Raw genomic sequence first — 53,363 nt, forward strand, 5'->3', positions numbered from 1 at the left:
CAGTTGGTAGAGCATCTCCCTTTTAAGGAGAGGGTCCTGGGTTCGAGCCCCAGCCAGATCACTATTCTTTGTGTCAACCCAGATACAATTTTAGCGATCTTTTGACTAAAGCTTTTAGCTTTTGCTCGATAAAAGATAAAATGTATTCGCCCGGGTGCTGGAACTGGTAGACAGGCATGGTTGAGGGCCATGTGTCCATTAGGGCGTGCGGGTTCGACTCCCGCCTCGGGCACTTACTTCCCTTTAAAATCAACACTTTACAACTTTTTTGTGTAAACATTTGTGTAAACATTGCTTTTTATTTCTTATCTTTGGGTATATAGGAAAAGCTTCTCATTGAAATAATGCAGGAAGATGAAAAAGATGGATTGTATGAAGATTAATTTGCAATTCGCGAATCACGAATTAATAATAAATAACTATGGAGTTAACAAAAGAAGATTTACGTTTCGGTAATTATATCAGGTTCGTTAGCACTCAGCTAAATAAGAATTCAGATGTGAAATATACTAAGTACGACTTAATGCAATGGGATATTGCTAATAAAGTTATCGGAACTAAATTTGAAGCGATACCTTTAAGTCATGAATGGGTTGATAGATTAGGATTTGATATGTTTAATGAAGATGAAGGGAAGCTTAATTTTAATGGTTTTGAGTTGTATTGGGATGGTGAAGGTGTTTTTTTGGAAAGCGTTGGAACTGAAATATATTATGTACATCAGTTGCAGAATTTATATCACTCATTAACTGGTAAAGAGTTAATTCTAATTTGATAAATCTTATGGAGCTAAAAGGACGTTGCAGAGAAGATTTCAAACAATTTTTATTCAAAGAGCTTTGGGTGAAACAAGACTTTGATAAACACGAAGTAACATTTAAAGATATGCCTTTCTCAATGCAATGGGGCATTTATTTAGACTTCTTTGACAGCTTAGATAAAGACATGTATATAGCTTTATATCCAAATTATCATTGTAATAAAGGCTTAATAGGTTTCACATGGGGAATTTCTTGCGGATATTTTCCCGAGGAAGAAAACTATTTTGGAGAAGATGTTAGCAGAGAAGAAGCTCAAAAAGCTTGTTTAGAAAAAGCCAATGAAATCTACAACGAAAAACACTTCGTTTTCCCTCACGATTTAGATAAAATATAGAGTATGGATCAGTTCCCTTTTGAATTTAAAATGTTTGTTATAGGAATGGAGGTTGATGATTTTATTGAAGCTCTAAATAAGGCAGGATTTACACATCAAGCGGAGTTATGCGAGCATCAATTTAAAAAGCAAATGGAGGAACTATAAACTCCCTATCAAATACCCCGTAGCCACTAATCCTGCTCCTATCGCTATATAAGGCTATAATATTATAAATACTTAAAAGAAGCCTACAGCCTAATAGGAAGTAAAAACTTTTGATATACCCAAAGACCTGCAAAGAGAATACAACCGATAATCAAAGCGTATATCCACCAGGGGTACACATAAACCTTAGTTTCTGATACCTTAGAATACGTCTGCTCTAATTCCTTTCTAATCTCAATACTATCCTTAATGGTTTTAGATCGGTAATACTCCTGCCAAACGTTACTAATAGAATCTATGTTTGTTTTGATAAATACCCTTCCGTCTTTTATTCGGTATTCGGTAAAGTTGTTTCCTGATCCTACTTTTCCGGTCTGGTTGGAATCACAGGGGATTTCCGTTTCAAAATATACGGGCTTGGTTTTGGTAATGACCCTATCTTTAAAAATAGTATCGGTAATTTTCTGATATACTTTTACGGTATCTATACGGACGGTTTCCTGCTTTTCTGAAACGCTCTTTTTAGAACGGCAACCAACAAGCAGAACGCCTAAGATAATTCCAATAAGTATGTAATATATTTTTTTCATTGTATTTTATCCTTAAACGTTATATATTAGCCTTGTAGATACTAAATATAAGGCCACCTTAAAAGTCAGTAATTCGTCTTCTGGTGGTCTTTTTATTTCCTCCACCCCAACCCCTAAAAAGGGGGCTCATAATAAGTACGAACATCATAAAAGCCCCTATCGCTAAACAGGCAATGACTATAAATAATATCCAATACCAAGCCATATCTAAACTGTTTTATAGAGTTTAAATGCAATAAAGGCAAATACTCCAAATCCTAATAATGCAGCCAGGTAGTTCCAGAAATTGTACCCTTCAGAAAATACCATGATCCAAAATCCGGTAAAACCTATTAAACTTGCTGCGGCACTTAGTAAAGGCCAAATGTGTTTTTTATTCATCATTGATTGTTTTGAATTGCTATTGCATAATATTCTTCTATTCTCTTATGAAGTTTCGACCATTTAGGCACAACTCCAAACCCTTCAATATGATATTTTGAAAACAAAGAATTATGAGTTGAGATATAAGGTGATCCCGAAAGTATAGAAGGATTAAAAGGATTTAATCTTAATTTACTTTCGTTAAGGTTCATTAAAGCTTCCTCGGTAGATTTATTAATAAAACCCCCATAAGTCATAAAGTTTGCAAATTCCAAGCATAGCCATAAAACTGCAACGGTTACTAAAAAAATGTTTAAAAATATCATATTGACCTGTTTTGGTTACTCATCTTCTTTTTGTTTAGTTCTAAATTCTTTAAACTCTTGACTGTATTCCCCTCCATCATAGAGCATACATAAAGCACATTGGGTCTTGCATTTATCTACGCATAAATCCTCGGCTAGTACGCAATGATGTTTAGGCTTTGCCATCTTTTACAATTATATATTCTACCTCTAAATCGTGTACGTTTGATTGGGTGAAATATTCCATTATAGAGCTAGGTTATTTATATCTGGTATTCCTTTACCGTTATCTTCAACTGAAACAATAGCCTTTCTAGTTGTGAATCCTAAATATTCTGAGAATTGATTCCCGGTGAATATTGAAGGACAATGCATTTTTATATGATCTACTGATTCTTCTTCTACCTCTTTAAAAGAATCCCTTTGCTTTATTGTTAGGCTTTGAATAGTAGCGTGTAAATGCCCTAAACAAATCAGGTTAAACATTCCCTGTTCTCCATAATCCCAACATATTTTTTCTGCAGACTTTTTAGAAATTGCTTTATCTCCATGCATTAATATGTGACAAATACCATCTACAATATGTTTAATTACTAAAGGGTGAAATTCTACATTATAGCCCATTAGCCTTAATCCCCATGCAATTAGTTCTGCAGCCTCCCCATTAGTATCTTCATCTTTACTCGAAGTTACCCTATCATGGTTTCCGGCAACTATCTTAATACAATCCAGGTTATTAATCTGTGAAAGAAAATCTTCATGTAAAACCTGTGAACACATCATTACAGCCTTACTACCTATTGTGAACTTATCTATTCCTTTCCAGCTATTTTTATGATTAAGACCTGTAAAGCTTTCTATAAGATCCCCTAAAAGATGTATATGAACTTTTTTATGATTCTTAGCGTTTATTCTTGCTGCAGCAAACCTTAAATCTTCCCTTAAAATGTCAATAGAAAAATTCTGAGTTCTGAGTAAGTTTTCTACATATGCCCCAAAATGTAAATCAGAAATCTTTATAGTGGTTGTTCCTGTTCCTGCAGTAGTTTTCTTAGTGTACTTAAACTTTCTTAATCCCTTCTCAATAGCATCTTTAAATTCATCACTACTTAAATCTGTATCGAGAACAGTTTCGTAAAAAGCTATATTATAATAAGGTACTGCAGTATGAGTAACTAACTTATAGCTTCTGACTTTAGTAAAATCAAGATCGTAATAACTGCAATATTTTTTAATATCCATCATTTTACCATCTTCACCTACTGCAGTAAATCCTCCTTTTGGAGTGTAGTTGTTTGTATCAGTTAAAGTATTGTTTTCCTCTACTAGATTCTGATACTGCTCTAAAGTTTCACCTTTTAATCTATACCTGTTAGTGGCATTTTTGTCAAGGTTAAGCTTCTTTAGAATTGAAGGGTCATTTATGGTAACCCGTTTCGATTCATCCATAGTTACGGGGGCTTAACTAATTATTATAAAGATACGAATAATAATCTGATTGTCTAACGGTTACGTCTAAAAAAAACTACGAACCGCAGGTATTATCGTTAAAAAGAGGCCAATTAAGAAGGTTAATAAGGAAAAAAGGCTAATACCAATCAGGATCAACCAATGCTTACTGTGGTTTGTCGTTTTCATAAGTAGGTTTTTTATCTTCGGGGGGTGACAAAAATGCTACTATTAATCGCTTTATTTGGTAGGTGGTTAATTGCATTACCAACGGGCTTTAGTTCCTCGTATATCGTAATGCACGAAGTTTTGATACAATCCTAAACCGCCTTGCTTCATTTTACCCTCGCTTATCAGTTGTTCAATGGCTGCGTGAATCATTCTAGGGCTGTATTTAAGCGTTCTTATATCGGCTGCCTTACCTAAGAGATGTTGAGACTTTGGCGCACCGCCTATACGCTTATTATGATAAGGGCTTCGATAACCTGAATTAACCATAACGGGAACGTCTAAATGCGCTCTAAGCACTTCTAAATTCAAAGCCAGTTCTTTAAGATTTACCTTTACATCGCAAGGCGTTTCTGCTCCGTCATGGCTCTCAAATTCCGATAAGTTAAAATGTTCTGATAGTCTCATTTTCCTAAAAATTCTTTTAAATCTCCGTTCTCCTGGAAGTTGTATATCTTCCTCATAATCCATTCAGGGGGATATTCTCCATTACTTAAAACAAATACGTGCTTTAATATCTTAGCACCGGGATATAATAAGGTGGCAATCTGAAGGGCTGCCCTGAATCCTGTAACGATCATTCCCTCCCCTGCAAAGCTTATAATCACTTCCAGAACTATGTAAGTAACCCCTATCACAATTACCATAGTTATTGTCTTTACTAATAGTTTCTCCCATTTAAACTGACCTGTTTTAAAGTGCATCACCGCACCTAAGATCATATTGATAAAAACTATAACTACCATAGCGTAGGCAAATTCCTGATTGTCCATATACCAAGCATTTAAAGTTCCAAGTATAAAAGCAAGAGGGGTAAAGTATTTAAGGGATTGTAAAAAGCTTTCCGCACGGTCTATTGAATCCTGGGTGTGGTCAACTGATAAAATGGTATTGCAAAATAGTTTTACAAAAAAGGTTTTGAGTTTGATTAAAAAGGTATGCATTGGGGTCATTTTACACGCTTAAAGCGTTTGGGTTCATGTTAATTTCCTATGTCTTATTTTAAATAATGGCCTTTTATTGTTCCAACCGAACATCATAGACCGGATACGTTTTATTCCTAAATAGTTTACTTCTCGGCAAGAACTCCATCGGAAGTAATCACTACCTCCCTTACTGTATTCTGCCCATTGCTTACCGGGTTTTCCGAATGTTCTGAACTCCATACCTAGTTGTTCCATAGGTCTGTCTGTATCAAAGTCCACTGTATTTGCTTTGATCTTTACTTTTTCGGCTTCCCCTAACCTGGGTTTTAAGACATTCACCCTGAAATTCCAATGGGAGTTTCTAATGACATTCCATACATAGGCAACAAAAAAGTTCTTTTTGCCGTAGTGCTTCCATCTATCTTCATGGCTATACCCGTACATATTACCGCTATGGAGAAACCACCAAAAGAAACCGCTTTCCGGTTTTATCACATAGGCAATAGGAAATATGATAAATGCCAGGATATATAATATCAGGTCTAGTAAACAGATTCCTATATATTTTAAATATCTCATGTAAACAGGTTTTTAATCCAGTTCCAGATCCTTTTGAACAGGGAAGGTTTAACATCTACTGTAGGCAGCAAGTCGATAAGTCTCATAACAAAACTTCCGAATGCTCCCGAACCATGTGACCACCACTCATGTGTGATTTCATGTGCTATATATCCGGCAAGTTTTTCAATACTATATCTTTCCAAAGCCCATGCAGTAATTGTTACTGTTTTGGTTGCTTTAGTATATTTAGCCGGTAGTTCCCTTATCGCATCATCTATCACGATATTAACAGTAATTCCATTGATAAGATTCACAAACTCTTTATGATGCTCGAAACCTTCAAATACTTTGTAGTAATCACGAGACCCAATAGAATCACAGAGAAACTTTCGGCTTTTCTCTAGCTTTTTTATCTCCTCTTTAGGAACGTTTATGTAGTTGAAATTAATCTGCATACAAGTAATTTATCCTGAGAATATCTATAATACTCAGTTCATTTCTAGGGGTTAATGGTACGCCATTCTGAAGGGTAACGGTATATTCTCCATTCTTAGAAAAGGCTTTAGGGTGTGATCGGGTAATACTGTAAAAATCAAACATACCTGAACTAATATACCCCTCTACGGGTTCAAATACCGGGAAAGCACTTTCATATATATTTTCCCAATGGATTGTGATATAATCATAGGCATCGGGACGTTGATCTTCATTCTCTAATCCTGCGAGTATTGCAGCCATACCTAGAATTACTTTTTTTTCTGCTTCTTTCGGCACTTTGAAATTCTGAATACCGCCTTTCATACCTCTATGAGTAGAGCCATACATGAAAGCAGGAAAGACAGAAACCCCCTGATAACTAAATTCCTGTAAGGCATCTTCATTAGGGTATTCCCGAAACTCTATATTTGTCTGTGCTGAGAATTCTGCAAAAGCTTCCCGGATAGATTCTTGCTGTTCAGCATCAAAATCATAGCTTTTCTCTGCTCTGAAGTAATAAGGGATAATCGTTTGGCCATTTTCTTTTTTATGCCATAATGCAGGCCACTCGGCAGCATCAATAGCATCCTTAATGCCTTGAACTTCTTCCTGTGTTAATCCCTCTACAAGTTCGTATTGTTCGGGTTCCTGCGTTTCCGGGGTTGCTTCCGGTGTTTCCTCAACCGTTTCTTCAGAAGTTGCTTCAGGTTCTGCTTCCGGTTCGGGTTTCACATCCTGTACAACCTGTGCTTCCTGAATTTCTTCTACAAAAGCAAGTTCATCTGTACTACATGAGAATAGTAGTATCGTAAATAATAGAATCAATCGTTTCATTTTATCCTTCTTTTAAAGTACCCTTTCGGGTCGATTATAAATAGTGTCACGCCTAAAATCACAAGTAAGATCAAGGCTTGAATCATGTCTGGGTGTTCTAGTAGTGTTTTCATATCTAAGCTGCTAAGGTTCTTGTATATCCTATTAAATAATCACTATCAGTATTAGCACCGTCCACGGATTTAACCCTGAAATAATATAGAGTGTCGGGATCTTTACCGGCTATGGTTATATTGCTGCCGTTAAAATTCTGGCTCGTTCCTACTATATTTGTGAAGTAGGGGTCTGTTGCTAAGTCAAAATCTACATTCACCCCAGTAGGTCGCTCCCAATAAGGTCGAACACTTGTGGTAGTAACATCAAATCTTAAATTAACAGGAGTTACTAAAGAACTTCCCGGAGTTCTAACAAATAACACATCACTTTTATGCTCATTCCCATTAGCGTAAACCGCACCCACGGTAAGCACATACGGCTGCCCTTCCACTAAATTAGTTATGTTCTTGCTTGTCGTATTAGAAGTGGCTATTAAATTAGCGTTTTTATATATTCTATATTCTGAAACCGGATAAGCAGGGGCAGTCCAGCTTAAATCTAAACTATTTGCAAGTACATTGGAAGTCGCTAAATTAGACGGTGCATATTGTGTAGGGGCTATATTTAAAAGTTCCTTAATCTTCCGAATAACTAAATGCTGCACAACGGTATATCCTGCATCCGTCTTGTGCGTGGAATCCACAAAATAATTATTATCTTTTACTTCATCCCTGCCACCTCCGATATGTGGGGCATCCATTAAATTAATATGAATATCCCAGGGCATTGTATTAATATCCGCTCCCTCAACCAAGTTCACAAAGTCCGTTAATCTATCGTGATACCCTCCGGGGTCATTCGGGGTAATTACTCCTGAAATTCCCCTAAATACCCCATCAGCATCTTTTTTAAGATATGGTGGAGTAATCAGAATAATCAAATCATACCCTGCATCCCTTCTACCTTGTGCATAGTTTTGGGTTCTGGTAAAATGATCTGCCCCCGTACCGCTTGAATACATTTGGTTTACCGTTTCCCAGAATACTAGAATGTTCAACTTACTTACATCTACAAGCGGGTCAATTTGTGTAGCTGCATCGGCTATCATTTGGTCTAGGGTCTGACCGCCCACTCCAAAAGATGCAAATGATAAAGAATTAAAAGATTTAGCAAAATGATCTTTAACCTTTCGTGGATAGTATTGAACTATATTCGTTCCCGTTCCCTCGGTTAGACTGTTTCCGTCAATGGTCAATACCGCATCTCCCACTTGATTAGGTGCAGGAATAGGTTCAGAGTTATATGCAGAACTTGAAGCGGCTAATTTGGCGAAATAAAATAAACTCATTATATATTCCTGCTTAGGTTAGTTTCTAAAGTGTTGATTGCATTTACTAAGGTGGTCACTTCTGAATCTGAAAGATTCTTATGGTAAACAGTAGTTCCGATTGTACCGTTTAAGAAGTTAATTGTACTTGTTCCTAATCTATTTTGAGCACCTTCATAAGCATTATAATTCGGAAATGCTCCGGCTGCATCTAAACCTCCTGTTGTGTTTAGCGTTCCGTCTTTATAATATTTTGAAGTATCATTTATCCTCTGCATGGTATGAATACCCTTTGAGGTAATTGCACTATTACTAATAATTTCTTTTGTAAACCTAGCGGTCACTTTATCAATACTTCCGAACCACTTTACAAACAGTTGCACCATATAGTTTCCTGCATTGTTTTCATCCACACCTATAAGAGCCGAAAAATCTGTATCTGAGGTAGCTGAAACAGCATTAGCTACTGCTGTAACTCCTACATCGTTTTTTCCACTTACTGCATTAGCAAAAAAGTTAAATCCAGAATTAAAATAAGTATTTGTTCCATTTCCTACTGCCCCTTTATTATTATGTGTCCAAGTACCTCCAAAAATTCCTGAAGAAGCAGGGGTAATTAAATCAATAGCTTGTTGGGTAGCATTACTTCCTATTTTTAGATAAATTTTAAAGGATTTAGTTAACAGTCCTGCCGTTTTCAGGGTAGAAACAAAGGTGTCCACTTCCTGCCATACTTGAGTATTTGTCTTACTTGGATAAATAGAAGCGTTTGCATCATCTGGAATACCTACTGCGTTCATGAACGCTGTTGTCTTAGCTTCGTAAGCTGAAGCGGCAGTAGTTGTCACATCAACTTTAGTTGGGGAAGCCTGAAGGTTTGGCGTTCCCTCATCATCTTCTGCCACTATATATACATCATAAGGAGTAGAACCTGAAACCCCTGAGTTTACTGTAACTGTATAGGTCGTGCTTGCGGCTGCTACTGCTACATTTCCTGCAAATAATTGCCCTGTTCCTCCTGAGCCTGTTCCGGCTTTCACTTCAGCACTTGTTGGGGCTGCTGCTCCGTCTGCAACTACTACCACATAAGCTGTTCCTGGTTCGTCTAATTGTACCTGAACATCAAAAGAGGTTTCTGCTACATTAGCCGTTTGAGGATAAGTAGCGATAAAAGTTGGTGCTGTGGTGTCTGCGGCGGCTGCTTCATTTACGGTAATTGTAAATTGCTCATCAAACGTAAGTCCTCCACTATCAGTTGTTCTTATGGTAACAGTCAGTGTGGTATTATTAGCGTACACAATTTGGTTTGTGTCGGCTACTTGTAATTGATCTCCAACTACTTTAAATGCTCCTGCTACCTGTTGGGTAACTATTGAGTAAGTCATAGCCCCACCTTCTGTATCGGTAGTGGTGAATGTTCCTATTACCGTATCATTGGCCGCATCTTCATCTACTGAATTAGCGGATAAGGTTATATCTGTTGGGGCGGTGTTTCCGGCTGTAACTTCATTCACAGTAATACTAACTGTTACCGTGTTACCATCTACTGTACCGTCATTAGATTTATAAGTAAAGCTATCTGAACCGAAATAATCAGTATTAGGCGTGTAAGTAAATGAACCATCAGCATTTAAAGTTAATACTCCATTAGTTACATCACTCACTAAAATAGCGGTTAATGAATCGGCATCTGCATCGGTATCATTCGCTAATACTCCGGGGGCTGCAACATTTAAGACTTGGTTTTCATCTACTGAATAACTATCTGCACTTGTTACAGGGGCGGTATTACTTGGTGCTGGCTGATTAGCATATACAGGCTGAAAATTACTATCGAGTACCGTTAGAATAATTCGTATATGAGTATCACTTAAATATTGGTAGTCTATTTCATTCCATTGGTTTACATCGGTGCTAATAGTAGCTCCGGCAGGTAATACCGTTCCTAAATTAGTTAAGGCATTGGTAGCAATAGAACCGCCTTTAACTCTTACGTTTCCGGTAGCCCCTCTTTTTTTAGCCGTGCTTAATGTTAATGAAGTAATCTCTGCCCCTGTGTAATCATTATAGGGTTGAAAATCACCTGAAACGTCTAATTCTCCTGTGAAGTTGGCAAAATCAGCCACCTGGTAGTCCTGACCATCTGAACCGTAAATCTCCTTTACGACTACTTGTACGATTTCCCCGCTTTCGTTTACTATTACACTCATATTGATACAGATTCAGCTATTGTAAATTTTCCTTTTAGGTATTTCTTAGGCTCACCATTCAAACTCACGAACAAGTCATATACATATTGGTAAACCGGGTAATCAGCAACAAAACCCGGTATCGTAATCTCACCATTAACCCCGTCAGAAACAACGGGTGCAAAGTCTATCACTACACTACCATTAGCATCTTTCTTCCCGTGCATGGTAAGCGTTGCCCCAGTAATATCAATAGGGTTGCTTGCCCCGTCAAGTATTTGAAAGGTCATAGGCTTGAAATACGTACCCCGACCTATTGGGTTGAAATCATATATATCTACTTGTTCCATGTTCTTATATTTAGTAGTAGTGTTTTCATATCAAAAATTTGTTATCTGTCAATATATATGGGAATTTACCAGGCGAATCTGAACCCCCTATAATATATTCACCTGTTATGTCGTTCAAGTTCCAGGGCAATATTGCCCTATCTACCGCATCTGTTTCTCCTGTTTCATTTATTTGATAGAAAAACTTAACGTTCTCAAAATTCAGGTCACACGCATAAATAAGTCTGTTTCCTAATACTGTAATCTGTTCTTCGGGCTGCGCTAAAACCACAATATTACTCCCATTATAAAACAGTTGTAAATGGGTAATATTAGCTACTCTTGGGTTATTGCTCATTTCAAAACTTACAGGATATTCCGTTTGAATTCCCGAATCTATTTTTAGAAATTTCCAAACACTATTTGTTGCATCGAAATAACTGTTGTAGATTACATCATCTTTTACAAATCCATTAAAGAAACCTGCGTATTCCGTTGTATTTGAAATACTTCCTGCTATCATGCAATTCGCTTCCAGCTCCGCTTCAGTCAATACGCCATTAACATCTATATTTTTAGAAAAACTTTCTGAAAGATTATAAAAAGTTGTAAAGTCCTGAGTTTTGTAAACTGCCTGAGCAAAAAATGTTGTAGGGTTGCTGGAATCATACCGAAGATTAACGGCAAAATAAAACCATGAGTTAGTACCGTAGTAAAACGGTGTTGACGGATAATGCCTTGTCTGTGTTACTCCATAATCTGCATCGGTAGTTATTTTAGTAGTCCATGTAGTGAAATCATTAACATCACTATAAGTAATTACTTGTGACATATTCGTTGCGCCACTAAAGGTCTGCCTACTTGCAATAACTATTCTACTATTTATATATCTTGTGCTTACATATCCAAAAGACCCCCCTGTTATAGTATGAAATAAAGTAAACCCATCTTCTATACTTTCAGCTACATTGCTTTTCCAGATATTAATTGGAGCACCATGACCATTTACCTGGAATACATAAATAAAACCATCAATAACCAATACGGCAGGCCATTGGTGTTCTAATCCTGAAGGATCGGGAGCCGTGGTCGTTCCAACCTTTGCAAATTTTATAGCTCCGTTTTTATACTGTACAATTAGCGGACTGTTATTCGTTGAACTATCCTCATACCCTGTTACATAAGTAGCCCCGTTATACCATGCCGATGTTGGCGTACAAAGGGCATAATTACCAGATAAATACATATCTGTTGCATTTTCAAAAATCTGCTTCTCGAAAATATCACTGGTCAGGCTATGGAAATAATCTACTAGCATTATGGGTTAAGTGTTGAGTAATCGTAATCGGTTAAATGCAAATTATCAAGGTTTGCAACAGTTCCAGAAATAGTATCATTAGCCCTGAAAATATTGATATAATAGGTATTTGTATTGCAGGATTCAGTTGCTAATAAACTCCATGCTGAATTTTCCCATATATAAAGCTGTGCCGTTGTTCCGTTTACTACAATTTTAAAGCTGTTATTTATGGATTTTGTAAATGACACATTAGATGTCAAAGTTCCACTCTTTTTAATAGCGAACCTTACAAGGCTCGGATCTGGATCAGATTGCAGTCTAATTAAATCATTCGTATTTGCTATTTTAAATTGAATACCATAGAAAGTATCGTTTACAGGATTTTTAGAAACATCGAATTTCAATACTCTTAATCCTGATGCTGTATTAACTGTTAATACAGAATCAAGCCCGGCCTCCGTTACTCCTGTTGTTTTAGTATTTAAATCTGTGAATATTAATTCATCATTCTGTGTTACACTTATATCAGTACCACTTCCATAAACTGTCCATTTACCAGTATCAATAGTAGTTCCTGTGAACGTATCAGAAAGCAATGGAATACTGGTGGTGACGCTTGTTGTGGCTAAATCACTATCTGCATTTAATGAGCCTTGAGCAAGTAACCAATAATAATAAAGAGTATCAGCGGTTAATCCTGTATCAGAATAACTATTAGTACCTCCTGAGTAAATTTCTGAAGCCGTTGTAAAATCATTTGAAGTCGACCTGTAAAGAATATAATTATTAGCACCTGTAACGGCATCCCATGAAAGACTTACTTCGGTTTCAGAAACAACAGAACCTGTAAAATTCTCCGGGGTTGCAATTTGAGGTCTATTATCAACGGTTTTATTTAAACTGTAACCATCCCCTCGCCAGTAGAACCACCAAGCGCACAATTTAGCAGCCTGAAATCTCCCTGACTGAAATATATTATTTGCCCCTGAAATTGTTGGTTCTGCACTAGCGTTTACATACACTACAACCGTAGTTCCTAAAACCGCCCCTGTAGGGTCTATTGTAATATTTCCACTTATAGGGGCTGATTTATTATATATGTGATCTTGTGTGAAATTAATTGTAGTTCCGGTTTCTTCTGTGGTTGATGAACCGCCTGCTTCTGAAACCGTCAAATCTACATTCCCTGAAGGGTCAGGTGTTACAGGTGTGCCGCCGTTTACTGATACGCTTTTTACTACTTCTGAATCTAAGGTGTTAAATTCTGTTCGGGTCACATAATCCCCGGTGGGTGCGCTTGTTCCTTCCCCCCCCAAGAATCTGACTTTATCTAAATAAAATTTAAAACCAGCTACGTCATTCACAATCTGAACCGCATAAATACTTACTAACTGATTAGTAGATATGCTTTGTGTGATTGTCTGGTAACTTGTAATATTAGCAGGATCAAATCCTGTTGGGGTAGGCAGTATATAACTCTCTGTTCTCCCGTTAGATTTCTTTCCAAGTAATGTGACATGGAAATTACCCCCGGCAGTTATATTTTGTATATCTAACTGAATTTCTTTTGCATCGGCAATAGGTAAATCTGTTCCTAAACTAAGCACAATAGCTTGGCTTACTGAAAGCTCTCCTACTACTTTAATAGCTTTAGTTCCTGAAGATGGGTTTTCTGTATTATCAAAATCAAAATCTACACCTCCTGAAGTATCTGTTTCCCCTCCGGCTGTTCCTAAGTTTTCATCATAAAGGGTTTTGATATTGATATTTGCCGGGGTGGTTGCTCCGGCTGGTATGTCTACTGTCGCCCCTTTAAGGTAAATAGAGAAATCAACATCAGGTTCTGCCGGGTTGGGTGACGGTATACCTGTTAATACCTCTATTTGTTCCGTTTGTATATTAACTACAAAGGTGTCTTTTCTAGGATTTGTTGGGTCAGCAGCAGCTAACGTGATTTGTCTGGAATCACTATAAGAAACCCCGTCAACCGTAAAGTTAAACGTAGGATTAAAGGTTAATCCTGAATCATAACCTAATACCCAGGAATCAATACGAGTTGGGGAAGCCTGACCACCTAAAAGACTTTCAGCGTAGGCATTTGCTCCTTCAATGGCAGTGTTTAGTTCTGTTTGAGTAACTCCGGTTACATCTGCTAAAACCACAAACTCCCATCCTGATTCATCTTCTTTAATCTTGGCAATTTTCCCTTTTTGCCCTAACAGGGAATCTGGAAAATCCGTTAAATCAGTTGTTTTGCTTGGCGGCTCACCTGTGAAGGTAATAGCACTTTTAGAGATCAACTTAAACTTAGATACGTCCGGATCCCAGACTAAAAAAGACTTGTTACTTGCTAAGGTATTAAGAATAGGAAGCTCCCCCCCGTCTTTAGAGTTTTCGATGATCTGGAGCAGTAGTTCTAGTGCTTCGTTCATTTATATCAAATTTACTATTTTTATTTAGACTAAATTAAAATAAGGACAAAAAGTTTTACTTATTTAACATTTTCGTATATTTACTAAATGCTTTATACTCTAGGCTTTATAATGCTGACCTGGCTTTTTTATAAATATGTTTTCAATCGAAAACCTAAAGATTCTTTTGCACCTAACTCAAAGGAATTAATGAAAAAATATCCTTTTTTAACCGATGAAAACATTACTAACGGTTATACCTATAAAAAACCAAAACAAACCAATATTCAAATAAATATCACTCATAACCATTTACATATTCACCCTACAACTTCAGGAAGCCAACACCCCCCGAATCAACATTAACTTTCAAGAAAGAAACATTTATCTGAGTTAAGTCAACATCAATACTTTCTATATTCTGACCGATTAAGGCTAATTCCATTTTCGCATTATACCAATTCCCGAAATTCTCCGGTATTGATGGGTTATTGGTAATAAACACCGCCCCGTCTATTTCTATTTCGCTGGCGTGGTTCGTACCGTCTATTAAACCGTGGCACATTTCCATACTCATAAAACCTAAGTCTAATTCATAGACAGCCTTAGAAGTTGAACTAATAAGTTCTATGGTTTCATCACTCTGATGTCTCTCGCTCTCATTTTGCCCGATATAAGTAAAGGGTTTAACGTATTTCTGTCTCCTAAATGGTTTTATTCCGGTGCTATAGTTAATAGTATCATTTTGCCTAATATTACGCCATGATATTTTGTGATGTTTCGGCAGACTTGCGTTTACTCTCTGTAATTCACTTACAAAAGAATCATCCCCGTAATCAATTTCAACTACAAATGCTTCTCCTATCGTATCAATAGAACTCATGTTTACCTGAAACTCAAATATCTCAAAAGGATGTTCCACGTGCTTTGTCCAAATTGGCACTCCTGTAACTGTCCCCTGGGCATCTAATTGAGTAATTGCATAGGTGGCATCATCTTCAAACAGTAAACGTTCAATCTGAGTTACCCCTACCCCATCAATCTTAACAAAAACCCCTGCCTTGTACCATGATGGTAGTCTCCCGTTTAAAATATGTCCCTCAGGTTTAGGGGTTATGCCATCATCTTCATAAATATTTCCTGACGTAAAATAAATAGCTAAGCGACCTTCTTTTTCTGTGAAATTACCTTCGTAGATATTAAGTCGATTAATATTGTTTGACTTCTGAATAACAGAAACTTCTTTTTCGCTCCCGCATTCGTATATTTTAACCGTATGTACCGGGTAACTGGATCTAAATTGTATAGGAACAATATCGGTAGTTAACCAATCCTGAAATACTTTAGCAGGAGCATTAAAAGTGATCTCCTCAGAAATTTGTCCTAAGAAATTATCTTGACTTCTATCTACAAAATACATGGCATTATGAGCCGGGATTTCTATTTTCTTCGGTACGGTGTTTCCGTTTACTTCAGCTTCGGTAATGGTAAACGCCAGTGATTTTGTACATCCAAGATCGTCTTTGACATAAGCCGTATAACTTCCGGCTAATAATCCTCCTAACTGATTGCTTCCGCTGTAATTCGTGCCGTCAAACGAATAGGTTTTAGTGAGTCCGCTTGTACTCTTAATAGTCGCAACCGCTCCAAAAGGTGAACCCTGTTTATCGACTTTCGTAAGCGCCAGTACAGGTGGGGCGTTAAATAAGATGGTTTTTTCAGGCTCGCTATCCCCTGAAACCTTAAACAACTTAATAATCCCAGTGGTGGCATTGGCGGGTCTTGTGAGATCTACTGCATACGGGTTTCCGTCTGTAGGGTCTTGACTGGCTATTTGTGTGCCTATCGGACTTTCTACAACTATTTTCCCGCCTGAAACATTGGTAGTAACGGTTAATTTATAGTTTCCGCATGGATTAGAGCTAGCCTCTGAAGTGGCAGCGCTTAAGGTGCTTTCTGTTTCCTGAGTAGTCGTGGTAATTTCTGAAGATACAAATAACAGACTTTGATTATCGAAAGTATCAAAATGCGTATTATCAAAATGCTCTATGGTAACAATCCCGTGAAGCGTTCCTGAAGGCAGGTCATTCCCAGCGGCATCCTGAGACGTGGCGTAGTAATTAACTGTGTACTCACCGCTTAAATTATCGTCTTGCTCAAAGGCATTTTTAAAACTTCCTGCTAAAACTGTAGGACTGGAAGGGCTTTGAATTGTCCCAATAGATACCTGCCTTATTCCTAATCGCTGTTCTTTAAAAATATAGGTTTTGCCAGTCGCAATAGTAATCGTATTGTTGACTGATCCCGTATCAAAAAACCGTAATTCTAACTTAGATGCCATAGGCTTTCAATAATTTAAAGGTCATTTTATCTTTTGCTTTCACGGTGAATATGTATGCATACTCACTTCGGTTCTGTTCGTTGGTGAATTCCCAAAGGCCGTAATAATTGTTTACTCGTCTACCATTAATCAGGGTAGTATCGAGTAGCTTTTCTAATAGTTCCTGATCGAAATACTTTTCCGCATCAATCCATTCAGGTTCAAATAGTGGTTTATCTAAGTCGGCAATCGGTACATCTGCATTTTCTTTGAGGTAGTTTTCACCGACCTTCTTAGTCTTTAACTCGCTATTTCCATTCGCATTTAGGAATTGAATATTTTTATCCTGAAGTTTAACAATGCCGTTATTAAACCACCATGAATGTCTTTGCCTGTTTCGTGCCGGGGTCAGGTTATAATTAAATCCCGTTTCAGGGGCATATGTTCCAGTAGGGGCTTCCTCAAAATCATCCTGCCATGTTCTAACGGTGAATAATTTGTTTCTTCTTTGGCGTTGGGTGTCTTTAACATCTATTAGGAAATTATCCTTATCCTCATTCCTATCGGCATCTGGAAAATCGTCATACTGATACCTTCGTGTATATTCAACTCCATAAGGATCTGTTCTGCTCTCCCCTAATGCCTCATATTCATTGTCAACAATAGTTAAAGGTGTCCGGCTTGTCATCTGGGTGTTATACTCGTCCAGCCCTAAAGGTTCTTCATAATCACCTCCTTTTATGTAACCAAACTTTAGCGATTGATAACAATACTCTGAAGCAGTGGAACGCTCGATTATTTTTAATTTCCCTAAATGACCCACTACGGTTCGCTGAAAGAAAAATTTAAGATCTTCTAATATGATATTCTGCCTGTTTCCATGAATAGAAATACCATACCCCACCGGTAATACTGCGTGAATAGATTTATAGGCATTTTCAAAAGACAATTCCAACGGCCATTCCTTCAGGTTTCCTGCATCATCTTTTCTTTTAAGATTTCTCACCCATCCCCCAGGCAATAAGACCATGTTATGCGAACTATCAGTTAGAAGTGTAGAATCATTCCCGTCTAACAAATGACTCTCAAAACCATTCACCTTCCCGGTGTAAATTTCAGTAAGTCGGTTGAAACAATCCCATAATGTAAGACAAGGCGAAACAGTGGCCGGGTAAAAAGAATCTTCCTCACGGGTCATAGAAGCGGAGTAATCCCCTATTTGAATGATCGCGTCCCCTTTACTGATCCCATCCCCGTATTTACCCTGCATAAACAGACCAACAGAATAGCTTTCTCCTTCAGCCGGTACATGAGGGAAATCAAAGTTTACATTAAATACATCCGTTGGGCTGGTTGCTACCGGGTCTCCAATATCTAATAAAGTGTATTCCTGTAGTAAATCATATGAATCTCCATTACCATAAACCCGAAATACAACTTTCATTGACAAGTCAGAAGCACGGGTTAAAACCATGCTTGGAATAGTGAATGAAGCGGTTAATTTTAAGTCTGTTTGCCCCCTATCACGGTCTGCTATCAAATAAAACATCTGATCTGCTCCAGGAATGTCATTATCTGAGCCGGGACGTTCAAAACAACTACTTACATTTTCAGAATCTGCGTTTACAATGGCATCCATAGGGAAGCACTGAAAAGCTGTTCTGAAGTCATTTCCTGAGTTCCATAGCCCTGAATTAACCTCAAACTGTGTAGTATTTCCACTAGAATGTTCCGATCTTAGAAACACTTTTCGCCCGTTTAGTTGTATATCATCCCTTTTTAGTGGTGTGATAGTGTTTCCTTCAATATCAGTAGTTCTATTAAGCTCAAACTTCTCCCTTAATTGTGAGGTTAATATTTCTCTAAGCCCCCCTTCTACAAAATTAATCTGTAGTTTACCGTCTTTGATTTTACGGGAAGAAAAATCTAAGAAACCCTCTGAGTGCAAACGCCAGTCATCCGTTGTAGGGTGCATTTCTTTTCGTACCATGCGGCACTTGGCATGAACTCCGTGTAACTGCCAAAGGTTTTCTAAATACTGCTTAGCTTCCCCTATAAATTCAAGGTTATTTATTTGCTTAATAAAGATCCCAAAAGTCTTTTCACTACGGCCTATCTCGGTTTCGCTATTTTTATAGCCGGGAGGGTCTTTATGAAGTACTTTCGTACCTAAGACTGAATATAATGTTATTTCGACTCTATTACTAAACATCCCTTCTTCTTATAAAGTTCATTTCCTTAGCAAATTCACTTGCTAACCTTCCGTAATTTGGTGCGGGTGGTGGCGTTTGTTTCTTATTGTTCCCTTCCTGAATCGCTTTTAATATTTCCTTATTAAAGTTTTGTTCTGTCTGCCTGTTATTTAATGCTTTAGCCTGACTCTGTAGGCTTGTCATTATCGCAGCCTGATTTAGCTTATCTAGGGTTAAGCCCTCCAGGTATTCCGGTACACTTGATATTACATTATCGCCCTTATCCAGATAAGTATAAGTCGGCTTATTAGGAGTTATGTATTTAAACCTTCCCTGGCTATCGGTTACAACCTCAGATTTACCACCGTCCCCAACTTCTGCAAGCTCCGCTTCACCTCCTTTACGCCCGTGCTTATATTTAGGGATTGGCTTAGCTAGTACTGTTGCTAATTGAATCGCTCCTAACGCTCCTATGGCTATAGAAAGAGGTATATTAGGTAAAGCTTCCACTATGGCGGCAGCGGTGTTTATTGCAATAGAGAAAGCGGCAGTAGCCTTGTCTATTTTAGCCTGTTTCTCCTTTTCTTTCGCTATTTTCTTCTGTAGTGCTTTTTCCCTTTCAGCACGTTCCTTTTCTAGTTGTTTTCGCTCGGTATCGGTTAGATTTTCATTTTCTAACCAATTCTCATACATTTCATTGTTCTTCTGAATCTCATCCTCATACTTTTGGATCTTACGTTCAGAAAATGCCATTGCAAGGCTTCCAATTTCATAAACCACGTCACCGGCATACTGCATCCAGTCAGCAAGCTTTTCCTTTTTAAGCTTGTTTTCTTCATCAGCCTGTTCGATCTTCTTTTGAGACCATTTAACGAACTCATTATAATCCCATTCATAAGAACTTGCAAACTCATTCATTAGGGCTTGCATATCCTCTCCAATTAACCCGGAAAGGTTTTCCATGCCAGCAAAAATTGCATCAGAGTTTAAAGCTGAATCCCCTATTTCAATTTCAATACCATCGAATACATCGCCATTACCCTTTATATCTTCAATAGCTTTTTTAAACTCCTTTATCTGGTCTTGAAGTTTTTTCCATGCAACGGGATCTGAAATAGAATCAGCTGTTTTCTCTGCTACTTGAATTAAATCCTCAAAATATCCAATGCTCTTTTTTATTTCTAAATTCCCTTCACGGATTTCAGAAATGCTATCTATATCTTTTCGTTCTTTAAGTTTTTTGTTGGTTTTATCAATAGCATCGGCATTTTTATCTTCTTTTTCTTCGTAAGAGTTGGTAATGTCAAAGTATTTAAGTTTTTGCCCAGGTGCAAGCGGGGCTAATGAACCGTTATCCTTTACGAATTGGTCTATTTCTTCCTGAATCTTCTTTCTATTGATCTTTACATCAGAATAAGCAGAACTCCAAGCTCCGGCAAAGGCATCTTTCACTCGTGTATTCCATCCTTCTAATTCTTCAAAAGCTTTAAATATACCCCCGCTCTTAAAAGTATTATAGAAGTCTGAAACTTCATCTTTCAGTTGCCCTAGTGACTCTGTAAAGGATTTTATAGTAGTTGTTACCCCTCGCAATAATTCACCCCAAAACTCAAATATAGATATTGACAATAACCCTTTAATGATATATAATACATTGACGGTATTATTTAAAGCCCCGGTAAGTAAATCAGATTCCCTTACTAATTTTCGGATGCTTTCATACATCCCGGTAAAATAATTAGTTGAACTTGTTACCTCTACGCCAAAATCCTGTATATCTTCTGTGGTATCGGTTATTTTTTCGCCAAGTGAATCGAATGTTTTAATTAAAGTTTTGGAAATAAAGTTATTTCCTTCCTCCATTGACCGTATCGCTTGATTAAAGCTATTTGATAACCGTCCCTGTGCGGCTGCAAGAGTTTCAACTTTATCTATTTTATCTAAACTGAAGGTTTTTTCTAATTCATTCGCAAATCCCGGAAGTACCTCTTCTGAAATAACATTACCTAATTCCAATTGTTTACTAAGTTCCTGGGTAGTTAAACCCATAGACTTAGCGAGTATTTGAAATGCACCCGGTAAACGCTCCCCTAACTGTCCCCTGATTTCTTCAGCTTGCACCTTACCTTTAGACAATATCTGCTCTAATGCTCTGATCGCCCCATTCACCTCTTCTGTAGATAATCCAAGTACCGCACCAGCTTTAGCGGTTTGCCTAAAAATATCCTGGGTTTCAGCAAGCGTAAGGTTTGTTACTTTAGCTGAAGCATAGAATTTTGTATAGGCTTTTTGAAGTGTGTTTATCTGAACCCCTGTTTCTTCTGCCAGGTCTTTTATAAAACCCTGTGCTTGTGAAAAATTTTCAGAATTCTCCGTAACCTGAGCAAGAGCCTTATTAAGAGCATCAATTTCCTTTACTTGCTGGAATATTTGTCTACCTATATCAACAGCAGAAACAACCCCAAAAGCAGCCATAGCAGAAGAAATTAAACTCCCTGCTTTACTCCATGCTTTCCCGTAATTACCTACTGACCTTTGAAACTGTCCTACATTAGCATCTACCTTTTTTAGCCTGCCGTCAAGTTGCTGTATCTCCCTTTGAAGTTTTCGGGCTTCCTTAGAGTTTTCACCCTGTACTAACGCAACGTCCTTATACCTTCTCCTTAACTGATTTAATACAACTGATTGCTTCTGATATTCAGTGGCTAATTTGGATGATAAAACAGCCTGCTCTCTGTATTTTTTATTGAGCTGGTTTGTCTCAAATCTAGTTTTCTGAAGATCCTTGTTATGTGAACTCTGAGCGGAGTAGAATTTAGCCTGCGCACTCGCAAGGGCTTTTTCTAGTCGTGCCTGTTCTTTAAGTTGAATATTAACCTGTTTACGATAGGTAGCAGATTTCTGAAGTCTATCATTTAATTCTTTTGGCGTTCCTTTATCTAAAGGTGTACTGGCTAATGTTTTGGCACTTTTAGCAGCTTCAAGAATGGTTTTATCCACTTGAATCATTCCATTTTTTATCTGCTCTATGGTATTTAGAGCTTCTTTTAATGACTTATCAAAAGTGTTCTTTGCCATTATGCTGCTTGTTTCGAGTTTAAGGCTTCATTAATCCATCCTAGCCACTCGGTTACTGATATGTTTTTTAAGTCAAGCTGAATCTTACAAATACGCTGAATCTTTATTTTAAGATCAATCGTGCTTATCCCTTCTTTTGAAAAATTCTTTTCTTCAAAATCTTCAACAGCCTTGTTTTTCTGCTCTAGCTTCATCTTAACAACCTTCATTTGATTGTTAAGCCTTTTCAATTCATCTATAAAGGGCTTACCCTCGTTTAGTAAGAATTGATACCTCCTAAGCGTATCTATATATTCCTTTTTAATATCCTTATCCATTGAAAAAGACCTTCTCGATAACTGAGTCAACAGAATTGATCCATAATAAACCCGATCTTCTAACTCATTTCTATCATAAATCAACTCAAAGTAGAGTAAGGTTTTATTGTTCCCGGTCTTTTCTGAATATTCATTTAAAATATTATCCCATACCTCTTTAGCCTTTTCCTTTTCTCCCTTAGAAAATTTTAATTCCCCATATTCATAACCATATACTAAAAAGCGTAAATCCTGAGTCTTTTGAATCTGGTCAAAATTCCACTTTGATATTTCATCACAATTTTGGTAAAATCTCATATTTCTACGTTCTCCAGGATATGTTCTAGTAAATCGGGTAAAATGTGTTTATCGTTTATGGTTTTCTCGTCCTTTGGCGTATTACCAAAAATGTCTTTCCCGTATCTTTCAACTAATTTATCTCGCTTGGAATCTTCGCTTTCTACCTCCCATGTAGTTCCTTTAAACCCAACAAAAAAACCTTCATAAAAATCCCCTGTATCTCTTAAAGTAGTACGATTATAAGGCTGCCCTTTTTCTTTCTTAATCTCTACGGTAATAGGTTTGTATTTACCACCAATAGAGTCTAAGGACTGATCTAAAGCGTTTTTTCCTGAAAATAAATTAGCAGTGTTCAATGCTGTGATAATGCCCTCATTGTTTTTTACAGACTTTTGGGCTACTTCGGTCAATTCGTTAGTAACCTTATCTATTGATTTAAAAGCTGTATCTAAAAGTCCTGAAGTCATATCTTGTAAAAAAAAGCCCCACCCATTGCAGGTAGGGCAAACCAACCAACCTAAAAAAAAGAATTAAGAAACCACCTCGGTAACTTGCGCACCTCGGTAAACTGTAGTCCCATCTTTAATAATTGATACAGTGGAGGCAGTAGCATCCCATGTACTCAATTTGATCTCGTCACTAGATGCAAGTGCTGGGATTCCTGAAATTGTGTATTTCCCTGGAATACTAGAGTCTTCTGCAATAGTAACAGTTGTGCCGTCAATTGGTACGGCTGTGCCATTTACAATTAGCCTGAAGTCATCAGCTACCCCTCCGGAAAAAGCGGTTGAACCGTCTTTTAACATTGCGGTAAAAGTAATTTCAGTGGCAGCAGCAGCGAATGAAGTCAAATCTAAATCAACATCATTAATCCCCTCTACTTTCAATGGTCTGAAAGGGAGGTTGTCAGCAGCAAAGTAAGCGGCAAACTTATTATAATCCTGTGGGTTATTAAGTTCAACCATCATTCTCACTTTACCAGCTACTGAACCATCTGACTCGGTAAATGGATCTGTATCTAATAGACCAACTGAAGCCCCGGTAATTTTAGTACCGTTTTTAGTAAGCTTCATGTTTCCTTTAGCATCTAACATTACGAAGTCATAAACATCGTTAGAGTCATAAGAACTCATAACCTCCTGAAGTCTGTCATCTTTATCCCAAGAGAATCTATACTTGTAAATTCCCTTTCTGGAAAGTGAACTAAGGCCAAGCGGTGAAGTTTCAACTACGTTTTCTTCGGTTAGTCTCTCAAAAGAGAAACCAAGCGGCATAGGGATAATATTTCCCTTTTGGATCTCGGCTGCGATTCCTTCAGCTGTCAGGTCGGCTATAGTGTTATAGTCAAAACCTCTTTTTGACAACCAGAAAGAACGGGGCATACCTTCTTTAAAACTGCAATGCTTTAGACCTGTCCCCTTTTGGGCGGCAATAGCGCAGTTAACTAAATTTACGATATCTTGTGCTGTTATTGGCATCGTTTATTTTTTTACTTGTTTAACAATACCCTGGTCTGCATAAAATTCTCCGGCTTTGGGGTGCATTTCAACTGTCTTACCAGCCTGAACAACTCCTTTACCAAAATTCTTTGCATACAGGACTTCATATTTATCACGGCTTACTTTCTTTTCAACCGTTTTTTCTGTTTTCTTCTTATCTGCCATGTCTAGCATTTTTGAGTTAAATAGTACGATAGTTTAATCTTCAGTGCGAACAAATGCCAGGGCTGTAAATCGTCTTTTTGAATATCCTTTGTATTGAACCCTTTAAAGACAGTATCAATGCCTTTTTCAAGTCCTTCATAGGTAAATTCAAGCGGTACTTCTTTTAAGAACATAGCCGCTAAACGGTGTGCCTCTGCATCTGCTCTATGGGAATCATCCAACTTAGAAAGATCCATCCAAAACACAATTTTAACCGGTGCTGTATAAACAATACCATCTTCTGTGTCATGGTCATCCCCATCAATAAAAAAGAATGAACATCCTTTTGTATCGTCCAGGTAAACACTTTCATAATCCTTCACGTTAACATCATAACGCTTTGGTATAAAACTGTCATCCTGGGGGAATTTATAAACCCTTCCAAAACCTTCAATACTTGTAAAATGATCTGAAAGACCATCATACAAATCTGCCTGCATATCTTTAATTGCAACATCAATACCTGAAGGATTTGAAATTAAGTGGTTCATAAAAATTTTATTCTGTCATCATCCCAAAATGTGACTGTCCCTATCGTATTTACGTCTAAAGCGTTATCGGTATTAAAGATGTCCCGGAGTCTTTCTACTTCCTTTCGATAAGCACCCATGATACTTACTTTATCAGGAAAGTTAGGATCTCCGTTCACATCAAAAAACACCTGTTGGGCGTATTCCTTTGCAATAAGTTCCCTACGATTTGATCTTGCTGTAGTCCAGATAAGTTCCCCTAATTTGATAGCCATTCTTTTTGCATAAGCAGCATCAAACAGGTTTTCTTTCCCGGTAAGATCATTAAAATCGTAATCACTCATTACATCGTCAACCACACTTAAAGAAACCTGGTCTTTTAAATCACTCAAATAATCATTTAACTGTTGTTCCGTAGGGTTCGCAGTTTCCATTAAGGCTCTGATAGTTTCGATCTTTACAAAGGAATGTTCATCCTGAAAGTATCTCCCACCATCTGAGGTCTGATTATTTGCGTCAATGGTATAGTTAGGGTCGGCCTTCCAACCTACCCTAACCTTTACCAAGTCTCTAAGCTCTAAACGATTCATCTATTATAGTTGTCCTACTCCGAAAATGGTAGTTTCTCCGGCTGTTGAAATAGGTGCTTTTACAAGTGCTATCTCAGCAGAAACCTCCCACTGGATTACAAAATCTTGCTCATCACCTCCTACAGCAGAACGATCTGCTCTATCTACATAAGCAGAAAGCGCACAAGTGATACCATTCAAGTAAGGGTTTTCAATAGTTCTAAGTCCACCTACGTAAGAATTAATATCTCCGTAAGAAGATCTGTTTTTAACAGGAGTCCAGTCAACAGCTCCGATAGTTCCCTGTGGTACGAAATAACCCATTCCACCAGCATAAGCAGCATCAGAAAGACCTACAGCCTGTACGATGTTTGCGTTGTTCAACTGATAGCCGTAGTTAGTGGCGTTACCTACTCCCTGGTTCCCTTGGTAAACAGCCTGAGCATATTTAACAGGGTCAACAATAGCGTCAAACTCACCAGAGTAATAGTTCTGCATAAGCATAGACTCCGCATACTGATAATAGAAATCTTTATCAGCAGATGCAATTTCCCAGAAATTAGTAGGAGTTGCATCAGCGTTTAGAGATCCGTTAGCAGTAGCAGCATTCACAGCTGACTTATTGGTGTCAAGATACCCTATAGAATCTGCATGAACATCTTCAGCGATGTTTTTAAGCATATTCTCAAGTTCATTCGCTATAATCTCAGAATCACTGTAAATAGTGTTTTCTGCTAGTTTGATAGAAGTACTACCTTTATCTACATACTTCTTCCAGGTAAGCGTAACTACACCACCATCACCTTGAGAACCGGTGTGCCTTGCGGCTCTGGAAGTAGTTGTTGATCTTTTAGATCGGGTCAAGAAATTAACGTCTACTGGACGTTGATGAGATACACGAAGTTCGCTAATATTTGGAACTGTGATCTGCGTTTGCCTTGCAAAAGGAGAGAATGAGCCGTTAGCCTTAAGTCTTTTTTCAGGGGCTTGGAACTGGCTCAAAATTCTCGCTTGCGCTTTTGCAAGAGCAGCATCTGCATAATTTGCCATTTGCTTTAAATTTTAAAAGTTAATTTTTCGATTTAAAACAGACAGTATCTTGCTGTTTTTGAGCCAGTATCTCGGCCTATGTATTTAAGTAGATTTGAGGCTACTTAGCTGGCGTTTTGTTTTTCATATTCCATTAATGCCCTTACGCCTTCGGGTGAACTAATGGGTTTATTTTGTTGTTTCTCCCAATTGTCTATAAATTGGTCTTCATTACCTGGCTTCTGGTTACCGTTCTGGTTACCCTCCCCTCTGCCGGGAGTTTTAAGCTTGTAATTCTCTGAAAAATCTTCAAAAACATTCTTATAATCTAAATAAGATTGTGTTTTAGGGTCTTTTAATGGTTGTCCATTGGACTCTATAAAGGTTTGACCGTTCTCATTTTCCTTTACTTGGTGCTTACTTAGGAATAAGGTTAAAACATCTTCTTTCGGTATAGATGTTTCTGCCGGCATTATTCCTAAAAGGTCTGCTTTAATACCATTAATTTTATTTTGCTGTTTTAGACTTTGTAATTCAGACGTAAGATTAGTTACTGTTTCTTCATTCGCCTGGTTTACTTTGGCTAAATCTGCTTCCAATTCTTTCACCCGTTCTGAAGAATCTTTCTGATATTTATTTTTCAGTTTTTCTTCGTGGTGTTTGAAAAGGTTATCAAAGGTCTTTCCTTCAAAATCAAGTTCGAGCTTCTTTCTAAGCTCTTTTACCTTCATTTCCTCAAAAGCCTTTTTTGCTTCATCGTACTTGTTAGAATCTCTGTTATTTAATTCTTCTTCAGAATAAAATTCACCTTGCGGCTTTTCAATAGATTCTTCTTCTTCGCTGCTTATCTTGGCGGTAATATCTTCCACCTTTACACCTGATAGCTCAGCGATCCATTCAAGTGTATCTTTACTTAGTGCCATTCTTTATTTTTTAGAATCTGATTTTTTAGAAGCTTTCTTTTCTTCTACTTCCTCCCAGATAACAATATCTTTATTTGATTTCTTTTCTTTAGCCTCAGCCAATTCACGTTGCGCCTGAATTTTGTAATGCTGTGCTACACTATCCACTACCTGAACAACTACCTCTTTTGGTTCGTCCAGTCGGGAAACTTTTTCTTTAACGTCCTCAGTCTTTTTTACCTGACCGTCAATAACGATCTTACGTACCTTTTTAACTGTTTTCATTGATTTGATTTTGGTTAACATTTCCGGCTATCTCCGGCTTATTTTCAGAATAATATTTTTCAAAATCTGCTTTCAGCTTATCCGCTTCAAGGTCTAAGTCAATATCTGTATTGATCCATTGACTAAATACTAACTTTTTATTTTTTTGTTCTTCATTAACCATATCCATTAATTTATAATGCGGATAAGGTTCTATTGAGAATATTTTCTTTCGCTTCTCTAACATGGTTAAGTCGTTCTGAAACTCAGCCATTAGATATTGCTCATAATGGTAATCTAACGTGGTTACTGGAGCTTGCTTTTCTTTCGCTTCCATGTATTTCTTCCATAAAGCATCAGGAGTTTCTATTAGAAAACGTTTCCCCCATCTGGAATCAACCTTAGCTTCCTTCTTATACATGATCTGAGCCATGAAGGTAAGAAGCTGACTCTCTTTAGTTTCACCGCAACGGCTTACACTATGTAACTGCTCATTGATTGGCTGTACATTGATATGTGTTTCATACGCGGTCTTCTCTTTATCTTCCTGATCTACCAGATAAGCACCCCACAAAGTAAACTGCATATCCTTTTCACTATCCTGAAGATCCTCTTTCATTTGCTTCCAGGCATTGATAGGAGTGTCTATATAACCGGCTACATTATTTCCTAACATCGGCTGACCTTCTTTTGGGATAGGTAGACTTATACCATCGGAAACATCAGTTACCTTTTTAAGCCGTGAACCATGACAGGTAGGACAAGTAATATAAGGTTTAGTTGTTCTTTCGTCTACATTAGGATTTGCTATTTGCCCTTGACCTTCACAGGTTACACACTTCATAGCATGATACCACCACTTAGGGAATAAATGAAGGAACTTGTAAATAACAAATACAGAAGCACTTCTAAGATATTCCTTTAGTGCTTCATCAACTTTATGTAAAAATGGTTTCTTTCCTTTGGTGACCTTATCTACAATCCCACCTGGAACAATTGCAGGAACAAAGCCGTAATTATGCTGTAGTAAATGATCGTCTTTAAAACCGTCTACACCCTTTCTATTTCCGTAAGGCTTTAATTGGTCATTGTGGACGTAGTATAAAACATCCTTAACATCGTCAAAAATACGGTAAACCTTTTTCTTTTCTTTTTCCCCGTCTGTTTCTACCTCTATTTCTCCATGCTCTAAAACAAGATATTTAAAACTATCCCATTCTAATTCATAATCATGGATAACATTAATATTCTTATAGGTAGGATAAGCCTTTTTACCCTCTTTATCGGTTTCGACTAAAATAATTGAATTTGGGTCTACTACAAAAGCATCTTTCCAATAGCTTTCCATCCATTCCCTCATAGAGATACCTTCAGGAAGTTGGTCTATATGCGCTTCAAATTCCTCTTTAAACTTATCAGAAAGCCCTTCTATTTGAATAGAGCCACCGTTAGCATTAAATACCTTGTTGATAGGACTCAGCAAGTTATGTACTTTATCCTTTGTAGACCTGGCTACTTTTTCCCTTAGTTTTCTTTGAGCTTCGTTTTCGTAGTTTCGTATCTTCTCTAATTCAGAAGCAACATCCCCACCGTTCACATATATGTCCAAAACATTATGCTCATCTCGCCAGGGGGCAATAGATGAGTTACGGGGTTTTTTTAAAATCTCTAAGATCTGATCGTCGTTTAAGACCATAGATATATTTGGGTATGTAACAAAGATACACAAATTATTTAGAATGGTTCTAAATAAGCAAGTTTTTTTTGTTAAATTTTTAGGTTTAACCGTGAATATTGATTATAAGCACGTATTTTAGTGAGTCTAAACCAATTCAACAATGAAAAAAGTACTATTATTACTCGTTTTTATAGGTGTTTCCTGTAGCACAGATGATGACTGTAAATATGATCGCAGTGAGATTACTATGCAGTATGAAGCTATCTTAGAAAACGATATGACGCCCTCTCAACGTGCTCAGATAGAAAAAGAATATCAGGCTAAGTTAGATGAGTCCTGTTAGCCTAACGGTTAAGTTTAAAAAAATGCTATTTAAGTCTGTTTAGTAACCGGATTATATCTAATTGCACTTGTATAGTTATAACTAACACCTCACATTCATTTACAGAAAAGTTCCTCTTATAGGTTTCAAGGGTGTGACCTATTCTGCAAAGTTCTTTTTCGGTCTGGCAATTACTTATAATTAAAACCGATTCATCCAGGGTGTAAAATGCCATTAGTTCAAATGTTGCAGTTTCTTAAAAATATACCGGGCTAACATTCTTTTACTCATATTCGCTGGCCGGTTGAGTTCAATCTTTACCGTTGTTTCATTCTCAAATTCAATAGAGTTCAGAATATTACTCTTTGGTTGGTCGCTTGTCTGCATAATATTTGGTGTTTATTGGTTTCTGTCTTAATGCTTCTTTAAGCTTGGTTAAAAGTTTTATTTGTGCTATTTTAATATCAATCTTCGCCATTTTCTAGTAAAAAGTTAGCCATAATAAGAGGGATTTCCTTTTCTTCAAATTCCTTACATTGTTTTTCTACATTTTCCCAGAAACTCATAGCATCATCGTATAATATTTTTGCAAATTCGTCTCTTGTAAGTATTCCTTTCTTATCTCCCATAATTAGTAACTTATAAAATAATCGTCTGATTGGTTTAAATCAAAATAAGCTCTCATTAAAAGAGTATCCCTCCAGTCAGGAGACCTTCCAATATTTTCTTTTATATCTTTCTTAGGAAGTAAATATACTTTCCCATCCTGGTCTGCTTTATGGTTCTTTAACTGCCCTAATTCCTCTATAATTTCTTCTTTCTCGGCTTCACTATAATCGGCTGCTAAATACAATTGATGCTCGTTAACCATTTTAGCTAAGTAGAAACCGCATTGCGTCTGAAGGTTATTGTATTCCGGCTTCTTATAATCTTCACCGGCATCTTCCCGGAAAGGCTTAGCGTTATTCACAAAACCTATAATATCACAGTTATCGACTACACCACCCCCTACTCCGTCCTGATCTGCTATGCAATGATGTTTAGGGATTCCGTACATAACCCGGTATAAATTAATACAATCCTGTATCTCAGTTGTCTTTGAGATCTCATAAACTTTATAATCTATTACTTTCCATCCTTCCCATACCTTTACAATCGCTTTATCAGATCCTAGACGAGCAATATCTGCTGTAAGGTATCTTTGACCTTCTTTTACATGATCGTTCTTAAAAACGGCTATTATGTCATCGTATGAGCATAGTGCGTGTGGGTCGTCATCGTAATCAAAGTTACCATTAATCAAACGTTCAATAGTAATCTTATGCCCTTCTTTCTTAATATCCTCTATCCATTCTTTAACTGAAGGGTGAGGGTTATCGCTTGGAAGTGCCGGTATAAACTTAACGTGTTCTTTTTCTTTATCAGTTTTAAATGGCTTATAGTATCTACTGTAAACATGTCCTTTATCCGGGTTAAAGGTTTCAAGCATCTTCTTTTTAAGACCATACTTTAAGTTGTTCCTCCAACCGGTACGAGTAAACAATATCCTTATGGCTTCATACATAGATTCGTTTGACTCATCATGTGCGCACCTGGTTAACTCATAACCTCCAAATCTAAGGAATAAAGGGTCTGTAGGTTTGTAAGCGGAATCAATTAGAAATATCTCTGAACCATTTGAGAAAGTGATAATGTTTAGTTGCTGATTATATTTGTAATCTACATCTTTCTTAAGACCATAAAAGGCAAAGCTATTGAATAGGGTTTTTACTACTGTTCTCTTTAGGTTCACTAACTCTTTACGAGCCATGCCCCAAGCAACTTCAGGATAAGCTAAGCAATCAAAGATAGCGCAGAAACATTCTAATACTGTTTTCCCGGATCTCGCACTACCTCCATACCCAACAAACAGCGTAGTATCGTCATTAAGTAAGGTTATGGCTTGTTCTTGCTTAGGGGTCATATAGAACAATTCCCCGTCGGACAGTTCGCCTAGAGGAATAGAAGTGTATTGTTTTCGCTTATAAAGCTCAATATATATTTCAGTGCTATGATTCAAGCTTCTTAGTGGCTTTTGCTCTCTCTATCAATTCTTCATTAGTCATTGAAGAAGTATCTACTGGTGGATTCTTTTGCTTATTGTGATCCTCGTATAATGCCAGTAATTTGTTTTGCTCTTTTACAGCGTTTATAGCGTCGTTATACTTCTCAGCTATCTTAGCCATATCCTTTAACTCGTTAAGCTCTAAAATCTGGCTCTCTAGCGTTATCTGAAGCTTATTAGAAGTATCTTTTTGTTTCTCTTTCATGTAATCCGCCACGTTAGTAATTGTTAGTATTTTACTAAAGTTTACTTTCGCTGTTTCTTCTGAGCAATTAGGGTAAAACTTTTTATAAGCCTGTGTTCCGTTGAAACCATTAACTAGGTATTCATCGATCACAAGTTTATATTTTTCAAAAGTCTTATCGGTCATTCTTTGTAGGGTAAATGGTAGATTTGGGAATCTAACGGTTTTATGTGTTAAAATCTATATTGGTTAATGAAACGGTGGCTTTATTTATAGTCTCACCTTCATCATTTATATCATAAAATAATTTTAAGGTTGTAAAATCAACACTCCATTTCTTTCCGTAAAGCATTATACAGGCATCACTATTCATACCTTTATTTCCAAACTCAGCTAATAAATCTTCAGCGAGTTGCCCTTCGGCTTGTATTTCCTGTGTTGATTTTTTCATGCCGTTACTAATCTTTCGTTAATTATATCGTCTGTCTCGTTCCAGGATCTTAATACTTCTATTCTTGTTTCGGGTTCTGCTGTTTTAAAGAGACTCGGTTTCCATCCTTTAATCTTATAGGTTCTTCCAATGAGTATTCCTGAAGGATGGGGAGTGAAACGCATTTATTTTACTTATGCTGTGCCATTATAAGAAGCCCTTTATGAGATTCTTTTTCTGGTTTTATATTGTCTTCGCACCATTTTTCTAAAGCATAGGATTCAATACCGCTTTCTGATTCAATAGTTAAAAACCCTTCTTTATTTAAATGTGCCTTCATTGATGTTTCGCTTTAAAAACTCCCTAACGTTCTTTAAGCAGTCGGGGCTACTCGGTTCATGTATTGCCTTTGAATATTAAGGAGTTACGTAAAGATAATAAATTTAATTATAATATAACGGTTACGCATAAAAAATATTGGTGAAAAAATTAATTCAGGTATTGGATATAATAATTCCCGAATTGTTTTCCAGGTGCATATCCGTTTCTTTGGCTAAATAGAAGTTTATGTTTTCTTACGTCTTTAACGAAAAATCCCTTCCCGAATATTCTGATCCAGAAAAAGCCTTCTGATCTATGATAACATATTGCTTTCATCTTTCCTGTTTAGGGGTTAAAAATTAGCTTTGAAGGGATTGTTATTATATTTTTCCTCCAATGTTTCTTCTTCTTTATCTTCCTCCGGTGCGGTGAGGGAAAGTAACTTACTAAGATGTTTTATCACTTTTTTTGCTTGACCTTCATTAAGCCAATAATAATTTCTTTTACCTTCATTTACTATAGTAAATTCAATATCTCCATCTAAATCAATGTGATTACCTATATAAAATTCAGCATCTTGATTAACGTCTTGAAAACTTATCTCTTTTACTTCCATAGTTATAGTTTATTGAGTTATTGTTTTAATTTTTTACCAGAACCAGCACAGAATTTACAAGCAGTATTGAATTTATTATCTGTGAATGCTTCTGTACCTGTTCCATTACAATATTCGCATTTCTCTCTTGCATCCATAGTCTAGCGTTTGAGGGAGTTATTGGTTATCTGTTCTGCAAAATCTAATCCATCACATACACCTTGCTCATAAAGGCTTGCACCTCTTTGGTATTCATTCCATTTTTTTGTAATATTTGTTTCAATCTCACTTCTTTTTTCTTCCAGGCTGGCGTTTACGGCTTGTTTAGCGTATTCCTCCATTAATTCAGGTATCGAATAATAAGACTTATCATCATCGTTAAATAACTCTGGTAAATGAGCATCATCAAATCCAATACTCAATAAATATTTTTTTGCATCTTCTATACTTTTCATCTTACTTGGTTGGGAGGGGTTAAAATGTATCTTCAAAATAACTATCTATTAATTCAGAAGGTGATGCTGGTAAATAATCTACACTTTCCTCATACCATTCTAAAAAATCTTTTATTATTTGTCTTTCTTCCATATCTCTAGTCTTTAATAGTTTCGTGTAAATTCTTTGTATTCACTTTCAGTAGGTGCTAAACAAGATTCTTCACTTCCTCTTAATGATTTTTGAGTTAATAGTTGTCTTGATTTATGAAGCTTCCCATCTTTTCCGTAGTAAAAAACGGTTGGTTTATTGTAACCTTGCTCTTTTGCTTTTTTCGCTTCTTCAAAAGATATTATTTCTCTTTTCATCTGTTTTAGTTTCTTATAGGTGTTTAATCTTTTATTTTCTTATCCCAAATAAGGACTTTTTCTAATGTTCTTCTTCCGAATTTACCAGCCATTCTTTTTAATCCTAAGTCAGTAAACTCTTTCTTAAAATCAGAAACGGTTTGATTGTAATGCCTCCCCTTAAATAGCATAGAAAAAGTAATAATCTTTGGATCAGCGTAAATATGAACCTCTCCCTTTTCAAAAATATAATTTCCGATTCTATGCTCGTATTCTGTACCTTCATTAATAACTTGAATATTAGCACTTGGTTTTCCTACTGCGTAATCATAATTGTACTTTTCCATATCTATTTATTTTACAGGTTCAATAATTGATTTTGCAGTTCCTTCCAACGTTTATTCATTTGGGAAACTTTATACCGGTTATTCATAAACTTGCTATCTTCTAAGAATCCTATCTTATGAGCCAGGGATTCCATTTCTTCTCTTATTTCTTGTTTTCTTACTTCCATTATTTTAAGGCTTTCTCGATTGCTTTTTTAGCTTTTTTAACGTCTTCATCATGCCAGGTAAATGTTCTAACCGTATTGAAGTCTAATAATGTTTGTAAACTCTCCAAAAGCTCCTTATTAACTAAAAGAGCTTCATCAACAGCATCTACAATATCATCCCATAATGGCTCGTTGTTCTCAAATATTTCCTTAGCCTGTTTTTTGCCTAAGTGTTTATCTATAATCTCTGTTGCTTTAGTTTTTCTTTCCATAGTAGGGAGGGGTTAATAATTATTAATGATATGATTTGCACCATCTTTAAAAGCTTGGTTTCTTTCCTTTACCGCCCATTCAATGCATAGTAATTCAATCATATATTGGTAAGATTCAATTACGCCTTTATCTCTGTGAGAAACATTCTCTTCTATTCTTTTTTTAATCAATTCTTTTAGTTCCATACCTCTTAGCTGTTGGGTTATAATTCTGGTTTTATAATTAATTTATCTCCCTTATTGAATTTATTATCGCATTTATATTCTCCGTAATAACAAGTAATTTCCAGATTATAATGCCCACTAGGAGTAGTTGTAGAAATTCCTTCAATCTCAAACTCAATACCTTTTTCCTGTACCTTTTCTTTGATAAGACTTACAGCCTCGGTTTTGGTTATTTCGTGGCTGCAAAGTCTATCTATTATCTGCTCTAATTTCATTAGTTTAATTGTTTTTTAGCCCAGTTGATTGCTTTAGCTTCGTTAGAGAAAGACTTCATTTGTATTAGTTGCTCTCTCTGGTTAGCGCTGTCTATCTGAACGTGAGCAGCGGTGAAATGTTCCTGTACTGCATTGTATCTTACGTTTACTGCTTTTTTTCCTGAAGTTGAAGTAAAAGTTCTCATAATTTCTGTCTTTGTTTGTTATTGATATTCAAATATAACATAATTATGTAATGTACACAAATTATTTTGTAATTTATTTTTCGTATATTTGTATAAATAAAAATCTTATGAGTAATTTAGCCCCTATGTCAATAGGTTCGGAAATATCCAGAGTTAGAAAAGAACGTGGTTTTAGTCAGCTTCAGTTGGCTAATAAGGTTCAGATTACGCAACAGCAACTTTCAGAGTATGAAACAAACCGAAGAAGCCCCTCAAAAGGTAAACTTCAAAAGATTGCAGATGCTTTAGGTTGTGAATGGCGTTTACTTGATAAACCTGTTTAACCCTCCTTTAGCCTATAGGGTTAAGACTGATTATTTCCCAATGATAAATAGAGTTGTAAGTTTTAAAGGTGTTTTCGTCTATAATTTCTTGAACTCCACTTGTACTCCATGATAGAGAAATCCAAAACCTTTCACCTACTGTTGGGTATCTAAAATAATTATCTGGTATTTGCCCTATTTTCTCAAAACCTTCCTCAATGTTATTAGGGTGCAATGGGCTTTCTGCTTCTTTAAGTTTTTTGATTTTAATTGTTTTCATAATTCTAATTTTTAAGTTGATAGTTACGTTTTATAATAGTTCTAATTGCTTCACGTTTGATTTTCTTATGACATTCATAGCGCAGTCCAGGATTGTTTTACCGGCTTCATAATCCACCAGGTTACGGGCTATTTTATCTTTTCTTTGATCTCCCTTGTAGGTGCTTAAATCTATTTTATGAAACTTACATAATTCCTGGACCTCGTTTTTAGTCTGCGTAAGTTTAAATTCCCTATCTCCTAAATCATTCACTAAAGCAAAATTAGTCCAGTAAAGGTGTCGCCCTCTTTTCTTTGCCGGGATTAAAGGCTCATAATATCCTATCACATTTTCCACACAATACTTCCCTTCATACCAGTTTTCTAAAAAGATAATCTCCTGGTATAATTTCATGTCGGGATAACATTTTAATCTTCCTTCCTTTGATTTGGAAGCCCAGAAATTAGCCCTTGAATGTGTTGGGCAGGGCGGTGAACTCCAGATAAAATCAAATTCCTTATAGTGATCTAAAAGGTATTGGTGAGCATCGGTAATAATAACCTTGTCATTCGGGAAACGTTCCTGGTACAGTCTGGCTAATTCCGGGTCTAACTCCACGGCTGTAATTTCGTGATCGTCTCCCCATTTGTATCTGTTACCGCCTAAACAGGCATAAAGGTTTAATATTTTCATAATAATTTATAGTTACGTTTTGGAAACTCCTGCTCAAAGGATGCAATCGCTTCTTCTTTACTTGGGGCTTCGATCTTGATAATGCTTACCCCGCTTTTGAAGGTGTAGGTGTTCATGATTTTCTTTTAATTATTGTAGATCTTAAAGCGTCCATTTCTTCAACTTCTTTAGGGAAATTTTTCTTTTGCCATTTACGTCTTTCAGCCTCATATTCCTGATAACCTATAAGATCAAAATTTTTCCTATTCCATACATAATCTCCAGACTCTTCAAATACATTTTTAATATCATCTTTATGGAAAGAGAAATGATTATAATTAGGCCATCCCCCGTTTATTAGTTTATGTATTCCTATACCGAAATGATTTGCTATGTAGAATACACTTTCAGGGTGCTTAACTCTTAAAGCTGGAACTATTGCGTAATCCCCAGCAATATCTTGTTGTGTAGCTACTTCGTAATTATACCAGTACAAAGGGCTTTTCTTACTTTCTTTAACGTAGATATTTACGTGATCTATTTTTACAGGTACTCCCTGCCATTCATATTTTTTCATAATATCTTATTTACTATTCCCTAATTATTGTGTAGGCTTTGAGGTGCATAGCCGTTTCTTTTAAGTCCTTTGAACTTTCTATACCGGTAAATAGTAGATATTGAGGAATCTGTTTGGTAACTTAATAGGGTGTCAGAATAGTACTTGTAGTTTTCCTCGATGTACTCTTTATCTTCCTGGCTTAATCTTTTTCCGGGTTCTTTTATTCCGCTAATCATACTTATACTTTTCTTTGAATTCGGTTAACCTTTTTTCATCCTTAAGTAGCTTTCTGAAAAATTCACACAATACAAGTTCTTTGCACTTCAGTTTTACTTTTGTGTTTCCCTTCTTTTCTAGTGAGGAAATAATATTTTTAAACTCCTGTTTTTCTTCCTTTGAAGTAGCTTCCTTATCTGAGTATTCCATCTGTATGGAGACTTTAGCAGATTCATATATCTTATCCTTATACTCCTTTTCTTTGGGTAAATATTCCTCATACAGAACATCATAGATATAGATATATCCGTCTTCTATTGCTTTATTTTCTTTATACTGTTCCAAAGCACTTAGTACACCTCTATTGATCCAGTATTGCTTTTGGTTTTCAGTAATAGTTTTTTTCTTTTCTTCTTTCAAGGGGATATTATTATCCATTCGTATTTTTTGAAGCCATTTTATGAACCGGTCTAAAACCTTTCCTACATATTCTGAATTAAAAAGCTGGAAATGCTGTATCTGATCCCCGAAATAGCCGTAGCGTTCCATTTTAAAAGCGTAGTCTATCTGCTCTAAAGAAAGTGTCTTAAAACGCATTAAAATGAGTTCTTTAATGTCTGATTTATTTATATAGCTAATAGCTTCCTTTATACCTAATAAGTTGGGAATCCTGGTAAATAAGAATGCCAGCCCCTGCCCTACTTGAATTTTTCCTTCCTCAGTTTCCAGAAGATCCCGTATTTTATCTTGCTCGATACTTTTACGGGCAAAGGTTATTTCATTCAATTTCCCAGCCTGTTGAATTTTGTCTAATAGTGTCTGCTGATTGACGGTTAATTCTTGGCTCTGATTTTTTGTTTTGGTTAGCTCCATTTTCTAAGTTTTTTAGCCATGCGACTTTAAACCCCTTCCAGCTTTTTTCCGTGCATATTCTCACGGCATCTTCTACTGGAAAATTGTTATTTTCGCATTCATTTAAAAAAGTATTTAATGCGGTTTTTGTGTTAACAGCTTTTTTTGATTCACGGACTTTAAGCCAATCTTCCACTATTTCAGCTTTTGCTCCCTTGGAGATTAAGGCTTGCTTAAAATCTTTTTTAGTAAATTTTTTAGTACTCTTCTGTACTTTACTTTCCTCTTCTTTACTATGTGTACTTTCTCCAGGAGGTTTCTGGGTTTCCTCCGTAGTAAACTCGGTTTCCTCCGTAGTTAAATCATATTCTGGCTTAATTTCCCATCCAGTACGCTTGGCATCTTTACAAACTCTTGAATACCTACTCTGGATTTCTGAAGATGTTAATATCCCTTTTTCAAATAAATCAGGATCTAAAAAACCAATTTGTACAGCTTTTTTGATAACCTCTAATGCAGCCCCTTCACTTACGCCAACTGTATCAGCAATAAGGAAAGGTAGATCATCATCCCACTTGGTGTAATACCCTTTGTCTCCATAGATAGTACAAAGCAGATTGATTAGCACGGTTATGCCTTGCGCTCCACAAGCCATTTTTATCTTCCTAACTTTTTTGTTATTGAAGAAATTAACATCGAAACTGAAATAGTCTAATTCCTTTTTTTGAGGTCTAGCCATTCTAAAGCTCGTTTATAAATTCGGGGATTCTAGTTTTAAGCTCTGATACGTTCTTGCACTTATGAATTTTTAAGGAAAGATGCTCTTTAATTAGTATTAAAGATTTATCGTTTTCCTGGTATTCGGTTAAGTGATTGAATAGAGCAATTACATCTTTATTAATATCATTATCAATATGTTTTAGATCGTTTATTTTTCTTATCCCATGCATAACAGTTGCATGGTCTTTCTGTAAACTGTAATTACCTATGTATTGGTAAGACATTGTAGGATTGAATTTTTTGGCGAAGTAATAGAACATATATCTCCTTTCGACAATATCTCTCCTTCTGGTATTCTTAAATATTTCTCCTTTTTCAATGCCATAGTAGTGACAAATTTGTTCGTGTATTACTTCCAGGGGGATCATTCAGTATGTTTTTAGAATCCTGCTTTCGCGAGTTCAATTCCTATTAAAATTCCAGACAGTATTATTCCTATGATAATCTTGTTTAGATGCATTAGATCAAAAAGATTATCCCTATTGTTATTATTAGTATTATCCATGCGATTCGGTCTTTATTTGTAAGTTTATCTTTTAGCATTGTGATTGTTTTTAAAGAAAGCCCCTCCGGTTTTACGGTTTCCCTGCCTTTGGGGCTTACCTAACCAACTAAATAATTACACCTAACTATTTATCGTAATGGTAAATGGTCTTTACTGATATGAGACCCCATAATAGTTTAGTTATACTGAAGCTTAATCTTTCGGTATTGATTAGAATTTGGCTTTCTGAAGTAGATTTGTTTTCTTTTTTATTAGAGGTTTTTTTACTACTATACTTCTTATTTAAAGCGGCAATCTTTTGGTTAATCCTTTTAAGGGTCTCTTTTGCCATATCCCTTGAAGGTTCTACTTTACTTACCCACTTCCATTCAGATCCTACTCCCCTAATTCCGTTATGTTCAAGGATTCCACCTTCTTTAAGAACTGTTCCGAAATTATTATTTAAATCATTTTTATTTGCGTATTCTGTGAGGTTTACGTTTGGCGTATACTCTAGGATTTTCTTTAAATCCTTTAGTGCATTGTAGCAATTAAGAACATCGTCTTTTTTAACTTGGTACTGACTCATAATTTTAAGTTTTATTTGGTTTATTAATTAATTTTATAGACTGACACCGGCCTATTGCTTTCCGGGCATTTCTTTGTTCCTTCAATAGAAACAAAACCCTTGCGTTCTAATTCTGATAGCCTGCGCATAACTGCAACTTTATCAATTCCAATTACCCTGGCTATGTCTTTGTAACTACCCTTCCCGATCTTGTTTAAACCGGAAATTATTTTCTGGTAATGCTTGCTTCTGAAGTCATTTACTTTTTCTAAAGCGGTTAATGAGTTGGTTTTCATTTCTTTAAATCTTTAAGTTTTGTTCGGTAATAAGTCCGTAATTCTCTCAGCTTTTCCCGATCCCATTTAAAGACTTGTTTCTTATCGTTTCGGGCTTTTTGCTGTAACAGTTCAAATTTTTCTTTTCCAATTCGATAGGGTAGATTCATTTCGTACATATTCACGTTACCCTCTAGCATACGGTTACATCGTACGCATTGACCGTGAATATTGTTTTCATTAAACTTTAGGGAGGAAAATAGTTCTGCTTTGTAGTAATGCCCTGCATCAAAATCAGACTTCCAGGGAGTACCGCATGAAATACAGCATTTCCCCTCGTCTCTTTTTCTGATATATTCGTGGCAAACATCTTTTACAGCGTTTATTAGGGTTGTAATCTTATCCCGGTTCTTCTTTTCCTTAAAAGCTTTTTCTAAATCCCTTCGTGGCTTTGTAGCCTTTAAGGTTGCTTTCTCTAGTTTGATTTTTCCGTTTTCTGAGTTTAAAAGCCAATCGGGGTAACAGCCGCACATTTTACCTAGTCCATATTTTCGATATTTTGTAGGTTTTCCGCAGCCCCACCCCTTTGCAATTCCAGTTCCTTTACATGGTTTTTCTTTTGGCTCAATCACAGGTTAACGGTTTGGGGTATTAAATATTAATTAGGGCTAAAAGGTGTACTAAAAGGGCAGATCGTCTTCTTCCTCATTGTAAGGTTCGGCTTCATAACTTGGTTCAGAAGATTCGTTTTTCTCCCATACGGTTTTACCATTTCCGATATAGGTAGCTTTTTCTCCTGCTTCCCGTTCTTCTTTAGTCTGGCTAATTTTAATGGAAGTGTCCTGACCGTAATCATTTGTCTCGTCATTTACTATAATATCTACATTTAGATACTGAGCATTATTTTTAAAAGGCTTCCCTTCCTTATTGGTCTTAGCTATTTTGTTTTTATCGATTTTAGTTACATCGATTGAGGCACTGATAATTTTTGTCATTACTTTAATTTTTCGTTGTTTAATATTTCGGTTATTTTATCCTTAACCATATCCATTACCTCGGATATTCCGCTTATTATTTCTTCGTCACGGTTAACCCTTATAATGTTTATTTGGAGGCTATCTATAAGGTCAGGATCGTAAGTAATAAAATCACACCACTTCCTATCTGTTACCCATAAGTAGCCCTGAATTTGATATACATAGTCAGTATTATAGATTTCACCGGTAAGCATGGATTTTAAATGGTTTCCTCCGTTCCAGGGTGCTTTAACTTCTACAAGTCCATCCTCACCTACATATCCATCTGGTGTACCTCCTATGAAATCGTCTTTTTGAATAAACTGTTGAAAGTAATCTACCTTACGGCCTGTTACTTCCATGTACTTCATAATAGCTGCCCCTTCATAATCGTTACCATGTTCCATTTCACGGGAAGAAATATTTAACCTCCCTAAGCCATTAGAAATGTTACCTGATTTTAACAGGCGTTCCCATGCTATTTTATAGATCAGGTTTTCGGCTGTTTGACCTTTAGAAAGTGTATAGCCTTTTCGGTCTTTGGTTTGTACTACTAACTTACCAAAGTTTGAACCTGTAATCATTCCTAAGCGTTCTTTACGCCATTCGATTTCAGGGTCATTTGCTTCTGGGAAATCCGGTAAATCAATATACTCGTCGTTTCCTATTTCGTTTAACCAATCCATATTATCCTATTGTTTCATTTCGGTTAAGATGTGAACCGAATAGTTTGCCAATCTTTTTAGCTGCATTGTTTACCGCGAATGAAAGTGCAGCCGGTACATTCTTATGCATAGCCTTAGAGTTCATTTGTGTGAAGTCTGTAGGATCTGAACCTCCTTTTAATTCAATAGGCACAGCTCCTACTCCGGCATAACTTTGCCATTGCCCTAAAAGCGGATTGAAAACTTTTAGATGAACACTAATTACAATCGAGTTTCCTAGTATCTTAGGTTCTCCATGTTGCTCTACTTGCCAAAAAGGAAAGATTCCTGAAAGTAACTCTTCCACTATTCCAATAGGTAGGTATTTAGCGTTCTGACTAAACTTATTTGTCTTAATCCAGGTTTTACGAGGTGCAGTATTTACTAATTGCTTAAACTCCTGCAAGTTTTGATACTTTGGGTTTCCTTCACTATCCTTCGGGATAATGTCCATTACCGGATTTACTTTAGTTAGTTGGGTTTCCATAATTATTTATTTAGTTGGTTATACTTTAATTTTAATTGTATTCTACTTGCGAGGTCAATAATATTCCAGTCTATTGTTTTACTAGCATCTGATCTATTTCCTCTGTCTTGAAATACACCGCTTTGCCAATCCCCTTCCTTTTGGGAAGATTCTCTATTTTCTTTAGACTGCTTACCGGTTTGTTTAGGTACTGTGATAGTTGTTCCCATCCGTGTAAATATTTTGGCTCGACTTTTTTCATCGGTTATAGATTATTCTGTCTCGATTCGTTTACTTTTTTATAATCGTCTAAGATTGACTGAAGTTTCTTTTCGTTCTTTTCAGAATCCAGGGTTAAACGCTCCCCGGTAACTACCTTGTAGAAACTTTCGTAGTGTTTATATCCATGCTTTGAACCAATAAGATTTAAACTTTCTTCTTTGGTAAGCCTCAGTATATTGTGATACTTCTGGATCTCTTTTCTTATCGTTTCTAGCTTATTCATTAGGCGGTCTCTAATAATTTTTCTTGTTTCCGATCAATAAGCTCAACACCTAAATAGTCTTCTGTCTCTTCTAATAAAGACTTGATGTTTTGCATTGCTTTTTCCGGTGTATATAAGTAGCATCTAATGAAGATTTTCTCCATTTCGAACTTTCCACCTCTGTTTATATAGATGAATACTTTAGCAAAACACTCGTCTGCTTCTGGCTCTATTCTATATAATTCCGTATTGAAATTTTTAAGTAACAGTTTCATAACTCTAGGCTTCAATAAGTTTGTTAATCAACTCTGCCTTATTGTGTAGTGCTTGGTACAATAACATTCCCAAGAAAAGGCTTGCAAAAAATGCGGTTACGATAAATTGAATTGTTCTAGTTTTCATAATTTCTGTTTTAGTTGGTTATTAAAAATTTCTATGAAAATGATAGTTGATGTGATCTATGTTTTGTAGTTCATCCTGAGCTATCATATCGTTATAAGATTCTTCTCTTTTCTTCTCTTCGTAATTCTTTACTTCATTACGGTGAACCTGGCATATCTTTTTAAGAATAATGTCCTGCTCTTTAGAGGTTAATTTCTCCTCCTTTTTATTTACCTTTAAGTAAAATTCCTTATTGTTACTTCCATCGAACCGGATAAAACAATAGAGATAAATCCCCTTTTCTTCATGCTCTATACCTACACACTCTGGAAACTCGTTAGCGTCAACTTCGATGTCAAAAGAGTAGTTTGTTAGAATGGCCTCAATCTCTTTAACTCTATCTTTACTTATTGTTTCCATGATTTTTATACATTTGTTTAAATTCGATAGTCAAATATAAGGAAGTATTTCGGATTAAATCGAATCTAAAATGTTAAAATTTCTAATTAGTCCGAATTTGTTACTTATTTATAATCAATCTAAATTAACCACTATATGTGGTAAGTATTAATTTTTAATTTAACTTTGGGGACATGACCGACCAACAAAAAGAAATTGATTTAACCCTTCGTAAAGCCCATGAATGGCTGTATGAGGTAGTGAAGGCACGTAAAAACCTTAGCTGGGTAAAGATCGGTAAGCTTATAGGACGCTCCGATAAGGGTGCATCTATGGTATTTGAAAATTATTCTTTAGGCTTAGATCAGATAGAAAGTATCGCGGATAAACTCGGACTAAAGGAAGAGTTTGAAAGGAAGATAAAAAAAGCACCCGAATTGGGTGCTAAAGTTAGTATCAAGGATGCAATAAGAATGATTATTAATTATGAAGAGGAAGCGGAGAAAGATCCAGACTACCAATTATTCATAAAGACAATCAAACAAAAAGGTATCATAGAATTCCTAGAAAGAAAGAAATAGATTAAAATTATCCTTACTCTTTTTAAATTCTTCATAAAGCCGGTCTATTTTAGATCGGTTTTTTTCTTCTGTGTATTCCAGGTACTCAGTAAGATCGCTTTTCGCCTTTTCCCTGGCTTCATGGCTTAGTAATTCATATTTCTCTAATGGTGTACTTCGGGGGCGTTTTTCATTCATAACTTGATACCGAATTTTTCAATTAATAATAAGTAGGCTTCTTTGTATTGCATTTGCATCCGCCGGGAAAGTAGGGCAATATATTCCTTCTGCGTGTACAGTATAATAAAGTCAAACAGTTCTCTTACAACCGGGGCAAGGTCTAAATCTAACGCCTGTTTAAGCGCGTTTATTTTTCGGTTACGTATAAAATACGCTTTTTTTAATGCTAATTGAAAAATTGAGGTGATAATAATGAACCCAATTATAATGCCAAGTACATAATAATGCGTGTAAACTCTATCACTTGGAATGTCAGGCTGGTATAGAAAGATCATAAAAACAGATCCAACCCATACCGGTATAATATTAGCCACTGTATAAGGTTTCGCTATGGAAGCGGCAATACCGTACATGATTAACCCTATAGGTATAGCGGTTAAGAATACTAAAAATTCCATATTCCATCCGTAATAATTCTTCGCGGCTAAATCAACCATTATAAACTCAAGGAATCTATACGGGATTGTAGGTATAATATAGAGAAGTTCCTGATCTCTTAACGCACATAATTTATCTAAAGAAAATGTAATGACCTTATCCGAGAATAAAACCAAACCAGATAAGGCCACCAAAACACTAGATATTACTTTTTTATAAGTATCTAGTACCTCGTCTTTAATTTTTGCTTCCTGGGGGAAGGACTGTGCTGTCTCTGTCGATGGATTGGAAAAATTTCTCATTGTGATTGTCAGTTGGTATTGGTTCTGTTTCACAAGAAGGAAATAAGGCGAAAGCCATAAAAGCGGCTACAAAAAATAACTTTTTCATGGTAAATAAGGGTTTAAAATTAGTATGAAATACTAAATTACCCTTATTTTTAGCCTTAAATACGTATCTTGCAATAAGTTATCTACATATTAATTAACTATTTCAAAATTAAACAATTATATTTACACAACCACTATGTGTGGTTAATTTATATTCATTCTAAATAATGAAACAACCCCAAACCTTTGATGCGTGGTGCAAAGAATTAGGTTTAGAGGCTGTTAAAGAAAAGACAGGTCTCTCTAAACACGTAATTTCACACCTCCGCAATAGTAAACGACTTGAAAACAAGTATGTCCTGACCTATTTAAAAGTGAAAGAAGCAATCCCGGAACAATGGGATATAAAGCTTTGGTTTCCGCTACTCAAAGAACTTTAGCGTTTTTGTAGGGAAAAAAACGGCTTTGAAGTTAAGCAATATTAAGAATAATTTAAGATTTGTACAAGGATAAAAGGTACGATTTTAACGATTAACGGTAAATATCATGTTAAAATAGTGTTAAAAGTGTTTATTCCACACCTCTGCCATCTTTCGGGCGTGTTGTTTAGGGGTTACCTTAATATACTTTAGGAAGTTCTTCTCTGTTGTATGCCCGGTGATCTGCATAATATCTAAGGTCGGCATATCCAATAAATAGTTATTCGTGGCAAAAGACCTTCTACAAGTATGAGAGGATATTAATTGCCATTTAGGATAGTAACCTAGTTCCCTTCTCATAATTGCATTTTCTTCTTCATTCTCGTTTACATTGACCATTTTAGAGCCGTACACCTGATCTGTGATACCGGCTTTGCGTGCTACCTTTTTAATATACTCATTGAATTTCTGCTCTGATATATTCCTAAGCGTTGGCAATTCTTTTACCCATGGATGCAATGGAATAACAACGGCCTTTCCTGAAGTGGCTTTTGTTTTTAACGGGGTGATCTCTATAAACTCACTATCTATATTCTCCACCCTATGCCAGTCTGAAACCCGTAAACCTGTCCAGCATCCGAAAATAAACCAATTACGCACGTTATCTAGGCTTTCACTTGTTGCTTTCCAATCCTTAATCTTCCGGATCTCGTCTATCGTACAATACACATCATAGGTCTCATTGCTTGGTAAATAGAAATCATTAGAGAGAATGAACGGGTTTACCGGGTGGTTGTCTTTTGCTTGCTTTGCCATAACTTTTAAATATTTAATAAATACCGCTATACTGTTTTCTGCCAATCCCTGATCCTTAAAGTAGTTGATAAAGTCCGTATGAAAGTTTTTATCTAATCCCTTGAAATTGACTTCGTATTCTTTATCCTGGAACTCCTTAAACTTCTTAATCGTCTGTTCGTATTTTTTTATTGTCTCTTTAGCGTAAGGTCTTTTTGTTTTCGGGTGAATGTTTACTTGAATCCATTTATAATAGGAATCACAGAACTCGGTAAAGGTTTTGCTTTTCTTCTCGTCAATACGAATCCAGATGTTTTCTAAGAGGGCTTCGTTAATATCTTCCCCTTTGGTTTCTTTATCGTATTTCTCCGCTATTAACTCAAGGCGTTTATTTATCTTTGAAGCGTAACTTGAAGTAGTTACCAGGTCTTTGACTTTCTGTTTTTTACTATCCCATGCATTAACCGGTATTTTTTCACCTATGGATTTTCTGAAAGGTGTTCCGCGCTTGTAAGAAATCCTCAGCCAGATAGTAGCCTCCTGTTTATATTTTCGAACATAAAATGCAGTCGTCATAAATTTACTGTGTAAACATTTGTGTAAACATATGAATTTTTTCTGGTTTTTTCAGGTACTTACTGGAACTTTTAAAATACTTGTAAACCTAATGGAATCAGGCACAAACAAAGGGAAAGGGCTAAAAACAAGGGAGTTAGAAAAACATGGGTTCTGCCACCGCCTCGGGCACTTTTTTCAGGATTTTCTTTGGTAACCCATTACGGGTTATTTTTTTGTCTAAAATTTATTTTGTTTAATATTTTTATACATCAATTAAACAATTTAACATTTTCCTATAGGTATCGTATTCTATTTATCTTTAGATTTGTTTAACTTCTACTGATTACTATGGAACACATTAAGCAGAATTTCAGCATTAAGGACCTTGAACACCTAAGCGGTATTAAAGCTCATACCATAAGAATATGGGAAAAACGCTACAATATACTCCAACCCGAAAGAACGGATACAAATATCAGAACCTATGACGGAGAGAACCTTCAGAAATTACTAAACATAGCATTTCTGAATTCACATGGCTATAAGATCTCCCGGATCTCCAGGATGAAGGAAGATGAAATCAACAGCCTGGTACAGCGTATCTCGGCCTCTGCAAGCGAGGAAAGCCGTTCAAGAAATGCTTTTAAGCTGGCGATGATGAATTTCAACGAAAGGCTTTTTCAGGAGACCTACAACAAACTGAGAGAGAAAAAAACTTTCAGAGATGTCTTTCATGACGTATTTCTTCCTTTGCTCAATGATATTGGAATGCTCTGGCAAACAGATACTATAAAACCTATACATGAGCATTATATAACCGAGCTGATCAAGCAGAAGATATATCTGAATATTGCGGAACTCAAATTCACCAGCCCCCTGAATGGCGAAGGTGACCAAAAAATATATGTACTCTTCCTGCCGGATAACGAAATTCATGATATAGGAATACTTTATCTGAATTACGAACTTCTGGCTGCCGGAAGAAATGCGATCTACCTGGGCCCCAGCCTTCCACTTGAAAATATAGATTATCTAATGGACAAACACGACAACCTTGCCTTTATAAGTTATCTTACGGTATCTCCAACTAAAACAAATATCCATGAGTTCATCGAGAAGTTCCAGAACCAGGTATGTAAAAAGAAAGTAATGGACCTTCTATTATTTGGACAGCGAACCAAAGAGATCGAGTCTGAAGATCTTTCTGAAAATATTAGGGTCTTCTCCTCCATTCCCGATTTTACCAATACTCTTTAAGCCATTTAAATGTCTAAAACTATAAACATAATAGGTTCTGGATTTTCTTCTTTAGCTGCCTCCTGCTATCTGGCTAAATCAGGACATCATGTGGAGGTCTTCGAAAAGAATGGCAGTGTTGGCGGTAGAGCCCGGCAACTAAAAAAGGATGGCTTCACCTTCGATATTGGTCCCACCTGGTACTGGATGCCAGATGTATTTGAAAGGTTCTTTGCCGATTTCGGAAAAAAACCATCAGACTATTATTCGCTGGAAAAGCTTGACCCAGCTTACGAGGTATATTTCGGTAAAGATCAAAGAGTGAGCATCCCTGGAAATCTGGAGGGCATCTACAGGAATTTTGATAAAGAAGAACCTGGTAGCGCAAAAAAGCTTGAAGTATTTATCTCAAAAGCTCAGGACAGTTATGAGATCGCTATTAAAGATCTGGTATACCGTCCAGGGGTTTCACCATTAGAGTTAGTGACTCCTGCAACTACCAAAAGACTGGGAAGATTTTTTACCGATATCAGTTCAGAAGTTCGAAAAGAATTCACCAGCAACAAACTACGACAGATCCTGGAATTCCCGGTTTTATTTCTTGGTGCAAAACCAAGCGACACTCCGGCATTTTATAGTTTTATGAATTATGCCGATTTTGGCCTTGGAACATGGCATCCAAAAGGTGGCATGTATAAGGTAATTGAAGGAATAAAAGACCTGGCTGAATCCCTCGGAGTCATTTTCCACACTGATTCTCCTGTCCAAAAAATACTCGCTGTAAAAGGAAAAGCTAAAGGTATTCTTGTTGATGGTAAGGAATATTATAGTGATATCGTTCTGTCAGGAGCAGATTATCATCATTCTGAACAATTATTACCACAGGAGTTAAGGCAGTATTCAGAAAATTACTGGAGTAGCAAAACCTTTGCTCCTTCTTCTCTCCTATTCTATGTAGGTTTTGATAAGAAATTAAAGAATGTTTCACATCACACCTTATTTTTTGACAGTAGTTTTGAGAAACATGCAAAAAATATTTATGATTCTCCGGAATGGCCCGAAGACCCTTTGTTTTATGCGAGCTTTCCTTCCAAAACTGATAGCACCTGTGCTCCTGAAGGTAAGGAAGCAGGAATTTTTCTGATTCCACTGGCCCCCGATCTTGAAGATACTCCTGAAATTAGAGAACGTTATTTTGAGCTTATTCTCGATAGATTTGAAAGACTGACCGATCAAAAAGTCAGTGAAAATATAATCTTCAAGGAGTCTTTTTGCGTAAATGATTTTAAGGAGGCCTATAACTCTTACAAAGGAAATGCCTATGGAATGGCTAATACCCTTTTTCAAACTGCATTTCTAAGACCAAAAATCAAGAGTAAAAAAGTTGATCAACTATATTTCACCGGACAGTTAACAGTTCCCGGACCGGGGGTTCCACCATCTTTGATCTCCGGAAAACTGGCGGCCGGCTTAATAGAAAAAAATGAAAAAAATTGATATGAAAGCTATTTTTGACCATGTATCCAGATCCTGTAGCAGGGAAGTGACCAATTCCTACAGCACTTCTTTTTCATTTGCCACCAAAATGCTGGCTCCTTCCATCAGGCAGGATATTTATAATATTTATGGTTTTGTAAGGTTTGCAGATGAGATCGTAGACACTTTTCATGACTACAACAAGGAAGAACTTTTCAATAATTTTGAAAAAGACCTTCATAAAGCCATTGAGGACAGGATATCTCTGAACCCTATCCTGAATTCATTTCAGGAAACCGTACTTAAATACGGGATAGAAAAAGAACTTTACTGTGCTTTTATGGATAGTATGCGCCTGGATCTGCATAAATCTGAATATCTTAGCATGGATGAATACAGGCAATATATCTACGGAAGTGCAGATGTGGTGGGACTAATGTGCTTAAGGGTATTCGTGAAAGGAGATAAGAAGAGATATGAGAAGCTTAAATCTTCGGCAATGAGCCTTGGATCAGCTTTTCAGAAAGTAAATTTTCTGAGAGACCTTAAAGCAGATTATGAAGATCTAAGCAGAAGTTATTTTCCGCATGTGGATATTTCTCAATTGAACGAAATGAATAAGGAACAGATTATCAAAGAGATAGAGGAAGATTTTCGTAAAGGCCTGAAAGGAATTGTGCAATTGCCGGTAGAAGCAAAGTTCGGAGTTTATACAGCCTATATTTATTATAAAAAATTATTGCAAAAACTAAAGAAGGTTCCATCTTTGGAAATAAGAAAGCGCAGGATTAGAGTACCGAATTATGAAAAAGCCGGTCTGCTTGCAAAATCTTATATTTCCTACAGACTCAACCTGATTTAAAGATTACTGATTATGGACGTTTTAATATGGATAGCGGTATTTCTGGGAACCTTCATTATGATGGAGGGAATGGCCTGGTTCACCCACAAATATATCATGCATGGCTTTTTATGGAAACTTCATAAGGACCACCATAAAAAAGACCATAGCAGCTGGTGGGAAAGGAATGATCTTTTCTTTGTTTTTTACGCCCTTGTCAGCATCGGATGTTTTCTTTTGTGGAAATATGATGATGTATGGATAGGCTTACCGTTAGGCCTGGGAATTCTTGCATACGGAATCACCTATTTTACGGTTCACGATATTTTTATACACCAGCGTTTCAAGATCTTTAGAAATGCAAAAAATCGGTATGCAAAAGGCATAAGAAGAGCCCATAAGATGCATCACAAACACCTGGGAAAAGATGATGGTGAGTGTTTTGGAATGCTTTTCGTACCTTTCAGATACTTCAAAAAATAAGAAACACCAATAAATGTTAGAACCAGATTATTACTACGTTATTGTGGGTGGTGGTCTGGCAGGGCTTCAGCTTGCATCATGCTTTAGTAACGATGTATTCTTTAAGGGTAAGAAAATAGCTATAATCGAGCCCACCGAAAAGATAGAGAATGATAAAACCTGGTGTTTCTGGCAGAACACTTCGGGCAAATGGGATCATCTTATTTCTAAATCATGGAAAAAGGCTTCTTTTTTTTCTTCAGAAACCGAAAAGATACTTGATCTCGGTGATTATTCTTATAATATGATCCGGTCTTCAGATTTCTATCAAAACGTGAAATCTGAATTAGAGGCTTCCGAAGATTTCGTCTTTATAAAAGACAGAATCGAAAAGGTGGACCCTGTTACGAGAACTGCAATTGGCAAAAAAAACAATTATACGGCCACTCATTTCTTTGATAGCCGGGTAACGGATGATTACCAGGAAGACCCAAAAACGAGCATTTTATACCAGCATTTTAAGGGATGGGTCATTGAAACTAAGGATACTGTTTTTGTTCCTGAAACCTTTACCATGATGGACTTCAGGCTGAAATATAAAGATTCGACGAGTTTCACTTATATACTTCCACTTACCAAAAACAAAGCTCTGGTAGAGTTCACTTTTTTCACCCCATATCTTACTGATGACAACGTCTACGATGAGATGCTCGGGAAATATCTAAGGGAAATACTTAAATTAAAATCCTGGAAAGTTACCGAAACCGAAAGCGGCCTTATACCAATGACAGATTATCCATTCCATAAAAACAATTCAGCTTACATTACCAAAATAGGCACAGGAGGCGGGTGGGTTAAGGCTTCCTCGGGCTATTCGTTCAAGAACACAGAGCGAAAGGTGGAAAAGATAATTGAAAACATCAAGAGGGGCTTATTACCTTCAGAAGACCTTTTCAATAAGAACTTTGCAAGGTATGACGCTATCTTTCTTGATGTGCTGTCACACAGGAATGATCTTGGCGAACAACTATTCACCAAATTCTACACGAAGAACGCCATAGAGGATATTTTCAGATTTCTGGACGAAGAAACATCTTTTTCTGAGAATTTAAAGATCATGCTTTCACTGTATCACCCTGAATTCATTAAATCATTTTTCAGAAAACTATAATCTATTCTGCGATCAGTTCATCAAGGGTCTTCCTGAAACTGTCACTATTCCAGTCTGCAGCTCCAACCTTGTCTACTACAATACTCCCGTCTTTTGAGATAACATAAGTGGTAGGCAGCGTTCTCCCATCCATTGGTTCAGGTGCCTTTGTAAGCATCTTATAGGATGGTAGTGTAAACCTCTTTCTTTTCATATAATTTTCAACTGTTTCATGCTGCTCCCCTGAAACAAAAAGAAAAGTCACCTTATTCTGATAATCTTCATACAATTCCTGAAAACTTGGCATTTCAGCAATGCATGGAGGACACCAGGTAGCCCAGAAATTAACGATCACAACTTCATTTCTAAACTGGGAGAATTCGGCCCTCTTTCCCCTGCTATTCTCCAGCACCCAGTTATAATCAGCAACTTTAACCCGATCTTCCTCATCATTCACTGAAGGCGCAAAGGATATTAGTTTATTAACGAAAATCTGTATGGGCTTTCGCGTCTGCGGAATGATCATCGCAAGGATAATAACGATTAGAATGATATTGGACCACTGATTCTTAAAAATCTTCATGAGATGGTTGTTGAATTTCGACAAATTTAAGACATAAAAAAACTCCCTGAAAAAGGGAGTTTTCTTTTTATAATTTCAGCTTAAAGATTAAGCTGCATTTTGCTTCTTAATAAGGTTAAGAGCTGAACCATGCTTATACCACTCAATCTGAGGTGCATTATAAGTGTGGTTCGCCTTGATAGTATCCTTACTACCGTCTGCATGAACGATTTCAATCGTTAATTGCGTATCCGGAGCAAAATTCTCAAGATCTACAAAGTTGAAGGTATCATCTTCCTGAATAAGATCATAATCGTTCTCATTAGCGAAAGTTAGACCTAACATTCCCTGTTTTTTAAGGTTTGTCTCGTGAATACGGGCAAA

General features: G+C 36.5%; 76 protein-coding genes and 1 tRNA gene (1 of these 77 running past the window's edge). 13 read left to right on the top strand and 64 right to left on the bottom strand.

Annotation, left to right across the window (positions count from 1 at the left end):
* The first annotated feature begins 148 nt into the window (after positions 1 to 148).
* The 4 genes from LU635_RS04915 (at position 149) to LU635_RS04930 (ending at position 1,302) form a co-directional block, all read left to right on the top strand.
* Positions 149 to 232: transfer RNA gene (locus LU635_RS04915), tRNA-Leu, on the top strand.
* Positions 233 to 421: 189 nt separating this feature from the next.
* Positions 422 to 775 (top strand): hypothetical protein, encoded by a 354-nt coding sequence (locus LU635_RS04920; protein ID WP_240096813.1) that lies wholly within the window; start codon positions 422 to 424, stop codon positions 773 to 775.
* 8 nt (positions 776 to 783) lie between these two features.
* Complete coding sequence (locus tag LU635_RS04925; protein WP_240096815.1) at positions 784 to 1,155, top strand: hypothetical protein; 372 nt, start codon at positions 784 to 786, stop codon at positions 1,153 to 1,155.
* 3 nt (positions 1,156 to 1,158) lie between these two features.
* On the top strand, positions 1,159 to 1,302 hold the full coding sequence (locus LU635_RS04930) for a hypothetical protein (protein WP_240096817.1): 144 nt from the start codon (positions 1,159 to 1,161) through the stop codon (positions 1,300 to 1,302).
* A gap of 83 nt (positions 1,303 to 1,385) precedes the next feature.
* Here the strand turns inward: LU635_RS04930 and LU635_RS04935 are convergent, their stop codons facing one another.
* The 27 genes from LU635_RS04935 to LU635_RS05065 form a co-directional block, all read right to left on the bottom strand.
* On the bottom strand, positions 1,386 to 1,892 hold the full coding sequence (locus LU635_RS04935; protein WP_240096819.1) for a hypothetical protein: 507 nt from the start codon (positions 1,890 to 1,892) through the stop codon (positions 1,386 to 1,388).
* A 207-nt stretch (positions 1,893 to 2,099) separates the two neighbouring features.
* Complete coding sequence (locus LU635_RS04940) at positions 2,100 to 2,276, bottom strand: hypothetical protein (RefSeq protein WP_240096821.1); 177 nt, start codon at positions 2,274 to 2,276, stop codon at positions 2,100 to 2,102.
* Entirely contained in the window at positions 2,273 to 2,581 is a 309-nt protein-coding gene (locus LU635_RS04945; RefSeq protein WP_240096823.1) for a hypothetical protein, read from the bottom strand. The genes LU635_RS04940 and LU635_RS04945 overlap by 4 nt, the downstream gene beginning before the upstream one ends.
* 225 nt (positions 2,582 to 2,806) lie before the next feature.
* Entirely contained in the window at positions 2,807 to 4,009 is a 1,203-nt protein-coding gene (locus tag LU635_RS04950) for a hypothetical protein (protein WP_240096825.1), read from the bottom strand.
* A 264-nt stretch (positions 4,010 to 4,273) separates the two neighbouring features.
* Positions 4,274 to 4,645, bottom strand: coding sequence for a YcbK family protein (locus tag LU635_RS04955; protein WP_240096827.1), 372 nt, complete (start codon positions 4,643 to 4,645; stop codon positions 4,274 to 4,276).
* Entirely contained in the window at positions 4,642 to 5,181 is a 540-nt protein-coding gene (locus LU635_RS04960; protein WP_240096829.1) for a hypothetical protein, read from the bottom strand. Before LU635_RS04960 ends, LU635_RS04955 begins: the two co-directional genes overlap by 4 nt.
* Positions 5,182 to 5,214: 33 nt before the next feature.
* Complete coding sequence (locus tag LU635_RS04965; protein ID WP_240096831.1) at positions 5,215 to 5,742, bottom strand: hypothetical protein; 528 nt, start codon at positions 5,740 to 5,742, stop codon at positions 5,215 to 5,217.
* A complete protein-coding gene (locus LU635_RS04970) occupies positions 5,739 to 6,179 on the bottom strand; it encodes a hypothetical protein (RefSeq protein ID WP_240096833.1) in 441 nt (146 codons plus the stop codon). The genes LU635_RS04965 and LU635_RS04970 overlap by 4 nt, the downstream gene beginning before the upstream one ends.
* Entirely contained in the window at positions 6,169 to 7,035 is an 867-nt protein-coding gene (locus LU635_RS04975; RefSeq protein WP_240096836.1) for a M12 family metallopeptidase, read from the bottom strand. Before LU635_RS04975 ends, LU635_RS04970 begins: the two co-directional genes overlap by 11 nt.
* 115 nt (positions 7,036 to 7,150) lie before the next feature.
* Positions 7,151 to 8,419: a fibronectin type III domain-containing protein gene (locus tag LU635_RS04980; RefSeq protein ID WP_240096838.1), complete on the bottom strand. Its 1,269-nt coding sequence runs from the start codon at positions 8,417 to 8,419 to the stop codon at positions 7,151 to 7,153.
* Positions 8,419 to 10,608, bottom strand: coding sequence for a cadherin-like domain-containing protein (locus tag LU635_RS04985; protein ID WP_240096840.1), 2,190 nt, complete (start codon positions 10,606 to 10,608; stop codon positions 8,419 to 8,421). The genes LU635_RS04980 and LU635_RS04985 overlap by 1 nt, the downstream gene beginning before the upstream one ends.
* Positions 10,605 to 10,937, bottom strand: a complete 333-nt coding sequence (locus LU635_RS04990; protein WP_240096842.1) for a hypothetical protein — start codon at positions 10,935 to 10,937, stop codon at positions 10,605 to 10,607. Before LU635_RS04990 ends, LU635_RS04985 begins: the two co-directional genes overlap by 4 nt.
* Before the next feature lie 25 nt (positions 10,938 to 10,962).
* Positions 10,963 to 12,234: a hypothetical protein gene (locus tag LU635_RS04995; protein ID WP_240096844.1), complete on the bottom strand. Its 1,272-nt coding sequence runs from the start codon at positions 12,232 to 12,234 to the stop codon at positions 10,963 to 10,965.
* Positions 12,234 to 14,648 carry a fibronectin type III domain-containing protein gene (locus tag LU635_RS05000; protein WP_240096846.1) on the bottom strand — a complete coding sequence of 805 codons (2,415 nt, stop codon included), beginning with the start codon at positions 14,646 to 14,648 and terminating at the stop codon, positions 12,234 to 12,236. Before LU635_RS05000 ends, LU635_RS04995 begins: the two co-directional genes overlap by 1 nt.
* A 304-nt stretch (positions 14,649 to 14,952) precedes the next feature.
* Complete coding sequence (locus LU635_RS05005) at positions 14,953 to 16,968, bottom strand: hypothetical protein (protein WP_240096848.1); 2,016 nt, start codon at positions 16,966 to 16,968, stop codon at positions 14,953 to 14,955.
* Positions 16,958 to 19,159 carry a hypothetical protein gene (locus LU635_RS05010; protein WP_240096850.1) on the bottom strand — a complete coding sequence of 734 codons (2,202 nt, stop codon included), beginning with the start codon at positions 19,157 to 19,159 and terminating at the stop codon, positions 16,958 to 16,960. The genes LU635_RS05005 and LU635_RS05010 overlap by 11 nt, the downstream gene beginning before the upstream one ends.
* Positions 19,152 to 22,217, bottom strand: coding sequence for a tape measure protein (locus LU635_RS05015; protein WP_240096852.1), 3,066 nt, complete (start codon positions 22,215 to 22,217; stop codon positions 19,152 to 19,154). The genes LU635_RS05010 and LU635_RS05015 overlap by 8 nt, the downstream gene beginning before the upstream one ends.
* Positions 22,217 to 22,831 carry a hypothetical protein gene (locus LU635_RS05020; RefSeq protein WP_240096854.1) on the bottom strand — a complete coding sequence of 205 codons (615 nt, stop codon included), beginning with the start codon at positions 22,829 to 22,831 and terminating at the stop codon, positions 22,217 to 22,219. The genes LU635_RS05015 and LU635_RS05020 overlap by 1 nt, the downstream gene beginning before the upstream one ends.
* On the bottom strand, positions 22,828 to 23,280 hold the full coding sequence (locus LU635_RS05025) for a hypothetical protein (RefSeq protein ID WP_240096856.1): 453 nt from the start codon (positions 23,278 to 23,280) through the stop codon (positions 22,828 to 22,830). The genes LU635_RS05020 and LU635_RS05025 overlap by 4 nt, the downstream gene beginning before the upstream one ends.
* Before the next feature lie 63 nt (positions 23,281 to 23,343).
* Positions 23,344 to 24,195: a hypothetical protein gene (locus LU635_RS05030; protein ID WP_240096858.1), complete on the bottom strand. Its 852-nt coding sequence runs from the start codon at positions 24,193 to 24,195 to the stop codon at positions 23,344 to 23,346.
* A gap of 99 nt (positions 24,196 to 24,294) precedes the next feature.
* The gene (locus tag LU635_RS05035; RefSeq protein WP_240096860.1) at positions 24,295 to 24,477 is read right to left on the bottom strand and encodes a hypothetical protein; all 183 of its coding nucleotides are present in this window, start codon (positions 24,475 to 24,477) and stop codon (positions 24,295 to 24,297) included.
* 2 nt (positions 24,478 to 24,479) lie between these two features.
* The gene (locus LU635_RS05040; protein WP_240096862.1) at positions 24,480 to 25,007 is read right to left on the bottom strand and encodes a hypothetical protein; all 528 of its coding nucleotides are present in this window, start codon (positions 25,005 to 25,007) and stop codon (positions 24,480 to 24,482) included.
* On the bottom strand, positions 25,004 to 25,576 hold the full coding sequence (locus tag LU635_RS05045) for a hypothetical protein (protein WP_240096864.1): 573 nt from the start codon (positions 25,574 to 25,576) through the stop codon (positions 25,004 to 25,006). Before LU635_RS05045 ends, LU635_RS05040 begins: the two co-directional genes overlap by 4 nt.
* Before the next feature lie 3 nt (positions 25,577 to 25,579).
* Positions 25,580 to 26,605, bottom strand: a complete 1,026-nt coding sequence (locus LU635_RS05050) for a hypothetical protein (protein WP_240096866.1) — start codon at positions 26,603 to 26,605, stop codon at positions 25,580 to 25,582.
* A 104-nt stretch (positions 26,606 to 26,709) separates the two neighbouring features.
* A complete protein-coding gene (locus tag LU635_RS05055) occupies positions 26,710 to 27,507 on the bottom strand; it encodes a hypothetical protein (protein ID WP_240096868.1) in 798 nt (265 codons plus the stop codon).
* A gap of 3 nt (positions 27,508 to 27,510) precedes the next feature.
* Positions 27,511 to 27,771, bottom strand: a complete 261-nt coding sequence (locus tag LU635_RS05060; RefSeq protein WP_240096870.1) for a hypothetical protein — start codon at positions 27,769 to 27,771, stop codon at positions 27,511 to 27,513.
* Positions 27,758 to 29,446, bottom strand: coding sequence for a hypothetical protein (locus LU635_RS05065; protein WP_240096872.1), 1,689 nt, complete (start codon positions 29,444 to 29,446; stop codon positions 27,758 to 27,760). The genes LU635_RS05060 and LU635_RS05065 overlap by 14 nt, the downstream gene beginning before the upstream one ends.
* 142 nt (positions 29,447 to 29,588) lie before the next feature.
* Here LU635_RS05065 and LU635_RS05070 point away from each other — a divergent pair, with 142 nt between their 5' ends.
* Positions 29,589 to 29,771 carry a hypothetical protein gene (locus LU635_RS05070; RefSeq protein ID WP_240096874.1) on the top strand — a complete coding sequence of 61 codons (183 nt, stop codon included), beginning with the start codon at positions 29,589 to 29,591 and terminating at the stop codon, positions 29,769 to 29,771.
* 213 nt (positions 29,772 to 29,984) lie between these two features.
* On the opposite strand, the gene LU635_RS05075 is transcribed toward LU635_RS05070, so the two are convergent.
* The 16 genes from LU635_RS05075 to LU635_RS05150 all read right to left on the bottom strand — a co-directional run bounded on the left by LU635_RS05075 (position 29,985) and on the right by LU635_RS05150 (position 35,556).
* Positions 29,985 to 30,137, bottom strand: a complete 153-nt coding sequence (locus LU635_RS05075; protein WP_240096876.1) for a hypothetical protein — start codon at positions 30,135 to 30,137, stop codon at positions 29,985 to 29,987.
* A gap of 77 nt (positions 30,138 to 30,214) precedes the next feature.
* On the bottom strand, positions 30,215 to 30,379 hold the full coding sequence (locus LU635_RS05080; RefSeq protein WP_240096878.1) for a hypothetical protein: 165 nt from the start codon (positions 30,377 to 30,379) through the stop codon (positions 30,215 to 30,217).
* A 2-nt stretch (positions 30,380 to 30,381) separates the two neighbouring features.
* Positions 30,382 to 31,713, bottom strand: a complete 1,332-nt coding sequence (locus LU635_RS05085; RefSeq protein WP_240096880.1) for a hypothetical protein — start codon at positions 31,711 to 31,713, stop codon at positions 30,382 to 30,384.
* Between the two features lie 85 nt (positions 31,714 to 31,798).
* Positions 31,799 to 32,224, bottom strand: coding sequence for a terminase small subunit (locus LU635_RS05090; protein WP_240096881.1), 426 nt, complete (start codon positions 32,222 to 32,224; stop codon positions 31,799 to 31,801).
* Positions 32,225 to 32,264: 40 nt separating this feature from the next.
* A complete protein-coding gene (locus LU635_RS05095; protein ID WP_240096882.1) occupies positions 32,265 to 32,489 on the bottom strand; it encodes a hypothetical protein in 225 nt (74 codons plus the stop codon).
* The gene (locus LU635_RS05100) at positions 32,486 to 32,653 is read right to left on the bottom strand and encodes a hypothetical protein (RefSeq protein ID WP_240096883.1); all 168 of its coding nucleotides are present in this window, start codon (positions 32,651 to 32,653) and stop codon (positions 32,486 to 32,488) included. The genes LU635_RS05095 and LU635_RS05100 overlap by 4 nt, the downstream gene beginning before the upstream one ends.
* A 5-nt stretch (positions 32,654 to 32,658) precedes the next feature.
* Entirely contained in the window at positions 32,659 to 32,808 is a 150-nt protein-coding gene (locus LU635_RS05105) for a hypothetical protein (protein ID WP_240096884.1), read from the bottom strand.
* Between the two features lie 333 nt (positions 32,809 to 33,141).
* Complete coding sequence (locus LU635_RS05110; protein ID WP_240096885.1) at positions 33,142 to 33,405, bottom strand: hypothetical protein; 264 nt, start codon at positions 33,403 to 33,405, stop codon at positions 33,142 to 33,144.
* Between the two features lie 140 nt (positions 33,406 to 33,545).
* On the bottom strand, positions 33,546 to 33,839 hold the full coding sequence (locus tag LU635_RS05115; RefSeq protein WP_240096886.1) for a hypothetical protein: 294 nt from the start codon (positions 33,837 to 33,839) through the stop codon (positions 33,546 to 33,548).
* Between the two features lie 144 nt (positions 33,840 to 33,983).
* The gene (locus LU635_RS05120) at positions 33,984 to 34,187 is read right to left on the bottom strand and encodes a hypothetical protein (RefSeq protein ID WP_240096887.1); all 204 of its coding nucleotides are present in this window, start codon (positions 34,185 to 34,187) and stop codon (positions 33,984 to 33,986) included.
* Positions 34,188 to 34,210: 23 nt separating this feature from the next.
* On the bottom strand, positions 34,211 to 34,513 hold the full coding sequence (locus LU635_RS05125; protein ID WP_240096888.1) for a hypothetical protein: 303 nt from the start codon (positions 34,511 to 34,513) through the stop codon (positions 34,211 to 34,213).
* 11 nt (positions 34,514 to 34,524) lie between these two features.
* A complete protein-coding gene (locus LU635_RS05130) occupies positions 34,525 to 34,680 on the bottom strand; it encodes a hypothetical protein (RefSeq protein ID WP_240096890.1) in 156 nt (51 codons plus the stop codon).
* Positions 34,680 to 34,931 (bottom strand): hypothetical protein, encoded by a 252-nt coding sequence (locus tag LU635_RS05135; RefSeq protein WP_240096892.1) that lies wholly within the window; start codon positions 34,929 to 34,931, stop codon positions 34,680 to 34,682. The genes LU635_RS05130 and LU635_RS05135 overlap by 1 nt, the downstream gene beginning before the upstream one ends.
* Before the next feature lie 12 nt (positions 34,932 to 34,943).
* Complete coding sequence (locus LU635_RS05140; RefSeq protein WP_240096894.1) at positions 34,944 to 35,117, bottom strand: hypothetical protein; 174 nt, start codon at positions 35,115 to 35,117, stop codon at positions 34,944 to 34,946.
* Between the two features lie 17 nt (positions 35,118 to 35,134).
* Positions 35,135 to 35,371, bottom strand: a complete 237-nt coding sequence (locus LU635_RS05145) for a hypothetical protein (RefSeq protein WP_240096896.1) — start codon at positions 35,369 to 35,371, stop codon at positions 35,135 to 35,137.
* Positions 35,371 to 35,556 carry a hypothetical protein gene (locus tag LU635_RS05150; protein ID WP_240096898.1) on the bottom strand — a complete coding sequence of 62 codons (186 nt, stop codon included), beginning with the start codon at positions 35,554 to 35,556 and terminating at the stop codon, positions 35,371 to 35,373. Before LU635_RS05150 ends, LU635_RS05145 begins: the two co-directional genes overlap by 1 nt.
* A 107-nt stretch (positions 35,557 to 35,663) precedes the next feature.
* On the opposite strand from LU635_RS05150, the gene LU635_RS05155 reads away from it, so the two are divergent.
* Positions 35,664 to 35,879: a helix-turn-helix domain-containing protein gene (locus LU635_RS05155; protein ID WP_240096900.1), complete on the top strand. Its 216-nt coding sequence runs from the start codon at positions 35,664 to 35,666 to the stop codon at positions 35,877 to 35,879.
* A 7-nt stretch (positions 35,880 to 35,886) separates the two neighbouring features.
* Here LU635_RS05155 and LU635_RS05160 read toward each other — a convergent pair whose 3' ends face one another.
* From LU635_RS05160 to LU635_RS05235, 16 genes are all read right to left on the bottom strand, one after another.
* Positions 35,887 to 36,138, bottom strand: a complete 252-nt coding sequence (locus LU635_RS05160; RefSeq protein ID WP_240096902.1) for a hypothetical protein — start codon at positions 36,136 to 36,138, stop codon at positions 35,887 to 35,889.
* A 30-nt stretch (positions 36,139 to 36,168) separates the two neighbouring features.
* The gene (locus tag LU635_RS05165; RefSeq protein ID WP_240096904.1) at positions 36,169 to 36,810 is read right to left on the bottom strand and encodes a DNA cytosine methyltransferase; all 642 of its coding nucleotides are present in this window, start codon (positions 36,808 to 36,810) and stop codon (positions 36,169 to 36,171) included.
* 112 nt (positions 36,811 to 36,922) lie between these two features.
* Positions 36,923 to 37,366 carry a hypothetical protein gene (locus LU635_RS05170; RefSeq protein WP_240096906.1) on the bottom strand — a complete coding sequence of 148 codons (444 nt, stop codon included), beginning with the start codon at positions 37,364 to 37,366 and terminating at the stop codon, positions 36,923 to 36,925.
* A gap of 210 nt (positions 37,367 to 37,576) precedes the next feature.
* On the bottom strand, positions 37,577 to 38,350 hold the full coding sequence (locus tag LU635_RS05175) for a hypothetical protein (RefSeq protein ID WP_240096908.1): 774 nt from the start codon (positions 38,348 to 38,350) through the stop codon (positions 37,577 to 37,579).
* Positions 38,343 to 39,155 (bottom strand): DUF4373 domain-containing protein, encoded by an 813-nt coding sequence (locus LU635_RS05180; protein ID WP_240096910.1) that lies wholly within the window; start codon positions 39,153 to 39,155, stop codon positions 38,343 to 38,345. Before LU635_RS05180 ends, LU635_RS05175 begins: the two co-directional genes overlap by 8 nt.
* 1 nt (position 39,156) lies before the next feature.
* Positions 39,157 to 39,564 (bottom strand): helix-turn-helix domain-containing protein, encoded by a 408-nt coding sequence (locus LU635_RS05185; protein WP_240096912.1) that lies wholly within the window; start codon positions 39,562 to 39,564, stop codon positions 39,157 to 39,159.
* A 261-nt stretch (positions 39,565 to 39,825) separates the two neighbouring features.
* Positions 39,826 to 40,269, bottom strand: a complete 444-nt coding sequence (locus LU635_RS05190; RefSeq protein WP_240096914.1) for a hypothetical protein — start codon at positions 40,267 to 40,269, stop codon at positions 39,826 to 39,828.
* A gap of 23 nt (positions 40,270 to 40,292) precedes the next feature.
* A complete protein-coding gene (locus LU635_RS05195) occupies positions 40,293 to 40,544 on the bottom strand; it encodes a helix-turn-helix domain-containing protein (protein WP_240096916.1) in 252 nt (83 codons plus the stop codon).
* The gene (locus LU635_RS05200) at positions 40,541 to 41,155 is read right to left on the bottom strand and encodes a recombination protein NinG (protein ID WP_240096918.1); all 615 of its coding nucleotides are present in this window, start codon (positions 41,153 to 41,155) and stop codon (positions 40,541 to 40,543) included. Before LU635_RS05200 ends, LU635_RS05195 begins: the two co-directional genes overlap by 4 nt.
* A gap of 48 nt (positions 41,156 to 41,203) precedes the next feature.
* Positions 41,204 to 41,518, bottom strand: a complete 315-nt coding sequence (locus tag LU635_RS05205; protein ID WP_240096919.1) for a hypothetical protein — start codon at positions 41,516 to 41,518, stop codon at positions 41,204 to 41,206.
* Positions 41,518 to 42,225 (bottom strand): lambda exonuclease family protein, encoded by a 708-nt coding sequence (locus LU635_RS05210; protein WP_240096921.1) that lies wholly within the window; start codon positions 42,223 to 42,225, stop codon positions 41,518 to 41,520. The genes LU635_RS05205 and LU635_RS05210 overlap by 1 nt, the downstream gene beginning before the upstream one ends.
* Position 42,226: 1 nt before the next feature.
* Positions 42,227 to 42,730 carry a hypothetical protein gene (locus LU635_RS05215; protein ID WP_240096923.1) on the bottom strand — a complete coding sequence of 168 codons (504 nt, stop codon included), beginning with the start codon at positions 42,728 to 42,730 and terminating at the stop codon, positions 42,227 to 42,229.
* Positions 42,731 to 42,732: 2 nt separating this feature from the next.
* The gene (locus tag LU635_RS05220; protein WP_240096925.1) at positions 42,733 to 42,939 is read right to left on the bottom strand and encodes a hypothetical protein; all 207 of its coding nucleotides are present in this window, start codon (positions 42,937 to 42,939) and stop codon (positions 42,733 to 42,735) included.
* A gap of 35 nt (positions 42,940 to 42,974) precedes the next feature.
* Complete coding sequence (locus LU635_RS05225) at positions 42,975 to 43,214, bottom strand: hypothetical protein (RefSeq protein WP_240096927.1); 240 nt, start codon at positions 43,212 to 43,214, stop codon at positions 42,975 to 42,977.
* Complete coding sequence (locus tag LU635_RS05230) at positions 43,214 to 43,468, bottom strand: hypothetical protein (protein ID WP_240096928.1); 255 nt, start codon at positions 43,466 to 43,468, stop codon at positions 43,214 to 43,216. The genes LU635_RS05225 and LU635_RS05230 overlap by 1 nt, the downstream gene beginning before the upstream one ends.
* Before the next feature lie 148 nt (positions 43,469 to 43,616).
* Entirely contained in the window at positions 43,617 to 43,994 is a 378-nt protein-coding gene (locus LU635_RS05235) for a hypothetical protein (protein ID WP_240096930.1), read from the bottom strand.
* Positions 43,995 to 44,167: 173 nt separating this feature from the next.
* Here LU635_RS05235 and LU635_RS05240 point away from each other — a divergent pair, with 173 nt between their 5' ends.
* Positions 44,168 to 44,554 (top strand): hypothetical protein, encoded by a 387-nt coding sequence (locus LU635_RS05240; RefSeq protein WP_240096932.1) that lies wholly within the window; start codon positions 44,168 to 44,170, stop codon positions 44,552 to 44,554.
* On the opposite strand, the gene LU635_RS05245 is transcribed toward LU635_RS05240, so the two are convergent.
* Both LU635_RS05245 and LU635_RS05250 read right to left on the bottom strand, forming a co-directional pair.
* Complete coding sequence (locus tag LU635_RS05245) at positions 44,537 to 44,731, bottom strand: hypothetical protein (RefSeq protein WP_240096934.1); 195 nt, start codon at positions 44,729 to 44,731, stop codon at positions 44,537 to 44,539. The genes LU635_RS05240 and LU635_RS05245 overlap by 18 nt on opposite strands.
* Positions 44,728 to 45,453 carry a hypothetical protein gene (locus LU635_RS05250; RefSeq protein WP_240096936.1) on the bottom strand — a complete coding sequence of 242 codons (726 nt, stop codon included), beginning with the start codon at positions 45,451 to 45,453 and terminating at the stop codon, positions 44,728 to 44,730. The genes LU635_RS05245 and LU635_RS05250 overlap by 4 nt, the downstream gene beginning before the upstream one ends.
* A gap of 254 nt (positions 45,454 to 45,707) precedes the next feature.
* Between LU635_RS05250 and LU635_RS05255 the strand changes: the two genes are divergently transcribed.
* A complete protein-coding gene (locus LU635_RS05255; protein ID WP_240096938.1) occupies positions 45,708 to 45,920 on the top strand; it encodes a hypothetical protein in 213 nt (70 codons plus the stop codon).
* 120 nt (positions 45,921 to 46,040) lie between these two features.
* Here the strand turns inward: LU635_RS05255 and LU635_RS05260 are convergent, their stop codons facing one another.
* Positions 46,041 to 47,270 carry a tyrosine-type recombinase/integrase gene (locus LU635_RS05260; RefSeq protein ID WP_240096940.1) on the bottom strand — a complete coding sequence of 410 codons (1,230 nt, stop codon included), beginning with the start codon at positions 47,268 to 47,270 and terminating at the stop codon, positions 46,041 to 46,043.
* Positions 47,271 to 47,600: 330 nt separating this feature from the next.
* Here LU635_RS05260 and LU635_RS05265 point away from each other — a divergent pair, with 330 nt between their 5' ends.
* From LU635_RS05265 to LU635_RS05285, 5 genes are read left to right on the top strand one after another with little or no spacing between them, the layout of a single operon-like run.
* Entirely contained in the window at positions 47,601 to 48,509 is a 909-nt protein-coding gene (locus LU635_RS05265; RefSeq protein WP_240096942.1) for a MerR family transcriptional regulator, read from the top strand.
* 9 nt (positions 48,510 to 48,518) lie between these two features.
* Positions 48,519 to 49,985, top strand: coding sequence for a phytoene desaturase family protein (locus tag LU635_RS05270; protein WP_240096944.1), 1,467 nt, complete (start codon positions 48,519 to 48,521; stop codon positions 49,983 to 49,985).
* Position 49,986: 1 nt separating this feature from the next.
* Positions 49,987 to 50,826 carry a phytoene/squalene synthase family protein gene (locus LU635_RS05275; protein WP_240097020.1) on the top strand — a complete coding sequence of 280 codons (840 nt, stop codon included), beginning with the start codon at positions 49,987 to 49,989 and terminating at the stop codon, positions 50,824 to 50,826.
* A 12-nt stretch (positions 50,827 to 50,838) separates the two neighbouring features.
* Entirely contained in the window at positions 50,839 to 51,288 is a 450-nt protein-coding gene (locus tag LU635_RS05280; protein ID WP_240096946.1) for a sterol desaturase family protein, read from the top strand.
* A gap of 13 nt (positions 51,289 to 51,301) precedes the next feature.
* On the top strand, positions 51,302 to 52,438 hold the full coding sequence (locus tag LU635_RS05285; protein ID WP_240096948.1) for a lycopene cyclase family protein: 1,137 nt from the start codon (positions 51,302 to 51,304) through the stop codon (positions 52,436 to 52,438).
* A gap of 1 nt (position 52,439) precedes the next feature.
* Here LU635_RS05285 and LU635_RS05290 read toward each other — a convergent pair whose 3' ends face one another.
* Complete coding sequence (locus tag LU635_RS05290) at positions 52,440 to 53,000, bottom strand: TlpA family protein disulfide reductase (protein ID WP_240096951.1); 561 nt, start codon at positions 52,998 to 53,000, stop codon at positions 52,440 to 52,442.
* Between the two features lie 87 nt (positions 53,001 to 53,087).
* Positions 53,088 to 53,363, bottom strand: the 3' end of a protein-coding gene (locus LU635_RS05295; protein WP_240096953.1) for an aconitate hydratase. The gene runs 1,992 nt beyond the window's last position; only the last 276 of its 2,268 coding nucleotides appear in the window; its start codon lies beyond the right edge, outside the window; the stop codon is at positions 53,088 to 53,090.

It is taken from the genome of Christiangramia crocea, from assembly GCF_022410465.1.
Classification (GTDB): Bacteria; Bacteroidota; Bacteroidia; order Flavobacteriales; family Flavobacteriaceae; genus Christiangramia; species Christiangramia crocea.

Excerpts from the sequence above, each read along its gene's own strand:
- LU635_RS04965 (WP_240096831.1), bottom strand. The coding sequence starts at position 5,742 with ATGAGATATTTAAAATATATAGGAATCTGTTTACTAGACCTGATATTA.
- LU635_RS04975 (WP_240096836.1), bottom strand. The coding sequence starts at position 7,035 with ATGAAACGATTGATTCTATTATTTACGATACTACTATTCTCATGTAGT.
- LU635_RS04930 (WP_240096817.1), top strand. The coding sequence starts at position 1,159 with ATGGATCAGTTCCCTTTTGAATTTAAAATGTTTGTTATAGGAATGGAG.
- LU635_RS05105 (WP_240096884.1), bottom strand. The coding sequence starts at position 32,808 with ATGAAGGCACATTTAAATAAAGAAGGGTTTTTAACTATTGAATCAGAA.
- LU635_RS05205 (WP_240096919.1), bottom strand. The coding sequence starts at position 41,518 with ATGACAAAAATTATCAGTGCCTCAATCGATGTAACTAAAATCGATAAA.
- LU635_RS05090 (WP_240096881.1), bottom strand. The coding sequence starts at position 32,224 with ATGACCGATAAGACTTTTGAAAAATATAAACTTGTGATCGATGAATAC.
- LU635_RS05040 (WP_240096862.1), bottom strand. The coding sequence starts at position 25,007 with ATGAACCACTTAATTTCAAATCCTTCAGGTATTGATGTTGCAATTAAA.
- LU635_RS05110 (WP_240096885.1), bottom strand. The coding sequence starts at position 33,405 with ATGGAAGTAAAAGAGATAAGTTTTCAAGACGTTAATCAAGATGCTGAA.
- LU635_RS05280 (WP_240096946.1), top strand. The coding sequence starts at position 50,839 with ATGGACGTTTTAATATGGATAGCGGTATTTCTGGGAACCTTCATTATG.
- LU635_RS04955 (WP_240096827.1), bottom strand. The coding sequence starts at position 4,645 with ATGAGACTATCAGAACATTTTAACTTATCGGAATTTGAGAGCCATGAC.
- LU635_RS05260 (WP_240096940.1), bottom strand. The coding sequence starts at position 47,270 with ATGACGACTGCATTTTATGTTCGAAAATATAAACAGGAGGCTACTATC.
- LU635_RS05060 (WP_240096870.1), bottom strand. The coding sequence starts at position 27,771 with ATGAAAACAGTTAAAAAGGTACGTAAGATCGTTATTGACGGTCAGGTA.
- LU635_RS05130 (WP_240096890.1), bottom strand. The coding sequence starts at position 34,680 with ATGGAAGTAAGAAAACAAGAAATAAGAGAAGAAATGGAATCCCTGGCT.
- LU635_RS05045 (WP_240096864.1), bottom strand. The coding sequence starts at position 25,576 with ATGAATCGTTTAGAGCTTAGAGACTTGGTAAAGGTTAGGGTAGGTTGG.
- LU635_RS04980 (WP_240096838.1), bottom strand. The coding sequence starts at position 8,419 with ATGAGTTTATTTTATTTCGCCAAATTAGCCGCTTCAAGTTCTGCATAT.
- LU635_RS05230 (WP_240096928.1), bottom strand. The coding sequence starts at position 43,468 with ATGAAACTGTTACTTAAAAATTTCAATACGGAATTATATAGAATAGAG.
- LU635_RS05075 (WP_240096876.1), bottom strand. The coding sequence starts at position 30,137 with ATGCAGACAAGCGACCAACCAAAGAGTAATATTCTGAACTCTATTGAA.
- LU635_RS05135 (WP_240096892.1), bottom strand. The coding sequence starts at position 34,931 with ATGGAAAGAAAAACTAAAGCAACAGAGATTATAGATAAACACTTAGGC.
- LU635_RS05290 (WP_240096951.1), bottom strand. The coding sequence starts at position 53,000 with ATGAAGATTTTTAAGAATCAGTGGTCCAATATCATTCTAATCGTTATT.
- LU635_RS04950 (WP_240096825.1), bottom strand. The coding sequence starts at position 4,009 with ATGGATGAATCGAAACGGGTTACCATAAATGACCCTTCAATTCTAAAG.
- LU635_RS05015 (WP_240096852.1), bottom strand. The coding sequence starts at position 22,217 with ATGGCAAAGAACACTTTTGATAAGTCATTAAAAGAAGCTCTAAATACC.
- LU635_RS05050 (WP_240096866.1), bottom strand. The coding sequence starts at position 26,605 with ATGGCAAATTATGCAGATGCTGCTCTTGCAAAAGCGCAAGCGAGAATT.
- LU635_RS05095 (WP_240096882.1), bottom strand. The coding sequence starts at position 32,489 with ATGAAAAAATCAACACAGGAAATACAAGCCGAAGGGCAACTCGCTGAA.
- LU635_RS05255 (WP_240096938.1), top strand. The coding sequence starts at position 45,708 with ATGAAACAACCCCAAACCTTTGATGCGTGGTGCAAAGAATTAGGTTTA.
- LU635_RS05140 (WP_240096894.1), bottom strand. The coding sequence starts at position 35,117 with ATGGAACTAAAAGAATTGATTAAAAAAAGAATAGAAGAGAATGTTTCT.
- LU635_RS05120 (WP_240096887.1), bottom strand. The coding sequence starts at position 34,187 with ATGAAAAGAGAAATAATATCTTTTGAAGAAGCGAAAAAAGCAAAAGAG.
- LU635_RS05085 (WP_240096880.1), bottom strand. The coding sequence starts at position 31,713 with ATGACCCCTAAGCAAGAACAAGCCATAACCTTACTTAATGACGATACT.
- LU635_RS05185 (WP_240096912.1), bottom strand. The coding sequence starts at position 39,564 with ATGATCCCCCTGGAAGTAATACACGAACAAATTTGTCACTACTATGGC.
- LU635_RS05250 (WP_240096936.1), bottom strand. The coding sequence starts at position 45,453 with ATGAGAAATTTTTCCAATCCATCGACAGAGACAGCACAGTCCTTCCCC.
- LU635_RS04960 (WP_240096829.1), bottom strand. The coding sequence starts at position 5,181 with ATGCATACCTTTTTAATCAAACTCAAAACCTTTTTTGTAAAACTATTT.
- LU635_RS05190 (WP_240096914.1), bottom strand. The coding sequence starts at position 40,269 with ATGAGTCAGTACCAAGTTAAAAAAGACGATGTTCTTAATTGCTACAAT.
- LU635_RS04970 (WP_240096833.1), bottom strand. The coding sequence starts at position 6,179 with ATGCAGATTAATTTCAACTACATAAACGTTCCTAAAGAGGAGATAAAA.
- LU635_RS05030 (WP_240096858.1), bottom strand. The coding sequence starts at position 24,195 with ATGCCCCGTTCTTTCTGGTTGTCAAAAAGAGGTTTTGACTATAACACT.
- LU635_RS05035 (WP_240096860.1), bottom strand. The coding sequence starts at position 24,477 with ATGGCAGATAAGAAGAAAACAGAAAAAACGGTTGAAAAGAAAGTAAGC.
- LU635_RS05125 (WP_240096888.1), bottom strand. The coding sequence starts at position 34,513 with ATGGAAAAGTACAATTATGATTACGCAGTAGGAAAACCAAGTGCTAAT.
- LU635_RS05145 (WP_240096896.1), bottom strand. The coding sequence starts at position 35,371 with ATGAAATTAGAGCAGATAATAGATAGACTTTGCAGCCACGAAATAACC.
- LU635_RS05265 (WP_240096942.1), top strand. The coding sequence starts at position 47,601 with ATGGAACACATTAAGCAGAATTTCAGCATTAAGGACCTTGAACACCTA.
- LU635_RS05010 (WP_240096850.1), bottom strand. The coding sequence starts at position 19,159 with ATGTTTAGTAATAGAGTCGAAATAACATTATATTCAGTCTTAGGTACG.
- LU635_RS05240 (WP_240096932.1), top strand. The coding sequence starts at position 44,168 with ATGACCGACCAACAAAAAGAAATTGATTTAACCCTTCGTAAAGCCCAT.
- LU635_RS05225 (WP_240096927.1), bottom strand. The coding sequence starts at position 43,214 with ATGAATAAGCTAGAAACGATAAGAAAAGAGATCCAGAAGTATCACAAT.
- LU635_RS05195 (WP_240096916.1), bottom strand. The coding sequence starts at position 40,544 with ATGAAAACCAACTCATTAACCGCTTTAGAAAAAGTAAATGACTTCAGA.
- LU635_RS04925 (WP_240096815.1), top strand. The coding sequence starts at position 784 with ATGGAGCTAAAAGGACGTTGCAGAGAAGATTTCAAACAATTTTTATTC.
- LU635_RS05070 (WP_240096874.1), top strand. The coding sequence starts at position 29,589 with ATGAAAAAAGTACTATTATTACTCGTTTTTATAGGTGTTTCCTGTAGC.
- LU635_RS04945 (WP_240096823.1), bottom strand. The coding sequence starts at position 2,581 with ATGATATTTTTAAACATTTTTTTAGTAACCGTTGCAGTTTTATGGCTA.
- LU635_RS05080 (WP_240096878.1), bottom strand. The coding sequence starts at position 30,379 with ATGGGAGATAAGAAAGGAATACTTACAAGAGACGAATTTGCAAAAATA.
- LU635_RS05220 (WP_240096925.1), bottom strand. The coding sequence starts at position 42,939 with ATGGGAACAACTATCACAGTACCTAAACAAACCGGTAAGCAGTCTAAA.
- LU635_RS05065 (WP_240096872.1), bottom strand. The coding sequence starts at position 29,446 with ATGGTCTTAAACGACGATCAGATCTTAGAGATTTTAAAAAAACCCCGT.
- LU635_RS05025 (WP_240096856.1), bottom strand. The coding sequence starts at position 23,280 with ATGACTTCAGGACTTTTAGATACAGCTTTTAAATCAATAGATAAGGTT.
- LU635_RS05055 (WP_240096868.1), bottom strand. The coding sequence starts at position 27,507 with ATGGCACTAAGTAAAGATACACTTGAATGGATCGCTGAGCTATCAGGT.
- LU635_RS04935 (WP_240096819.1), bottom strand. The coding sequence starts at position 1,892 with ATGAAAAAAATATATTACATACTTATTGGAATTATCTTAGGCGTTCTG.
- LU635_RS05270 (WP_240096944.1), top strand. The coding sequence starts at position 48,519 with ATGTCTAAAACTATAAACATAATAGGTTCTGGATTTTCTTCTTTAGCT.
- LU635_RS05275 (WP_240097020.1), top strand. The coding sequence starts at position 49,987 with ATGAAAGCTATTTTTGACCATGTATCCAGATCCTGTAGCAGGGAAGTG.
- LU635_RS05215 (WP_240096923.1), bottom strand. The coding sequence starts at position 42,730 with ATGGAAACCCAACTAACTAAAGTAAATCCGGTAATGGACATTATCCCG.
- LU635_RS05210 (WP_240096921.1), bottom strand. The coding sequence starts at position 42,225 with ATGGATTGGTTAAACGAAATAGGAAACGACGAGTATATTGATTTACCG.
- LU635_RS05115 (WP_240096886.1), bottom strand. The coding sequence starts at position 33,839 with ATGAAAAGTATAGAAGATGCAAAAAAATATTTATTGAGTATTGGATTT.
- LU635_RS04940 (WP_240096821.1), bottom strand. The coding sequence starts at position 2,276 with ATGATGAATAAAAAACACATTTGGCCTTTACTAAGTGCCGCAGCAAGT.
- LU635_RS04920 (WP_240096813.1), top strand. The coding sequence starts at position 422 with ATGGAGTTAACAAAAGAAGATTTACGTTTCGGTAATTATATCAGGTTC.
- LU635_RS05005 (WP_240096848.1), bottom strand. The coding sequence starts at position 16,968 with ATGGCATCTAAGTTAGAATTACGGTTTTTTGATACGGGATCAGTCAAC.
- LU635_RS05160 (WP_240096902.1), bottom strand. The coding sequence starts at position 36,138 with ATGAAAACAATTAAAATCAAAAAACTTAAAGAAGCAGAAAGCCCATTG.
- LU635_RS05180 (WP_240096910.1), bottom strand. The coding sequence starts at position 39,155 with ATGGCTAGACCTCAAAAAAAGGAATTAGACTATTTCAGTTTCGATGTT.
- LU635_RS05285 (WP_240096948.1), top strand. The coding sequence starts at position 51,302 with ATGTTAGAACCAGATTATTACTACGTTATTGTGGGTGGTGGTCTGGCA.
- LU635_RS04985 (WP_240096840.1), bottom strand. The coding sequence starts at position 10,608 with ATGAGTGTAATAGTAAACGAAAGCGGGGAAATCGTACAAGTAGTCGTA.
- LU635_RS05245 (WP_240096934.1), bottom strand. The coding sequence starts at position 44,731 with ATGAATGAAAAACGCCCCCGAAGTACACCATTAGAGAAATATGAATTA.
- LU635_RS05100 (WP_240096883.1), bottom strand. The coding sequence starts at position 32,653 with ATGCGTTTCACTCCCCATCCTTCAGGAATACTCATTGGAAGAACCTAT.
- LU635_RS05155 (WP_240096900.1), top strand. The coding sequence starts at position 35,664 with ATGAGTAATTTAGCCCCTATGTCAATAGGTTCGGAAATATCCAGAGTT.
- LU635_RS05150 (WP_240096898.1), bottom strand. The coding sequence starts at position 35,556 with ATGAGAACTTTTACTTCAACTTCAGGAAAAAAAGCAGTAAACGTAAGA.
- LU635_RS05170 (WP_240096906.1), bottom strand. The coding sequence starts at position 37,366 with ATGAAAAAATATGAATGGCAGGGAGTACCTGTAAAAATAGATCACGTA.
- LU635_RS04995 (WP_240096844.1), bottom strand. The coding sequence starts at position 12,234 with ATGCTAGTAGATTATTTCCATAGCCTGACCAGTGATATTTTCGAGAAG.
- LU635_RS05165 (WP_240096904.1), bottom strand. The coding sequence starts at position 36,810 with ATGAAAATATTAAACCTTTATGCCTGTTTAGGCGGTAACAGATACAAA.
- LU635_RS05020 (WP_240096854.1), bottom strand. The coding sequence starts at position 22,831 with ATGAGATTTTACCAAAATTGTGATGAAATATCAAAGTGGAATTTTGAC.
- LU635_RS05000 (WP_240096846.1), bottom strand. The coding sequence starts at position 14,648 with ATGAACGAAGCACTAGAACTACTGCTCCAGATCATCGAAAACTCTAAA.
- LU635_RS05235 (WP_240096930.1), bottom strand. The coding sequence starts at position 43,994 with ATGGAAACAATAAGTAAAGATAGAGTTAAAGAGATTGAGGCCATTCTA.
- LU635_RS04990 (WP_240096842.1), bottom strand. The coding sequence starts at position 10,937 with ATGGAACAAGTAGATATATATGATTTCAACCCAATAGGTCGGGGTACG.